Annotated in this window: 54 protein-coding genes and 6 tRNA genes (1 of these 60 running past the window's edge); 36 read left to right on the top strand and 24 right to left on the bottom strand. The window is 41.6% G+C overall.

Annotation, left to right across the window (positions count from 1 at the left end):
- Positions 1–321 carry the beginning of an adenosylhomocysteinase gene (ahcY, locus tag JEY82_RS15420; RefSeq protein WP_304087228.1) on the bottom strand. 1,098 nt of this gene lie to the left of the window's left edge, so only the first 321 of its 1,419 coding nucleotides appear in the window; it begins with the start codon at positions 319–321; its stop codon lies off the left edge, out of view.
- Between the two features lie 37 nt (positions 322–358).
- The gene (locus JEY82_RS15415; protein WP_304087226.1) at positions 359–1,270 is read right to left on the bottom strand and encodes a metalloregulator ArsR/SmtB family transcription factor; all 912 of its coding nucleotides are present in this window, start codon (positions 1,268–1,270) and stop codon (positions 359–361) included.
- 250 nt (positions 1,271–1,520) lie between these two features.
- Between JEY82_RS15415 and JEY82_RS15410 the strand changes: the two genes are divergently transcribed.
- The 7 genes from JEY82_RS15410 to JEY82_RS15380 all read left to right on the top strand — a co-directional run bounded on the left by JEY82_RS15410 (position 1,521) and on the right by JEY82_RS15380 (position 3,341).
- Positions 1,521–2,024 carry a DUF721 domain-containing protein gene (locus tag JEY82_RS15410; RefSeq protein WP_092161849.1) on the top strand — a complete coding sequence of 168 codons (504 nt, stop codon included), beginning with the start codon at positions 1,521–1,523 and terminating at the stop codon, positions 2,022–2,024.
- Between the two features lie 36 nt (positions 2,025–2,060).
- Positions 2,061–2,408, top strand: coding sequence for a hypothetical protein (locus tag JEY82_RS15405; RefSeq protein WP_304087223.1), 348 nt, complete (start codon positions 2,061–2,063; stop codon positions 2,406–2,408).
- Positions 2,409–2,480: 72 nt separating this feature from the next.
- Positions 2,481–2,555 (top strand) — tRNA-Gln (locus JEY82_RS15400).
- Positions 2,556–2,576: 21 nt separating this feature from the next.
- Positions 2,577–2,654 (top strand) — tRNA-Glu (locus JEY82_RS15395).
- A gap of 108 nt (positions 2,655–2,762) precedes the next feature.
- Positions 2,763–2,840, top strand: a tRNA-Glu gene (locus JEY82_RS15390).
- Between the two features lie 327 nt (positions 2,841–3,167).
- A tRNA-Gln gene (locus tag JEY82_RS15385) sits at positions 3,168–3,242 on the top strand.
- Between the two features lie 21 nt (positions 3,243–3,263).
- A tRNA-Glu gene (locus JEY82_RS15380) sits at positions 3,264–3,341 on the top strand.
- 89 nt (positions 3,342–3,430) lie between these two features.
- On the opposite strand, the gene JEY82_RS15375 is transcribed toward JEY82_RS15380, so the two are convergent.
- Entirely contained in the window at positions 3,431–3,850 is a 420-nt protein-coding gene (locus tag JEY82_RS15375; RefSeq protein ID WP_304087221.1) for a hypothetical protein, read from the bottom strand.
- A 99-nt stretch (positions 3,851–3,949) separates the two neighbouring features.
- Here JEY82_RS15375 and JEY82_RS15370 point away from each other — a divergent pair, with 99 nt between their 5' ends.
- The 8 genes from JEY82_RS15370 to JEY82_RS15335 all read left to right on the top strand — a co-directional run bounded on the left by JEY82_RS15370 (position 3,950) and on the right by JEY82_RS15335 (position 12,234).
- Positions 3,950–4,831, top strand: coding sequence for a LysR family transcriptional regulator (locus JEY82_RS15370; protein WP_304087219.1), 882 nt, complete (start codon positions 3,950–3,952; stop codon positions 4,829–4,831).
- A gap of 143 nt (positions 4,832–4,974) precedes the next feature.
- Positions 4,975–5,511 carry a metal-dependent phosphohydrolase gene (locus tag JEY82_RS15365; RefSeq protein WP_304087218.1) on the top strand — a complete coding sequence of 179 codons (537 nt, stop codon included), beginning with the start codon at positions 4,975–4,977 and terminating at the stop codon, positions 5,509–5,511.
- A 218-nt stretch (positions 5,512–5,729) separates the two neighbouring features.
- Positions 5,730–6,260 carry a GAK system XXXCH domain-containing protein gene (locus tag JEY82_RS15360; protein WP_304087216.1) on the top strand — a complete coding sequence of 177 codons (531 nt, stop codon included), beginning with the start codon at positions 5,730–5,732 and terminating at the stop codon, positions 6,258–6,260.
- 10 nt (positions 6,261–6,270) lie between these two features.
- On the top strand, positions 6,271–7,413 hold the full coding sequence (locus JEY82_RS15355) for a hypothetical protein (RefSeq protein ID WP_304087214.1): 1,143 nt from the start codon (positions 6,271–6,273) through the stop codon (positions 7,411–7,413).
- A 97-nt stretch (positions 7,414–7,510) separates the two neighbouring features.
- Positions 7,511–9,163 carry a PhoU domain-containing protein gene (locus tag JEY82_RS15350; RefSeq protein WP_304087212.1) on the top strand — a complete coding sequence of 551 codons (1,653 nt, stop codon included), beginning with the start codon at positions 7,511–7,513 and terminating at the stop codon, positions 9,161–9,163.
- Positions 9,164–9,187: 24 nt separating this feature from the next.
- Positions 9,188–10,060, top strand: a complete 873-nt coding sequence (locus JEY82_RS15345; protein WP_304087209.1) for a GAK system ATP-grasp enzyme — start codon at positions 9,188–9,190, stop codon at positions 10,058–10,060.
- Positions 10,060–11,148, top strand: coding sequence for an HprK-related kinase B (locus JEY82_RS15340; protein ID WP_304087207.1), 1,089 nt, complete (start codon positions 10,060–10,062; stop codon positions 11,146–11,148). Before JEY82_RS15345 ends, JEY82_RS15340 begins: the two co-directional genes overlap by 1 nt.
- A 219-nt stretch (positions 11,149–11,367) precedes the next feature.
- Entirely contained in the window at positions 11,368–12,234 is an 867-nt protein-coding gene (locus tag JEY82_RS15335; RefSeq protein ID WP_304087206.1) for a nitroreductase family protein, read from the top strand.
- A gap of 40 nt (positions 12,235–12,274) precedes the next feature.
- Here JEY82_RS15335 and JEY82_RS15330 read toward each other — a convergent pair whose 3' ends face one another.
- Together JEY82_RS15330 and JEY82_RS15325 are read right to left on the bottom strand one after the other, a co-directional pair.
- Positions 12,275–12,772 carry a hypothetical protein gene (locus JEY82_RS15330; RefSeq protein WP_304087204.1) on the bottom strand — a complete coding sequence of 166 codons (498 nt, stop codon included), beginning with the start codon at positions 12,770–12,772 and terminating at the stop codon, positions 12,275–12,277.
- A 168-nt stretch (positions 12,773–12,940) separates the two neighbouring features.
- A complete protein-coding gene (locus JEY82_RS15325; RefSeq protein ID WP_304087202.1) occupies positions 12,941–15,985 on the bottom strand; it encodes a response regulator in 3,045 nt (1,014 codons plus the stop codon).
- Between the two features lie 355 nt (positions 15,986–16,340).
- Between JEY82_RS15325 and JEY82_RS15320 the strand changes: the two genes are divergently transcribed.
- A complete protein-coding gene (locus JEY82_RS15320; RefSeq protein WP_092161814.1) occupies positions 16,341–16,616 on the top strand; it encodes a DUF2325 domain-containing protein in 276 nt (91 codons plus the stop codon).
- Between the two features lie 9 nt (positions 16,617–16,625).
- Here JEY82_RS15320 and JEY82_RS15315 read toward each other — a convergent pair whose 3' ends face one another.
- Positions 16,626–17,480 carry a deoxyribonuclease IV gene (locus tag JEY82_RS15315; RefSeq protein ID WP_304087199.1) on the bottom strand — a complete coding sequence of 285 codons (855 nt, stop codon included), beginning with the start codon at positions 17,478–17,480 and terminating at the stop codon, positions 16,626–16,628.
- Between the two features lie 18 nt (positions 17,481–17,498).
- Positions 17,499–18,638 carry a GAK system CofD-like protein gene (locus tag JEY82_RS15310; RefSeq protein WP_304087197.1) on the bottom strand — a complete coding sequence of 380 codons (1,140 nt, stop codon included), beginning with the start codon at positions 18,636–18,638 and terminating at the stop codon, positions 17,499–17,501.
- A 200-nt stretch (positions 18,639–18,838) separates the two neighbouring features.
- Between JEY82_RS15310 and JEY82_RS15305 the strand changes: the two genes are divergently transcribed.
- On the top strand, positions 18,839–19,438 hold the full coding sequence (locus JEY82_RS15305; RefSeq protein ID WP_304087195.1) for a YqiA/YcfP family alpha/beta fold hydrolase: 600 nt from the start codon (positions 18,839–18,841) through the stop codon (positions 19,436–19,438).
- Here JEY82_RS15305 and JEY82_RS15300 read toward each other — a convergent pair.
- Positions 19,435–20,604 carry a GNAT family N-acetyltransferase gene (locus tag JEY82_RS15300; protein WP_304087194.1) on the bottom strand — a complete coding sequence of 390 codons (1,170 nt, stop codon included), beginning with the start codon at positions 20,602–20,604 and terminating at the stop codon, positions 19,435–19,437. The genes JEY82_RS15305 and JEY82_RS15300 overlap by 4 nt on opposite strands.
- A gap of 36 nt (positions 20,605–20,640) precedes the next feature.
- Entirely contained in the window at positions 20,641–21,552 is a 912-nt protein-coding gene (locus JEY82_RS15295; protein WP_304087192.1) for a LysR substrate-binding domain-containing protein, read from the bottom strand.
- A 195-nt stretch (positions 21,553–21,747) separates the two neighbouring features.
- Between JEY82_RS15295 and JEY82_RS15290 the strand changes: the two genes are divergently transcribed.
- Positions 21,748–22,179: an iron-sulfur cluster assembly scaffold protein gene (locus JEY82_RS15290; RefSeq protein WP_304087190.1), complete on the top strand. Its 432-nt coding sequence runs from the start codon at positions 21,748–21,750 to the stop codon at positions 22,177–22,179.
- Positions 22,180–22,273: 94 nt separating this feature from the next.
- Here JEY82_RS15290 and JEY82_RS15285 read toward each other — a convergent pair whose 3' ends face one another.
- The 3 genes from JEY82_RS15285 to JEY82_RS15275 form a co-directional block, all read right to left on the bottom strand.
- Positions 22,274–25,312 (bottom strand): response regulator, encoded by a 3,039-nt coding sequence (locus tag JEY82_RS15285; RefSeq protein WP_304087189.1) that lies wholly within the window; start codon positions 25,310–25,312, stop codon positions 22,274–22,276.
- Between the two features lie 4 nt (positions 25,313–25,316).
- The gene (locus tag JEY82_RS15280) at positions 25,317–26,372 is read right to left on the bottom strand and encodes an ABC transporter substrate-binding protein (RefSeq protein WP_304087187.1); all 1,056 of its coding nucleotides are present in this window, start codon (positions 26,370–26,372) and stop codon (positions 25,317–25,319) included.
- A 143-nt stretch (positions 26,373–26,515) separates the two neighbouring features.
- Entirely contained in the window at positions 26,516–27,568 is a 1,053-nt protein-coding gene (locus JEY82_RS15275; protein ID WP_304087185.1) for an endonuclease/exonuclease/phosphatase family protein, read from the bottom strand.
- A gap of 44 nt (positions 27,569–27,612) precedes the next feature.
- On the opposite strand from JEY82_RS15275, the gene JEY82_RS15270 reads away from it, so the two are divergent.
- Positions 27,613–28,416 carry an ABC transporter substrate-binding protein gene (locus tag JEY82_RS15270; protein WP_304087183.1) on the top strand — a complete coding sequence of 268 codons (804 nt, stop codon included), beginning with the start codon at positions 27,613–27,615 and terminating at the stop codon, positions 28,414–28,416.
- A 9-nt stretch (positions 28,417–28,425) separates the two neighbouring features.
- On the opposite strand, the gene JEY82_RS15265 is transcribed toward JEY82_RS15270, so the two are convergent.
- Together JEY82_RS15265 and JEY82_RS15260 are read right to left on the bottom strand one after the other, a co-directional pair.
- Positions 28,426–28,599, bottom strand: a complete 174-nt coding sequence (locus JEY82_RS15265; RefSeq protein ID WP_170830372.1) for a hypothetical protein — start codon at positions 28,597–28,599, stop codon at positions 28,426–28,428.
- Positions 28,600–28,680: 81 nt separating this feature from the next.
- Complete coding sequence (locus tag JEY82_RS15260; protein WP_304087181.1) at positions 28,681–29,178, bottom strand: hypothetical protein; 498 nt, start codon at positions 29,176–29,178, stop codon at positions 28,681–28,683.
- 86 nt (positions 29,179–29,264) lie between these two features.
- On the opposite strand from JEY82_RS15260, the gene JEY82_RS15255 reads away from it, so the two are divergent.
- Both JEY82_RS15255 and JEY82_RS15250 read left to right on the top strand, forming a co-directional pair.
- Positions 29,265–29,828 (top strand): hypothetical protein, encoded by a 564-nt coding sequence (locus tag JEY82_RS15255; RefSeq protein WP_304087179.1) that lies wholly within the window; start codon positions 29,265–29,267, stop codon positions 29,826–29,828.
- A gap of 113 nt (positions 29,829–29,941) precedes the next feature.
- A complete protein-coding gene (locus tag JEY82_RS15250) occupies positions 29,942–30,280 on the top strand; it encodes a hypothetical protein (protein WP_304087177.1) in 339 nt (112 codons plus the stop codon).
- A gap of 23 nt (positions 30,281–30,303) precedes the next feature.
- Here the strand turns inward: JEY82_RS15250 and JEY82_RS15245 are convergent, their stop codons facing one another.
- The 3 genes from JEY82_RS15245 to JEY82_RS15235 all read right to left on the bottom strand — a co-directional run bounded on the left by JEY82_RS15245 (position 30,304) and on the right by JEY82_RS15235 (position 32,395).
- On the bottom strand, positions 30,304–31,038 hold the full coding sequence (locus JEY82_RS15245; RefSeq protein ID WP_304087175.1) for a UPF0489 family protein: 735 nt from the start codon (positions 31,036–31,038) through the stop codon (positions 30,304–30,306).
- Between the two features lie 302 nt (positions 31,039–31,340).
- On the bottom strand, positions 31,341–31,508 hold the full coding sequence (locus JEY82_RS15240) for a hypothetical protein (RefSeq protein WP_170830371.1): 168 nt from the start codon (positions 31,506–31,508) through the stop codon (positions 31,341–31,343).
- 230 nt (positions 31,509–31,738) lie between these two features.
- On the bottom strand, positions 31,739–32,395 hold the full coding sequence (locus JEY82_RS15235; RefSeq protein ID WP_092161781.1) for a helix-turn-helix transcriptional regulator: 657 nt from the start codon (positions 32,393–32,395) through the stop codon (positions 31,739–31,741).
- A gap of 162 nt (positions 32,396–32,557) precedes the next feature.
- Between JEY82_RS15235 and JEY82_RS15230 the strand changes: the two genes are divergently transcribed.
- Positions 32,558–32,857 (top strand): hypothetical protein, encoded by a 300-nt coding sequence (locus tag JEY82_RS15230; protein ID WP_304087172.1) that lies wholly within the window; start codon positions 32,558–32,560, stop codon positions 32,855–32,857.
- Here JEY82_RS15230 and rnr read toward each other — a convergent pair.
- The 4 genes from rnr to JEY82_RS15210 form a co-directional block, all read right to left on the bottom strand.
- Positions 32,854–35,121, bottom strand: coding sequence for a ribonuclease R (rnr, locus tag JEY82_RS15225; protein ID WP_304087170.1), 2,268 nt, complete (start codon positions 35,119–35,121; stop codon positions 32,854–32,856). The genes JEY82_RS15230 and rnr overlap by 4 nt on opposite strands.
- A gap of 113 nt (positions 35,122–35,234) precedes the next feature.
- Positions 35,235–36,347, bottom strand: a complete 1,113-nt coding sequence (lpxK, locus tag JEY82_RS15220) for a tetraacyldisaccharide 4'-kinase (RefSeq protein ID WP_304087168.1) — start codon at positions 36,345–36,347, stop codon at positions 35,235–35,237.
- Positions 36,348–36,451: 104 nt separating this feature from the next.
- Positions 36,452–37,183 (bottom strand): Bax inhibitor-1/YccA family protein, encoded by a 732-nt coding sequence (locus JEY82_RS15215; protein WP_304087166.1) that lies wholly within the window; start codon positions 37,181–37,183, stop codon positions 36,452–36,454.
- A 186-nt stretch (positions 37,184–37,369) separates the two neighbouring features.
- Positions 37,370–38,818, bottom strand: a complete 1,449-nt coding sequence (locus JEY82_RS15210) for an oligopeptide:H+ symporter (protein ID WP_304087164.1) — start codon at positions 38,816–38,818, stop codon at positions 37,370–37,372.
- A 236-nt stretch (positions 38,819–39,054) separates the two neighbouring features.
- Here JEY82_RS15210 and JEY82_RS15205 point away from each other — a divergent pair, with 236 nt between their 5' ends.
- The gene (locus JEY82_RS15205) at positions 39,055–39,264 is read left to right on the top strand and encodes a molybdopterin-binding protein (protein ID WP_304087162.1); all 210 of its coding nucleotides are present in this window, start codon (positions 39,055–39,057) and stop codon (positions 39,262–39,264) included.
- 76 nt (positions 39,265–39,340) lie between these two features.
- On the opposite strand, the gene JEY82_RS15200 is transcribed toward JEY82_RS15205, so the two are convergent.
- Entirely contained in the window at positions 39,341–40,282 is a 942-nt protein-coding gene (locus tag JEY82_RS15200; RefSeq protein ID WP_304087159.1) for a calcium/sodium antiporter, read from the bottom strand.
- 41 nt (positions 40,283–40,323) lie between these two features.
- Positions 40,324–41,502, bottom strand: a complete 1,179-nt coding sequence (locus JEY82_RS15195) for a tRNA(5-methylaminomethyl-2-thiouridylate) methyltransferase (RefSeq protein ID WP_369681170.1) — start codon at positions 41,500–41,502, stop codon at positions 40,324–40,326.
- A gap of 229 nt (positions 41,503–41,731) precedes the next feature.
- Here JEY82_RS15195 and recA point away from each other — a divergent pair, with 229 nt between their 5' ends.
- From recA to JEY82_RS15150, 9 genes are all read left to right on the top strand, one after another.
- Complete coding sequence (gene recA, locus JEY82_RS15190; RefSeq protein ID WP_304087156.1) at positions 41,732–42,787, top strand: recombinase RecA; 1,056 nt, start codon at positions 41,732–41,734, stop codon at positions 42,785–42,787.
- Positions 42,788–42,886: 99 nt separating this feature from the next.
- A complete protein-coding gene (alaS, locus tag JEY82_RS15185; protein WP_304087153.1) occupies positions 42,887–45,529 on the top strand; it encodes an alanine--tRNA ligase in 2,643 nt (880 codons plus the stop codon).
- A 93-nt stretch (positions 45,530–45,622) separates the two neighbouring features.
- Positions 45,623–46,051, top strand: a complete 429-nt coding sequence (gene rplM, locus JEY82_RS15180) for a 50S ribosomal protein L13 (protein WP_092161764.1) — start codon at positions 45,623–45,625, stop codon at positions 46,049–46,051.
- Between the two features lie 18 nt (positions 46,052–46,069).
- A complete protein-coding gene (rpsI, locus tag JEY82_RS15175) occupies positions 46,070–46,462 on the top strand; it encodes a 30S ribosomal protein S9 (RefSeq protein WP_092161763.1) in 393 nt (130 codons plus the stop codon).
- Positions 46,463–46,685: 223 nt separating this feature from the next.
- Positions 46,686–47,939 (top strand): EAL and HDOD domain-containing protein, encoded by a 1,254-nt coding sequence (locus tag JEY82_RS15170; protein WP_304087148.1) that lies wholly within the window; start codon positions 46,686–46,688, stop codon positions 47,937–47,939.
- A 15-nt stretch (positions 47,940–47,954) separates the two neighbouring features.
- Positions 47,955–49,382: a hybrid sensor histidine kinase/response regulator gene (locus JEY82_RS15165; protein WP_304087146.1), complete on the top strand. Its 1,428-nt coding sequence runs from the start codon at positions 47,955–47,957 to the stop codon at positions 49,380–49,382.
- Positions 49,383–49,386: 4 nt separating this feature from the next.
- Positions 49,387–50,652: a radical SAM protein gene (locus tag JEY82_RS15160; protein ID WP_304087143.1), complete on the top strand. Its 1,266-nt coding sequence runs from the start codon at positions 49,387–49,389 to the stop codon at positions 50,650–50,652.
- Between the two features lie 92 nt (positions 50,653–50,744).
- Positions 50,745–52,949 (top strand): hypothetical protein, encoded by a 2,205-nt coding sequence (locus JEY82_RS15155; RefSeq protein ID WP_304087141.1) that lies wholly within the window; start codon positions 50,745–50,747, stop codon positions 52,947–52,949.
- Positions 52,950–52,970: 21 nt separating this feature from the next.
- The gene (locus tag JEY82_RS15150) at positions 52,971–53,570 is read left to right on the top strand and encodes a DUF1318 domain-containing protein (protein ID WP_304087138.1); all 600 of its coding nucleotides are present in this window, start codon (positions 52,971–52,973) and stop codon (positions 53,568–53,570) included.
- Between the two features lie 80 nt (positions 53,571–53,650).
- Here JEY82_RS15150 and purM read toward each other — a convergent pair whose 3' ends face one another.
- The gene (gene purM / locus JEY82_RS15145) at positions 53,651–54,697 is read right to left on the bottom strand and encodes a phosphoribosylformylglycinamidine cyclo-ligase (protein WP_092161752.1); all 1,047 of its coding nucleotides are present in this window, start codon (positions 54,695–54,697) and stop codon (positions 53,651–53,653) included.
- Positions 54,698–54,995: 298 nt separating this feature from the next.
- Between purM and JEY82_RS15140 the strand changes: the two genes are divergently transcribed.
- The 4 genes from JEY82_RS15140 (at position 54,996) to JEY82_RS15125 (ending at position 57,487) form a co-directional block, all read left to right on the top strand.
- The gene (locus JEY82_RS15140; RefSeq protein ID WP_304087137.1) at positions 54,996–55,259 is read left to right on the top strand and encodes a hypothetical protein; all 264 of its coding nucleotides are present in this window, start codon (positions 54,996–54,998) and stop codon (positions 55,257–55,259) included.
- 12 nt (positions 55,260–55,271) lie between these two features.
- On the top strand, positions 55,272–56,300 hold the full coding sequence (gene amrS / locus JEY82_RS15135) for an AmmeMemoRadiSam system radical SAM enzyme (RefSeq protein ID WP_304087134.1): 1,029 nt from the start codon (positions 55,272–55,274) through the stop codon (positions 56,298–56,300).
- Positions 56,301–56,460: 160 nt separating this feature from the next.
- A tRNA-Pro gene (locus JEY82_RS15130) sits at positions 56,461–56,537 on the top strand.
- A gap of 332 nt (positions 56,538–56,869) precedes the next feature.
- Positions 56,870–57,487, top strand: a complete 618-nt coding sequence (locus JEY82_RS15125) for an outer membrane protein (RefSeq protein WP_304087132.1) — start codon at positions 56,870–56,872, stop codon at positions 57,485–57,487.
- The last annotated feature ends 184 nt before the right edge of the window (positions 57,488–57,671 follow it).

Raw genomic sequence — 57,671 nt, 5'->3', positions numbered from 1 at the left:
CTTCCAGGCAAAAACTTTAGAAGTTCCGTTTGCTGCAATGGCAGCTGCTGCGTGGTCCTGAGTAGAAAAAATATTACAAGAAGCCCAACGAAGATCAGCGCCGAGTTCAGCAAGAGTCTCGATGAGCATTGCTGTCTGGATAGTCATGTGCAGGCTGCCCATGATCTTAAGACCTTTAAGAGGTTTTTCCGTACCGAACTTTTCACGCAGAGCCATAAGACCCGGCACTTCACGTTCGGAAAGCTGCATTTCTTTGTTGCCCCATTCAGCAAGAGACATGTCAGCGACTTTGTTATCCATTTTAGGATCTAGTTTAAGCATTGTATCCTCCAAGTTTTTTTTACGGGCTACACGCCCACTATTGTTTTTCTGCGACGTAAACCAAGACAGTAAGTCCTTCCTTCACAGGAAAGAGATGAGTTGTAATCGTGCCGAGTCCGGCCTCATCCATCCACCCTCGAAGTTCCTCTTCTGAAAAACCAAGTCTGCGGTCACCATATTCGGTGCGCATCTTTTCATTAGAGTGTATGACAAAATCTGCAACAACCAACCTGCCACCGCTAGTCAGAACCCTTGCAGCCTCCGAAACAGCCCTGTCAGGATTGGGCAAATGATGCAGAACCATTGAAATAACAGCGAAATCAGCTTCCAAGTCCCGAAGCGGCAAATGAGTAAGCTCACCTATACGAAGACTGACATCAGGCATCTCACCAATACGATTGGAAGCGAGCTCCAGCATTTTGCGGGAACTGTCGACACCAATAACAGATTTACACTTTACCAGCATATCGCCAAGAAAAGCTCCGTTACCGCATCCGAGATCAACCCCGACCGAACAGTCTTTCATAAAACCGAGCAATTCGGAATTAAGATTGAAATCACCAAAAACATTACGTTGAAGATGTTCCCAGTCCTCAGCAATTTCATCAAAAAACTTGCGTGTTTCCATGTTGCGTTCAGCCAGAACTTCAATAACACGGCGCTTATCAGCTAAAACTTCAGTCTCATTTTCAATCAGCCAGCTGATAGAATCAGAAAAACGCTGACCTGCACCGGACTGAGCAAGACGATAAAAATTCCACAAACCTTCTCTTCTGGATTCCAGCAAACCGCTCTCATGAAGAATCTTAAGATGGCGCGAAACCCGTGGCTGAGACATCCCGAGAACCTGGACGACCTCACCAACGTTTAGCTCGTTATCACGAAGCATAGCCAGCAATCTGACTCTGATTTCATCGGACAACGCTTTGCTGAATTTTAATATTTCCATCCTCAACCTCACCATGCAACGACATAAAAAGTAACAATATAACAACATCTTTATATAGCAATATTTGTAAGCAATACCCATCCCCCAAAGAACCGTCAAGCAGAAATAAATAAAATATACATCGCTGTAACATTTCCCATCATATATGATGCTTATTTTGATAAGCAAAACAGCATGGAATACATTGCAATCAGCGCATTTAATGTATAGACAATCTTTATTGAATTAACATTTTTTTAACGACTAGACTATGGTTAGAAAAGCAAAATACACCGGCCCAAGAAAAAGGCACTTCCATCCACGCCAACGTGCGCTACGCACTATGGGCGAGGCCATGAGCGACTTTGTTTCCGTCCTTGACGGCAACCACAAGCTCATGATTCCAAAGCTGTGGAAAGCTTGGCCGGAACTGATGGGAGAACTTGCGGAATTTGCGAAACCACTTGGTCACCGCAAGACTACCCTGATCCTTGCAGCAGAAGATTCAGTCGCGGCGCAAGAGCTTTCTTACTTCGCCCCGGAGATTCTATTAAGAATTAATTCATTTTTTGGTGAAGAAGTCTTTGACAAAGTACTATTCGAGCTGTTAAACGGCAGGGTTCCATTGGACGGGTACAAATTAAAGCGAACCCCTATCCAAAGACCCAAGATCAAGAAGCCCGAAAATATTGGCGGGATGAAAGACAAATTTGATCCAGAATCGGCGGTCGGCAGATGTTATCTGAAGTACGTCCGTCTGTTTGAAAATTCATAAGATTTCATAGCCGGAGACGGCACTAAGGAGAATATCATGAGCGAAGAAAAAGTAACACTCGAAAGTCTTGCACTTAAGAAACCCCTTGACAAATTGACCACCAAAGAACTCCGCGAACTCTGCATCAACAAGATGCCTTTGATTGCCGGCGTTTCTGGAATGGACAAAGATACCATCATCACCAACGTTAAAGAATTTCTTGAAATCGTTGAAGAAGAAGGCGCAGTCTCCCCTTATAAAGATCAGATCCTTACCATCAAAGGTCAGATCAAAACCATGCGTGAAGACAAAGTCAAAGTTGAATCACGCAAGGATCGCACTCTTTTACGTCGCAAAATCAACAAGCTTAAAAAACGCACTCGCGCTATGGCAAGAGCAGTTTAAGCTTATTTTTAAAATATTTGAAGATTGTTATTGACAGCGAGAGCTAATCCAAATAAACACTCTTCTCGTTGCAGGGACATCGTTCAATTGGCAGGACAGCGGATTCTGATTCCGTCAATCAAGGTTCGAGTCCTTGTGTCCCTACCAGCAACATGTTTTTGATAATGCGTCCCCATCGTCTAGCCTGGCCTAGGACACCGGCCTTTCACGCCGGCGACAGGGGTTCAAATCCCCTTGGGGACGCCAATCAAAAACATGAAGACTCGCTAAGCCAATAGAGTCGTGCTGACAGCAACACAACCCGCTTCAACAATGTGATCAGGCTCACAGAAGCAGGTACGATATTTAAGATGCGTCCCCATCGTCTAGCCTGGCCCAGGACACCGGCCTTTCACGCCGGCGACAGGGGTTCAAATCCCCTTGGGGACGCCACGAATTTGAAAAAGGACTGAATCGCAAGATTCAGTCCTTTCTTCGTTTTGCAGCCGGAAAGCTTTCAAGGCTTACAACGTAAAAGCAACCAACCTATCCACGACGCCACTCCCTGCTCACAGGCTCAAAACCCCCTACCCTCTTCTGGAATATACACAGAATGAGCCATAACCCCATATCACAACTAAAACTGCTTAGAATCGATTTTTAACATTACAGACAACCCGCTAATATTATTTAGATTAACTAACTTTCACATTTCTTCAAAATTAATAATATAAGTTGTTGACAGAAGGACACAATCCACATAGAAAAACTTCTCGTTGCAGGGACATCGTTCAATTGGCAGGACAGCGGATTCTGATTCCGTCAATCAAGGTTCGAGTCCTTGTGTCCCTACCAGCAACATGTTTTTGATAATGCGTCCCCATCGTCTAGCCTGGCCTAGGACACCGGCCTTTCACGCCGGCGACAGGGGTTCAAATCCCCTTGGGGACGCCACTAAAAAAGAAAGCTCCTTACGTTTTAAACGTAAGGAGCTTTCTTTTTTGCCCATTCATATATAAAAGATAGAATCTTAAAAGATTCAATTACTGGGCCGTAAAACTCTCTCCTGCATCAGTAACAAACTTCACAACTCCATCCCGGTCCACCCATATAGCACGCACCGCTTCATCCATTTTTTTTACCATTTGAACTTTACCTTGCGGATCTATCCTGAAAAGCCTTTTTTTCGACTGCGAAAGTACATATAGAGATTCATTCGGAGAAACAGCCAGCCCGGTAATTACCCCGAAACCCTCTGCCAGAAGAATTCTCTCGCCATCCGCATACACAATATAAACTTTACCCTCGACCTGCTCCGCGATGTAGTTACATTTTTTACCATTAGCTACGAGCATCCCCGTAATATTATTTTCTTCTCCTGCAAAAGCTGAACATACCATAACAATGACAATCATGCAGGAGATTAGGCACTTAACAATAATTCTCAAACTTCTTGAACTCATTAGACTCCTCCTTGCTGTTTGATATGTTGTATGGCACGCTATAATACAAATCCAATACCATTTAACGATTTATTAATACCTAAAAGGTATCATATGAGAATGCGCCAACTACGTTACTTTGAAGCGGTCGCGGAAGAACTTCACTTCGGGAAAGCTGCCGAACGTCTACATATACAGCAACCACCGCTAAGCAGACAGATTCAAAGCCTTGAAGAAGAGCTTGGAACACAGTTATTCAACCGCACAAATAGAAAGGTTGAGCTGACCGAAGCTGGAAAATATTTTCTGGATGAAGCTAAGGAGATGCTGAAAAAAGACTCACGGGCACGGGCTACTCTTCAAGCTATGGGAGACGGGACAGCCGGAAAACTTCATGTCGGATTTGTATACCTTGTGCTCTCGTCGGCCTTTCCTGACATTGTAGGACGCTTTATACGGAAGTATACTGCCATTGATGTCGAACTACATGACGAAACCAGCTATGAGCAAATTGAAGCGGTCCGCGACGGATCACGCCACGTAGGATTTGTCACACTCAATCTGATGGATCTTCAAGATCTCTCCCACGTTGTGGTGCAGTGCACCAATCCCCGCGCAGCTATCCCGACCAACCATCCGCTGGCACAGAAAGAAATCCTGACCTTAGAAGATCTGGCTGATTTTCCTTACATATGCAGTCGGGAATCTTATTGTAAAATGAGAGTGAAAGAGATGGAAAAACTCTTTTTGAAGGCGGGACTGGAATTAAAACTAGGCATGAAATATCGGCGAAAACACACTGGCACAGTCTTTGTTGCCGCGGGCTTAGGCTGGACAATCATTAATGACGGTTCCGAACGCACAATGCCACAAGGAGTTGCCCTAAGACCGATCGAGGCAGATCTCCCTCCGTTTGAAGTCGGGATGATATGGAACCCCAATAGGGTAACACCGCTGATTGATAACTTTCTATCTTTTTATAAAGAACAATCCAGAGAATAAGTATAACATTATATATCCATTAAACCTTAATTAAATCAGAGAACTAAAAAGATTTTTCAATTGTCGCCACACCTCTTATTTTGCTTGATACCAGCCCTTTTTTTTGAGAGTCTTCGCGCACTAAATTGAACTAAGGGTGGAACATGAAAAAAAATATTCCAAGTGAAGAAGAATGCGAAAGGTTGCTAACTGAGGTTTTCAAACTTCCTGAAGATCAGCTTGCAAGTGCCAGACTTGTTAAAACAGTTGCTTTACGGATAGGGCGTGATCTTAAATGGCTGCGTGACAGTGGACCGAACATATCTTTGATCAAAGCTGGTGCTCTGCTGTGCCACGTTGCAGGACATGGCCCGAACCATGACAAACTTGCGGGAATAAAACTCAGAAAGCTCGGATATCCAGAAGTGGCTGATATAGCTGACACACACTGGGAACTTGATTTTTCAGAAGAGTTACCTGTTTCAGAAAAGGAAATCGTTTTCATCGCCACTAAATTGGTAGAAAAAGATCAAATCATCAGTGTTGCTTATAAGTATGATTTTAAAATAGAAGCCGCAAAAAACAACCCGCAGGAAGTTGCTGATCTTAAACGCAAAAAAGAAATTGCCATGAAGATCAAAACAACAATCGAGCACGAAACTGAAAAGAATCTGGAAGAACTGGCCATCGCAGAGAACTAAACCGATATTCGTAATTACAAGAAGATGAATTTATCAGTTCAAAATAAACCTTTCACGGCCCGGATCTTTCAAATGAGATTCCGGGCTTTTTTTTATATATTTCCACGCATCTATTCAACCTGCCGCCTACAATATTAGGGATAGCAATTCTCATCTGTTTCAGTGTAATATTATCATCACGGCTTATTTTGAGATTTTTTTTAAGAGGTGAATTACATATGGGTAAAGAAAACAAGATTGAAAAATTCATAAAGCCGGATGAGCTTCCTGACTTCCTTCGTAAAATGGCTGAGGCTATCGAAACCGGAAAATCAGAGGACATGCCCGGCTTCACTTTCATGGCTGGCTTTAAAAAACTTAAAATCAATATCAGTCACAATTTAGAACAAACAACTATCAAAATTAAAGCCAAACCTGCTTACGAATCGGAAGAACAGAAAACGGATGACGGTATTTCCGGCAGACTCAAATACAGCAGTCTTAAAAAGCGAATGGGAGATTCTTTTAAAATAATATTTAAAACCATTCACGCAGGTTCATTTCCTCCCGGAGAGACTGTCAGCCAGTTCATAGAAGACTCTAAACTGATGGTTACCTACGAAGGTTACGGTGATGAATATTATGAAGAATACATCACCGCCTGTGACACTTTTAAAAATGCTGTCGAGAACAATAATATTGAAGAAGCTCACAAAGCATGTGACAGTTTAAACAACATTAAAGCCCACTGCCATTCTCAACATAAATAAGAAGATTAAAATGAATACAAAACAAGTGTGCGTTGAAGAGATTGAGATTTCCCCGGAAATAACAGATGAAGATCATGAAATTTTCTCTGCGGTTATTTCCGTTGATTTAGCCGAATGGCAGATTAAACAAATCGTAACTCCTTCTCAAATCCACCACAGACAGGAAAAGGTTCTCGCCGTGCACTGGCACCCTGAATTTGTTCCCATGAACCTCATCTCGCAGCGAATAGAAGCTATGTTCCCTAATAGAACGGATGATCTGTTAATCCCCACGCAGCATAATGAACTCATGAGCTACGGTCCTTATACAGGTGTTGAGGTTGACTGTTATGCCAGCGGGTTCAATCAGAAAGTTCAATTACTGCTTCACTTTGAAAATGAGAAAGTTGAAAACGCTCACGTTTTAAAATCCATGCTGGCGCACACGTTCAAGTACCGCACATCGCAATTATTCGAATTTATGGATTCTATCACTCAACCCAATGAAAAAAGAGTGCATGAAGCCGCACGCGAAACCGGAGCAGACGATGCGCTGGTTGAAATGGTTAGAATTTATGTAACCAAAATTCAAACCATGCTTGACGAAAACTGGTCGGATGTTCCAAAAGCTTCAATCAAAAATAAGCTCATTAAAAACTATTTTGATGCACTGCGCCCGAAATTCGGCAACACCGTCATCAATAGAATTCAGGCCTACTTAAAAGCAGTTAAAATACTTGTGAAAAATGACTTTTCCTTAAAATTTTTCTACAGAGCAACCGAAGTAATTGAAGAAGCCCGTTCACTCGGAGGTTGTGTTGTAATTCCCCATCCCGAAGAATTCTGGCCCATACTGCTTGCCAAGTATGACGTTGATGGAATTGAAGCCTGGAATCCTCAGTCCCAGCGTTATACAGATTTCCTGATCTCAGTTGTAAACGAGCAAAACATTAACCGCCGGACCGGAAGCAAAGAAATATTAATTTTCATGGGCGACGATTGCCACATGAGTGAAAAAACCAAACCGATAGACACGCAGGACACGGCAAAAGCAGCCCGCGAAATAGGTTTGCAACCGGCATGGAACGACCTGAATATCAGAAAAAGACTGATCATAGCCGGAATAGACAGACAAACTGTGATAGATGAATACAGAGCAAGGCTGGCTGGATAAATTATTCCCGATTGTGGAACGCATGGAGACCTCAAATGACCGTTGAAAAAAAGTCTGACGATGTCACAACGAAAACCTTAAACATTAGGCCCAGATTATGATGACATTTGAAGGTTTAGATGAAAATTTTAAATTTCTTGTCCTTGAAGTAAAAACCCAGATCGGCGCGACTAGAAAATTTGTGAACTCCCCCTCTCGCGCACTTTTTCGTAAAATTACCTCGCGAGATGACCATATTGATAACCTTAAAACCATCATCGAAAACAAAAGTTATTCACGCATAAACAAAGATACTGAACTGGACGACAAATCTCTGAATAAAATCAGAGCAATACAACTCGCATCAGTCAACCTTGAGCGAATCGGTGACTACTGCGTCAACATAGTCAACCAGATGGCTTATCTTGAAGACAAAAATTTTGTAAACCGATTCGAAAACCCGGAAGCATTCGATATAATCGAAGAAACCACCGCTCTAATTGAAAAAGGTTTCAACGAAGATAATATGCCTTTAGCTCTTGAAATTTGTAAATCAGAGTACAGCCTCGACTCTCTGTATAAAGACAATTTCAATCGCATCATGGCGGAGATGGGAAGCGGAAAAAATATCCCGGACTTAGTTACAGTCCTTTTCATATTCCGATACCTTGAAAGAATCGGCGACTCTCTCCTTAACATCGGGGAAGCAATTATCTTCTCTATTTTAGGAGAACGCATCAAGATTGAACAATTTGAATCGCTACAGCATACCTTGACGGTTTCAGGCTTTGACGGCTCGTTTTCAGACATTGATTTTCAAGGAATATGGGGCTCCCGCTCCGGATGCCGTATCGGACATGTACAGGCAAAAGATAAAGAAAACGGTCCTCCGGTTGCGCAGGGAAGTATTTATAAAGAAGGAAATCTGGCAAAAATCAAACAGGAACGCGACAACCTCAAACTCTGGAATAATAATTTCCCGGGCATGGTTCCTGACATTTTCGGCTATCACGAATCTCCTGATGAAAATAAAGGCTCGATGTTAGTGGAATTTTTGCCGGGTTGCACATTAGACACAATGATCCTCACATCTGACGATGCCGATCTTGAAAACGGACTGTTCACTCTGGAACAGACCCTGCGCCATATCTGGAAAAAAACCATTAAGACAGGTCCGTTTCCAACCACCTATATGGAACAGCTCAAATCCCGCCAGCCCGGCGTTTTGCAAGTTCATCCCGAATTCAACACCCTTGCCGGATCACAGGGGGCTGTAGACATAACTTCCGCAACAGATCTCATTAATAAAGCAATGTCTGTTGAGAAGAATCTTCCCGCTCCGTTCACCGTTTTTATCCACGGAGATTTCAACTGCAACAACGTTGTTTACAGCAATGCAGATGAACGAATCAGATTCATTGATCTCCATAGATCAAGAGACTTTGACTATATTCAGGATATTTCTGTATTTCTTGTATCAAGCTTCCGCATGCCCATATTCGACAGGCCCATAAGAAATAAAATCAATGCTGTAATATCGAGATTTTACAGTTTTACAGAAGAATTTGCATTGGAAAATGAAGATGCTACATGGAAAGCAAGACTAACTCTCGCATTAGCACGCTCCTTCTATACGTCGACACGCTTCGAATTCAATTACGGATTTGCAAAAGAAATGTTTAATCGCTCCATATTCCTTCTTGAAAAAATAAACCGCTATAACGGTAACTGGAACGACTTTGTACTGCCTGAAGATATTCTTCATTACTAACCCAAGCAACGTAACGGATATATTATGAAAATTGGAGTAATCGGAATAAAAGGGGCATGGTCATCCGAACAACTGGCCGAAGTTGTCGCCAGCAAAACCGGTCAAGATAAAATGCTCTTCGAGATGGAAGACGTGCGCCTCGATCTTCCTTCCGGCAAAGCTGTTGTTGACGGAGTGAATCTTTCTGAACTTGACGGAATTATCATAAAAAAAATAGGCAAGCAGTATTCGCCGGTGCTGCTTGACCGCCTCGAAATGCTTCGTTTGCTCGAAGGACGGGGAGTTAAAATATTTTCATCCCCGTACAGTATATTAAGAGTGCTGGACAGGCTGACCTGTACGATATCGTTGCAGTTGGGTAATATTCCAATGCCCCCGACAACTATCACCGAAGATATTGACCATGCACTTGCGGCAGTTGAGGAATACGGCGAAGCAGTTTTCAAACCTCTATACAGCACCAAGGCCCGCGGCATGTTTCTGCTTAAGCCTAACCCGCAAGCCCGCGAAACTATCGAAAAGTACAGCAAAAAATACAAAACCATGTACATTCAAAAGACTATCGATCTCAAAAACAGAGATCTTGGGATAGTCTTTTTAGACGGAAAATATGTAACAACATATGCCCGCTGTAAAACAAATGACGCATGGAATACCACTACGTTAAGCGGCGGAAAATACGCTCCAGTTGATCCTCCAGCAGAAATAATCGAACTTGCCCGCAAAGCACAATCTCTGTTTAACCTCGACTTCACCTGCGTGGATGTTGCACTCACTGATGAAGGACCTTTCATTTTTGAAGTATCAGCCTTCGGAGGATTCAGGGGACTGCTTGATGCGCGGGGAATAGACGCAGCGTCCATGTATGCTGATTATGTAATTGAGAAATTAAAATAATGAATGGAAATACAATCACAATAGCTGAAATAGTAAAAAAATATCGCAAAGAATTTCCGGCAACAGAATCTCTTTTCATCGATTTCGACGGCTGTGTAATTGAAACTAGAGTAAACAGCACTGCACTGCTTGCATACCTCAAAAATTATTTTAAAGAATTCCTGATTGAGGATGCAGAAGCAGAAATTCTTATCACTGCTCATGAGTGCCTGCCCATTGATCTTGGAATTAAATATGTTGTTAAACAACCCGATGCTGGAAAAACAAAAATTAAAAATGAACATGCAGACCTTGCTGACGGAAGAGTTGTTTACAAAAGTCTAACCGGAATGATCTTCGCCTTCGGACACGGGGAAAACATTGCTATCGGTCCCTGCATTGAAAATTCCAATCAGGTCATAAACTTCATCAATAATCGCTTTATAGAATACAAACTCAATCAGGGCTGCCTGCTGGGGCACGCTGCGGGAGTTCTTAAAAACGGACGCGGCATCGGCATTGCCGGTTTTTCAGGAATGGGAAAGTCTACTCTGGCTCTGCACTTAATGAGTAAAGGTACAACTTTTATCAGCAATGACAGAGTCATGATTGAAGATAACGACTCTGAAATAACTGTCTACGGTGTTGCTAAACAGCCCAGAATAAATCCCGGAACAGCCTTGAACAACCCCGATTTAATCCACGTTGTTGCTGAAAATGACAAAAAAAAATTCATGGCTCTTCCAAAAGCGGAGCTATGGAATCTCGAACATAAATATGATGCTTTGATTGATGAATGTTACGGCAAAAACAAATTTATTCTTCGCGCTCCAATGTGCGGATTAGTTATTTTGAATTGGCAGAGAAATGAAAACGAAACGGTCATTAAAATCGTTGATCCAATGAAACGCAAAGATCTGCTCCCTGCTTTCATGAAAGAATCAGGATTATTCTACCTTCCTGATTCACCTGACAAAATAAAAGATCCTGATATAAACACATACGCAACGATACTTTCTAAAACAACACTCATAGAAATCAGCGGCGGTGTGGATTTTGATAGAGTAGCCGACGCCTGCCTTAAATTTATGAAGCTTGGAACGCTTTAGCTCTCTGCCTGCCACATCATCTTTTGTGGTCGACACCCCTAAAAAAAACTCATCAAGTCAGCCACTTGATCGATTAGACTTTTAAATTATCTACAAAATACACTTAACAAAAGAACTTAAGTAATTATAATCTTCATATAACGCTCAAATTAACTTACAATTTGTCCAACTGGATCGAGACAGCTCCGAGCGTTTAACCCTATATACAGGAATTTTAAAATGATGCCGGTAACTATCAATATTGATCTTTGTAAATCTGATGAACTCTGCGTAAGAGACTGCCCGCTGGGAATTCTTAAAATAGTCGAAAAAGGGCAAGCTCCGATCGTCAATCCTAAAAAAGCGGGCTTCTGCATCAACTGCGGACATTGCGTTGCAATATGTCCGACAAATGCCATTACTTTGAACGCATTTGCGGATCAAAACGCCACTCCATATCCATCAGAAAAAATTGCCGACCCTGAATCAATTGAAATATTTTTTAAAAGCAGACGCTCTGTTCGCAAGTTCAAAAAGACCCCTCTTTCTGTTGATGAAATAGCTGAACTAATCCATCTGTCCGCTTATGCCCCTTCCGGACACAACACTCAGCCGGTTTCGTGGACTGTTCTGGACCAACCTGAAAAAGTTCAGGAACTCGCAGCCCTTGTTGCGGACTTTATGAATGAACTCGCAGCCAAAAAACATCCGATAGCGAAAAAATTGTTCCTTTCAGGAATAGCCAGAGCATTTACTCACGGACAGGACATGATTTGCCGCGATGCTCCGGCACTGGCTGTAAGCTGGGCTCCTAACGAAGGGATTACCCCGGATACTGATTCAATAATTTCTACCGCCCATCTTGAGCTTGCGGCACACTCCAAAGGTTTTGGAGCCTGCTGGGCCGGATATGTGGTAATGGCAGCCAAATTCAGTGAACCGGTCAGAACGTTCCTCAATGTACCGGAACATCACACTCTTCACGGAGCCTTGCTTCTTGGACACCCTTCGATAAAATATAAAAACATCCCGCCTCGCCACAAAGCTGCCGGTGAAAAATCAAGCGCAGGGTTTATTTTCCCTGCCCGTAAAAACGAGCATAATTAAAAATAAAAGCCTCCAGTTTGATTAAACTGGAGGCTTTCTGTTATTCACCTTTGAGATTTTTACCCGGACGAAAAGCTGTTTTCAAGAATGAAGGAGTAAAAACCCGAAATGGGTTTTTAACCAGCACATCGGGCATCAAATGATACCAGCGATACCCTAGGCTGTGATAAACTTTTTTAGCCATACAACCATATCCAGTCTGTTTCGCGGCCCAGATTGCAGCATCTCTCTGACAACGGGAAGCCGCAACTGCTTTAAATATTTTTTCGCTATATCCTTTATCCGCAAGCATCTTTCTTATTCGTAAATATTCTCTATGCCTACTGATAATATCCGCCACTGAAAAAAATGCTCCGGTTGTCCAACTGAGAGCAATCGCTACCGATGTTGCAAACCCCAGACTATGCCCGTCCCTGTAAAATTCAGCGGCAAGCCAGCCAAGAGTTACAATCATACCGATGCACAGCCCGAGAACAAAATGCGGCAAAGGAGCTACTCGCAAATAATTATTATGCCTTAAGGCAAAGTCCTTTATCATCAAATTTTTCCCATAGCCAATTACGCTTATTAATTTCATCCGCTAAGAATAGGAAATTAGCATTGGAATCAATTGTCTTCAAGCTGTTCTTTAAAGAGATTTATTAGGGATATAAGAATATGAAATAACGGGATATATTTTAAAAATAATCAACTGACTTAACCATAATCAGGACACTTTTTTAAGTTCAGCTAATAAATCTTCAATATTGAACGGCTTGGTGATGCGGGTATCCATGCCGCAATCCTTACAACGTCGCCAGTACTCTGAATCACTGTTTGCTGTAAGAGCTACAATTCTTACAGGGGAATGAAGTTTGCGTATAGCACGAGTAGCTTCAAATCCATCCATAACCGGCATCTGGATATCCATGAATATTATATCAAAATCGTCTGACGCAATAAACGCATCAACGGCTTCTTTACCATTTTCAACAATTACAAAATTATCCAAACCATTTTTTTCGAAAATTTTACGCAAAAGAATCTGATTCATTTTACTGTCTTCTGCTACCAGCACTTTAACTTTAGAAAAATTATTCTTTACATCTTTATCATTTGCGGATGTTTCTTCAATTCCGACATCATCAAGAGGGCATTCCATAAGTGGTAAAACAAACGAAAAGACAGCTCCTCCCTCTGAATTATTACCCCCTTTGAGTTCACCGCCCATGAGCTTTACCAGCCTGTGACAAATAGCAAGCCCCAGCCCTGTTCCGCCGTACTTACGGGTAATCGAAAGATCAGCCTGCACAAATGATTTAAAAAGGTTCTCTGCTCCATTATCCGGCAACCCAATACCGGTATCAGAAACCTCAAAATAAACATTCCTTTTTCTCCCGGATTCAACGTCCGGTACTAATTTAGCTGTAAGAGTAACAGCACCAGAACTTGTAAATTTAACAGCATTTCCTAGCAGATTAACCAGAATTTGACGAAGTCTCATGCTGTCAATTTCAACACAGGTTGGAATATTCTCAGTTTTAAGGATGACCTTCAAATCCTTGTTCATTGCTCCGATATCCATAACATCGCGCATCTCTTTCAAGAACATAGGAAGATCCAAAGATTCAGTCTGCAATTCCATATGTCCGGAATCTATTTTTGAAAAATCCAGAATATCGTTTGCAATGACAAGCAGGCTATCCACGGAAGACTTTATAAGCCTTAAATTTTCATTTTGTTCAGTAGTCAATTCAGTAGCCTGAATAAGCTGAACCATGCCCTTAATAGCGTTCATGGGAGTTCTGAATTCATGAGTCATATTTGCAAGAAACTGCCCCTTTGCCTCATTAGCTTTTTGCGCTTCTTCCTTACTTATACGCAATTCTTTTTCAATTCGCTTAAGCTCTGAAATATCTTCTACAGTCGCCAGAACTCTCTCCCACGAATCTTCATATTCAGGAGCAATTGTGCAATTCACGATAAAATATTGTTCTTTTCCATCACTGCGAACGAAATAAAATTCACTCCTATGCCGCATTGCACCTGAAACTAAATCCAAAAGAATAGATCTGAAATATTTCCAAGAGTTCTTTACAACATATGACGAGAACCCCGACGCCAAAAGCTCTTCGCGTGATTTAGCCCCAATAAAATCCACGGCAATATTATTTGCGGCAAGCACCTTAATAAGCTCGACACATTGAAAAACATTGTTCTGATCTTTTAAAACCTTATCCCGGATATTCTGAACAGTTGTTTCACCGCATGAATCAATTTTTTTCTTCAGCGCTGAAAAATCCAGTTCCCACAATGCAACAGGTGAATTTTCAAAAAGGGAACGAAGCCGCTTTTGATTATTAAGCAATTTTTCTTCAACTTTTTTACGAGCGGTGATATCAATAACAAAACCCTCAATATAACGGGGCAAATCAGCCCCCGAATCAACAAGTCTAAAATCACGACGTGTCCACACTGTAGAGCCGTCTTTTCGTACACACTGTACTTCGTATCCTGACACCCGGCCGAAAAGATGAAGCTGACTGATAATATCATCGAAATCCTCAGCCTTGAGATAAATTTGATTTCGAGCATTCGAAACAGACACAATAAAATCTTCTGCGTCCGCATATCCTAAAATAGATACGTATGCCGAGTTAACGGTTAAATAATGACCATCCAAACTTACCTGAAAAATCCCCATAGGTGCATTGTCAAAAATATCTCTATACCGACTCTCCGCCTTAATCCTCAAGCTGTCAGCAAGCTCTCTTCTCTCCATTTCATGTTTCAGTTCAAGACGTTGCAGATTAATTGCCTCTTCACGTCTTCTAGCCTCAGAAATGCGGGCCTCATAGACTTGGCGCATAATTGTGGCTCTAACTAAATAATAACAGCCGGCAGCGATGGCTAAAAATAGTACAATTGAAAACAAAAGTAGCTTTTGCGGTCCTAACAAACCAAAAAGTTTTTGTTCCTCAACCAAACTGACTATATGCAGCGATGTCCTTTGCACAGGAGAAGAGATGGCAAGATAATCAACCTCTCTTCCTGATTTTCCAGCTTTAAGAAGAGTTAATCCTCTCCAATCTCCCCCCAGAACATCCATCAACAATAATTGTCCGCTTTCTCGCGCTGAATTATCAGAGATAGCAAACACGGTGCGTCCAATGAGAAGAAAATCGCTACCGACAGAAGGAGAAGCCGTCATATCTCCAAGGCTTTCGAACAAACTTTCAACCCGTACCCATCCAAGGATTGTTCCGGACTCACCGCGATCCCCTTTTACAGGCACACCGACAACTATAGAAAAAACACCGCCGGACTCCCCGGTACTGAAAAGAGGATCTTTGGCTTTTACCGCATACCCTGCATACGAATCATTGCCTCTGATCAATACACATTCACTGTCAGTATCAACAAGCAGCTCACCCTTACTGTCCAAAACAACAATTTTTGAAAAGACCTGCTCTTGCCCGCAATATTTATTAGAGACTGTGTCTGATATATTTTTGCAGATATTATGAAATGTTGCCGAGCAACCCGGCTCATTAACGTTAAAATCAGGATCAGCCTGCATTGATATAAATGATTTAAGAGGCGCACTTGAAGCAAGACCATTAAGTTCATTAAGTCTGCCGGAAAAGAAAAAACTGACAGCCATAGCTCTTTTGGCGGATTCTCCGACAAAAAAAGATCTGGCAGTCTTTCTAACCTGTAACTGTGAGCAATAGCTGGTCCAGAGGACATATCCAATAAGTCCTGCAAACACGATGACCGCACTAATAAAAATCAGGCGAAAGCGAAAATAATTTGGAGAAGAATCCCCATATACTATATCTCGGTTCATAATCTATAATAAGCTAAATGCTCTGTTTTTAGTAAGACATACTTAAAATATATTTTTTTTAACAAACAAACCTCGTCACCTGTATTTCTGCATACTTCAAAAGCGTCAAAAAAAACATTAATATATTATCCTCATCCTGCATAATATAATAAAATCCAAGGCCTATGCGAAATTGAAACTATATATCTACCAGACTTATAAACCTCAAATAGTTATTGACAATGAAATTCATTTTCAATAAAAATATACGGAAGTAAACCAAAACAAGGGAGACATTATGTGCGCAGCTCTTATAGGCGGAATGGATCGGCTGAAACAAAATTATATAACATCTGCGAAACAAAAAGGATTCAAGTTAAAAGTCTTCACCGGTAAAGAAAACAAAGTATCTGCAATGCTCGGTAAAGCGGACCACGTAATCATTTTTACCAATCAAATATCACATGCAGCTAAAATTGATATCGTAAAATATACTAAAGCAAAAAACATTCCTCTGCACATGTATCACTCATGCGGAGTTTCAACTCTCAAAAATTGCCTTGAAAAATTATAAGACTTAATTTTATTCAACCTTAAGTGAACGAAGAAGGTCGATGTTCATTCTATCTGATTCAAAATTTATATCTTCGCCTTTCGGAGTTTCAATAACCTTGGGGATAGTTGAAAACCTGACATCATTAATCAGGCTTCTAAAACCTTCAATCCCAATTTTACCTTTACCGATATTCTCATGCCGGTCTTTGTGTGCACCTAAATCTTCTTTACAATCATTAAGATGGAAAAAACGGATAAAATCCAGTCCGATAAGTTGATTGAATCTATCGAAAACCTGATTATAAGTTTCAGGAGAACGCAAATCATATCCTGCGGAAAAAGCGTGACAGGTATCAAAGCAGACACCCATTCTGTCAGTGTAACCGGAATCTTCCAGAATAGTGGCAAGTTCTCCGAATCTACTGCCCAAATTTGTACCCTGTCCGGCTGTATTCTCTATAAGAACCATGACCTCTTCGGTTTCAGACATTGCTATAGCAAGATTAAGGTTTGCTACATAGCGCTCCAGAGCTTCAACTTTTCCGGAGCCCAAATGAGAACCGGGATGAGTCACGACATACTCGATACCCAGACGTTCTGTTCGTGCCAATTCCTGAGCAAAAGCTTTGACAGATTTTAAAGCGTTTTCCGGCTTCGGAGACGCTAAATTTACCAAATATGAATCATGCACAGAGACAGGATAATTGCCCCACTCCTGCCGACGCTTTTTAAAAGCCTCCACAGTCTCGTTTTCAAGAGGATGAACCTTCCACTGCCGCTGATTATGAGTAAAAATCTGTAAGGCAGTCCCGTTTATAGACATTATTCTGTCCACTGCTTTATCAATGCCCCCGGTAATGGGCATGTGCGCACCTATATACATAAAAATTGTGATCCTTCTTTAAATTTTTTCCTGCCGGGCAAATTCCATAAGTATAGGTGCCAGCAAATCCGGATCAATAAGTCCATCGGATTTATCGGAAACAAGTTTCCGGTCGATTATCTTTACATCCACTTTTTTCAAGGCTTCGAGATTCAGTCCGTCTTGATAATATCCATTCACTGAATCAATTAAAACAGTGTTTAAAACAGACTCTTTTTTTATCTCTGCCGGATTATCCATGCGCAGTACTTCTAAAAGTTTTTCGATTTGCAAAGGAACATCATGCCCGAGAAGTTCCGGGTCATATCCCAGATTAGGAATAAAAATTTTCGGACAAGGATTTCGAGAAACAGCCTGTCCCATACCTTTCGGAGTCAGAGAAGCCAGGATACTGGAATAGAAGCTACCCATAGGATAAACAATCAAATCAGCTTCCTTAATAAGCATCATAGCAAGAGATGAAGCATGTATTGAATGCGGCCACGGGTCGTTTACGCCAGAACAGGCCCACATGCCGTCAATAGGAGAGGGAATCGGCGGAACTTCTTTACCTGTAAAAAGATGCTGCCCTGCTATAATTTCACCGTTCTGTAAACGGACTGCCAAATGACCGCTATCCAATGAAGCGGCACGAACAATCCCCCTTGCCCTGATAAGTCTTGAAAATTGAGCAATAGGAGGAGCCAGCACCCGCTTATGAACCATAAATCCTGCGGCAAGAATGATATTCCCGAGACAGGCATTCGCCGGATCAAATTCGTCACCAGCCAACTCAATAAAGAGAGCGAAAAGATCCGAAAGTATCTTACGCACAATGTCCGAAATATTTTCCATGAGTGGATGTGTACCGTTTGCGAGGTGTTGCAACTCCCCTGTCAACGCAGATTTGTCTCCGTATTTAGGAAAACGGGTAGCCAGCAGCCTTACAATCTCCGCTTTTTCCGGAGATCTAATATCGGCAAGAGATATTAATCTATTACGAATATCTCCGACAGCCGGCATATCAAAAACTTTTCTAAGTTGCGCGGAACTGCCTCCTGAATCGAAAGTAGTTATAATATATGAACATTCCGGATTGACTTCGGCGAGTCTTCCAGAAAGCCCGGCAAGAGCTGTTCCGCCGCTAAAAAAAACAATGCCAGGATGATCCTTCCCCACTCCGGTCTCCTTATAACAAAAATTTATCAAGCCATAATGGCTGTAATAACTATGCCTTCAAATCAGAATTTCGTCTACAGCCATAAAATAACTTCCGGCAATTACCCTTTGACTTTAAAAGTCGCATTGCCGTAATTACTTTTGTAACTTATAAAACATTTTTTCAATTTCCATTCACTTATAATATTAAAGATAATAGAATGAACAACATTTTTTTAAATATCCACGGATTCGGTTCATCAGGAAAAAACTCAAAAGCAGCGGCTCTTGCCTGTGCTTTTCCAACCCATGAACTTATCAGCCCGGATCTCCCGGCAGACCCGGAAGAATGCTTAACCATTCTTGAAAGCATAATTGCTGAAAACAGTAATCGTCCGCTGATCATGCAGGGATCATCTATGGGCGGACTCTACGCTCTGGTCATGCATATTCGTCACAAAATACCTGCACTCCTTATCAATCCGGCACTCACTCCGGCATCACTTGTGGAAAAACGCGTAGGCGAAACATACGATTTCAAAAATGGAAAACAGATTATTATCACATCTGAACATGTTGATAAATTTGCCAAAGTCGAAAGTGAAATTGAAAAAGCTATTTGCGAGGGTCTAGTTAAAAAAGATAAAGTCTTGGCTCTGCTAGGTGAACAGGACGAAGTATTAGATCAAAACGTAATGAAAGGATTACTAAAGAAGCTGGGAGTTGAAATCGTTTCATTTGAAACTGATCATCACTTTACAGGTTATGACAAAGTGACAGAAAACAACCGGAAAGTAAGAAATTTTCTATTAAAAAACTAACTTTTAACGATTGGCATCATGTCATTCATTTCGTTGATATAGCCGTTTTCAAGAGTATTAACTTCAAGAATATAAGTCTTGAAAGTAAGATCCATAGAGGAATCGCTGAATCTGTGCAGACTATAGCAGGGAGACGAAAAAAATCCACGTCTGGCCTTATGTTCACCACCCATACCCGGATCGTATAAACGAATATCGTTAGTGATAGCCCACTCTATCGGTGCGTAATAACAAAGTTCAAAATGTAAAAACCGCACTTCTTCAAAACAGCCCCAGTACCGTCCCCAAAGCCGGTCCCCTGAAAAAACGAACATAGCCATAGCTATCGGCTCTTTCTCACCTTCCCTGAATGCAACGGGAAAAAATATGTTTTTCCGCATATATTTGCTTAGTCCCTCAAAAAATTCTTCATTGAGGTACTTACAACTCCAAACGCCGAACTTGTCATTGGTGGATACATAACATTTGTACATCAACAAAAAATAATGATCAGGGATTTCGTCTCCCACCAAAATTTCAACTCGGATTTTTTCAGCTTTCAAAGATTTACGTTCACGGCGAACAGTTTTTCTCCGGTTACCGTTGAGCGATCCCATCCATTGCTCAAAATCCTTGTAATCGTGATTTTCCCAAACATATCCTTGATGCTGCCATGTCGCGTAACCATAGGCTTCCATTTCTTTGGTCCAATCCGGGTCCACAAAATTAAAGGCACTGCTTCCAAGGTTATTAGCCGTGCAAAATCTGTCCAGCGTCTGACAGACAAGCCTCACAATAACATCAGCATTAGCATCCGGAGCAATCAAAAAACGATAACCTGAAGCCGGAGTATAAGGACTCATTCCCACTACTTTAGGGTAATAAGTAATGCCTCCTTTCTGAGCAACCTCATACCAGACGCGATCGAAAATAAATTCTCCATCACTTTGATCACGAACATAAAGAGGCACAGCCGCAACCAACCGCCCTTCGTGGCGAACAAGCATGTGGGCACTGAGCCAACCAGTTTCGAGACGAACACATCCACTTTCTTCAAGCAGACGCAGCCAGTCCCACTCCAAAAATGGAAAATTTATAAGGGACGCAAGTTCATTCCACTCATCCCTGTCCACGTTGGAAACTGAATCGATCCACGATATTTCATAACCTTTTAGAATATCAGTCATTATTTGATGTTTTGAGTAGCACATAACCTTATTTTATTAGCTTGTTCCATTAAATATTATTTTAGAAACCGAAAAATAATCCGCAACTCTCTCCATAAAAACTTTTGCGGTATTAGAACAGGAATCCTTATTCCATACCATAAAAATATCCATTGATGGAAACTCTTCAATTACAGGAATCAACGTTATTCCAGTACGTGAAACATGGCTGTTATCAAGCAGAAAAGCTACTCCCATTCCAGAAGAAATCAAAGCTGCAGCTCCGGAAAGACCAGAAACTTCCTGACTGATTATCGGCACTAATCCTCTTTTGCTAAAGGCCTGCATTATAGAATCATGCAAATCTGGTTGCCCAGCCCGTGGGAACATAATCAACTTTTCCTTAGCAATCTCTTTAAGCGACAAACTCTTTTTACGCGTGAAAGCATGATCATCGGGAACAGCAAGCACATGCTTCTTGGAAAACAATCTAATTGACGCAAGACCCTCCATTCCATGCATAAATACAGTAGAAAATCCGACATCAAGCTCATCTGAACGAATACGCTCAAGTTGAGCCGAAGCTCCTAACTGGCTTATAAGAACAGAAACATCAGAATGTTTATGGCGAAAAGCTCTGATTGCTTCAGGTAAAAGACTGTCCATGGCAATCTCCATAAATCCGACCTTAACGCTTCCACTCTCACCTTTTGCCATTCTACTGACCGTTGAAACCGCAAGATCAGTCTGTTCTAAGATCGAAACAGCCTGTTCATAAAAATATCGTCCCTCTTCAGTGAGTCGCACTTTACGACTATTTCGCTCCAGAAGCTTTGCTCCAATTTCCTCTTCAAGAGATTTTATCTGTTGAGAAAAAGGAGGTTGAGCGATATGAACTCTTTGCGCGGCACGCCCGAAATGAAGTTCTTCAGCAACTGCTATAAAATATCTAAGCTGTCTTAATTCCATTTGTATACACACTCGATGAAAATCATACTTCTTTACCCCTGACTCATTAACGAGCCATTCTCATACTGCGAAACAATTTCTAGTTAATATTACCAAATAGAACTTATTCGCGAAAGCTATTAATTTTTATCCGAACCGCAATAATAGATGTAACTGATTTTTTTTGCTAACTAGTAATAAAACAAGGAGAACAAAGTGACTGATCCGTTTAATAACTTACTATCAACAATTCAGCAAAGCTGTGATGACGCGGCTGTAGATATGTTCGGAAAAGAAACAACCTCCAGATGGAAAAATCCTTCATTTGCCGCAATCATGGAAAACCCGGATTCAGTTGGAGATATGAAAGGAACTTGCGGGGACTGCATAAAAATATTTCTTAAATTTGATGACAATAAAATATGCAAAGCATCTTTTTATACAGATGGATGCGGTGCCAGCATCGTGAGTGCGGATGCAGCTTGCGAATTATCCTGTGGAAAAACAATTGATGAAGCGTCTGAAATTGACGGAGAAGATATTGTTCAACTTCTCGGCAAAATTCCCGAAGACAAAAAGCATTGTGCTCATCTGGCTTCATCCGCTCTGCAAGAAGCTCTTGGATCATGGCTTAAAAAAAAGGTGTAACGTTTAAACGCTTTAAAAGACTTAACTTAATTAGAGCTAAAACCCCGCTCTTTTGCAAAAAAGCGGGGTTTATTCGTATATCTTATAAAAATATTTAAGCAGTAAATTTTAAAATATTCTTAATTAAAGTAATCTTTTTAATCGGTTTTGTCAGATAACCGCTGCAACCGACATCAAGGCTGTGCTGCCGATCTTGATCATAAGCATTCGCAGTTAAAGCAACGATTGGAGTTTCAGGATAGCCATTCATTCTTTCATAAGCTCGAATTTCTTTAGTTGCCCCATATCCATCCAGATTAGGCATCTGAATATCCATCAAAACCAAATCGAAATTGCGCTTTTTATACATTGCAACAGCTTCGACACCATCCCTTACAAACGTAATTCTAAACGGTGTATCTTTAAGATAAAACTCAATCAACATGCGATTATTCTCTGAATCTTCAGCTAACAAAATTCGAGTTGGTAGAAGCCTTTTTTCCGGAGCTAAGTATCCCTCTTCCATATCTGTCTTCGCAAAAAGATTAAGTAGTGCCTTCTGTAAAGCTCCACGAGTAAGAGGCCACCGCGCACTTCCCATCACTCCGAAAAGCTTATTAATTTCAGGTCGATTACCACTGTCTCCGGGAGAAGAAGACAATAAGCAAACAGCAGGAGAAGACGATTTCAAATGTTCTTTAATTACTTCAACTTCGCTAAGCCCATCTTCTTCGCCGAGCTTTTCGGAAATAATTACAAGATCGATATTCTTTTCGCCAAACTCAAGCTGTTCTAAAGCGAGAGAACTGTTTTCTGCGTGAAAACAAACCCCTCCCCAATTAGATAGACATTCGCAAATATAACTGCGGACAATAAGATTTTTATCAACCACAAAAATATTCAAGCCCTGAATAATTCTTCTGACTCTACTGTCCAGCAGATCAACATTTTCAGATTTATCCAGAATAATTTCAGTCTTGAAAAGAGCCCCGCCATTTTTAATGTTACAAGCCTCAATATTACCATCCATGAGCTTTACAAGATTTCGAGTAATAGCCAATCCAAGCCCTGTTCCGCCGAATTTACGGGTTGTAGATGAGTCAGCCTGCGTAAAATTTTCAAAAATTAATTCAACTTTATCTTCTGAAATGCCAATACCGGAGTCAGTAACATTGATAAATAGAAAAACCTTGCCACCATCCATAACGCGGCTTGATATATCCAGACAAACTGTCCCTTCAGCGGTAAACTTGATCGCATTGCTCAAAAGATTAACTATAATTTGTTTGATTCTGGTAGGGTCGCCAACAAAAGTTGCAGGGGTTGCAGGGGCAACATGACAGGCAAAAATAAGTCCTTTTTTCCAAGCAGTTACAGACATTATCCCAGAGATTTCATCTATCAAATTATCTAAATTGAACTCGGTTTTTTCAAGAGACAATTTTCCAGATTCAATCTTGGACAAATCCAATATACCGTCAATCAGCTCCATAAGAGCTTTACCTGAATCACGAAAAATAGTGACATAGCTTTTTTGTTCTGCGGAAAGAGGCGTATCTCTAAGCATATCAGACATGCCTAGAATTGAGTTCATAGGTGTACGGATTTCATGACTCATCTGTGCAAGAAATTCACTTTTTGTCCGACTTGCAACCTCAGCACGCGCCATTGCATCTTCCAACTGCCTCAGCGTTTCAGACATATGCGCAGAATTCCGTTCCTCCACCTTTTTAGCTCTCAATAATTCGGAGGCATATCGCTGCAACTCCTCTTCGTCCCTCTTTCTATCAGTAACATCACGAACGACACTGAGAAGAACATCTGCTCCGTGATATACTATCTTTCGGGAACGAACCTCCGAGTGAACTGTCAGCCCGGATTTCGTAACCATAGGACACTCAAAACTATCCGTGGAGCTACCACTCAAAATATCATTCAAAACACTGCGCAAAGAGGCTCGTTCAGAGGTCGGAACCAGCTCAAAAAGAGTTTTTCCCAGCAGTTCTTCACGGGAATATCCTAACTGTGAGGAGATACGGCAGTTTGCTTCTAAAAAGAGACCATCTATATCAGTAATACAAACAAGGTCCCCCACGTTATCAAAAAAGAACTGATACTCTTCCAACCCTTTCGTTCTGCGTAAGCTACTGAGCATAGAAGACAAGGACTTCTCAAGAGTATTAATCTCATAAATATGACTGCCCTTCGTCTGTATATCGACATCCAATCCCTTTGAAATATCTTCAGCCGCATCACTGATAACACGAAGAGGTTTGCCAAGCTTATTACTCAGCAAAAGAGCAACGAAAAAACAAAGACAAGTTACTGCAACAAAAAAGGGCATGGAAAGTAAAAAAGTTTTCGTTATAGCCTTATTAAGTCGCACGTCAGAAATAAAATACGCAAGCCCCGGCACAAGAAAACTACGGAAAAGCACTCCATCAAGGTTTTCTCCAAGACGGGCATGCATGATTTTATCAGAAATAGCTTCGCCCATTACCAGCGGTAGAACTTCACCTGATATCAAATCAAATGCACCGCCCTGCGCAAACAAAATAAGTTTCCCGTTCGTAATACTTTCAAACAGAGGATCGAGACCAGACCAAGAAAGATCTACAAGACAGGCCGCACTACCGACAACTTGAGATCTACTTTGAATTGGAACGGAAAAAACAGTAACAAACTTACCGTCGGAAGATCGGCAAAAAGTACAACGAAACGGAGGATTAAGAAGAGCATCCCTAACAAGAGTTTCATCATATTTTTTTGAAGTAGACGAAAAAATCTTGTCATCACCTTCACGCAAAATAAAATAATCCACCCCGGATGGAGTCTGATCATACTCAGCCAGCTTTTCGGAAAGCGGATAATCAACTCCAAGCATCATTGTAACCCGAATCGAATTATCTCTGCTAAGCTCACCAAGACGGGACATTGCCCTATTTAAAAAACTATAGACCTCTAAACTATGTCCTTCTCCTTCTGCACGTACCCGATCATAAAATTCAGCTCGCAAGCTTGTGATATAACTATAAGAAAGAACGCCTCCAAACGCGAGGGCAGAAATAAGCGCAATGCCGCAAATCGATGCGGCCATAAGAGTAGACAATCTATAACAATTTCTACGTTTAATGTTGTTAACCCAATTAAACAATTAATTACCTGTAGATAGCATCGGAAGCCATTAAGACATCATTGGGAATAGTTATTCCCAGCTCTTCGGCTCTTTTAAGATTAAAAACAAGAGCATACCTCTTTGCGTCTTCGACAGGAAGCTCTCCGGCCCTCTTTCCACTTAAAATCATAACAACCATTCGTCCCGCTTGCCGTCCCATTGAGATAAAATCAACGCCAGCTCCGCCAAGCATACCGAGCTGTACAAAGGCATAGTTCACCGGAAGCGCCGGTTTTCGACAATTTTTAATAGTCCAGAGAATGATTTCTGAAGTGGAATGAGTAACACCGTTTTTATCTTTTAAAAGAGTTGCTGCCGGATATATGGTCCCTATGACTGGATCAGAACACCCTTTTAAAATAATATCTTTATAATTTTCCCACGACAAAGCTATCTCAATATCAAAAGCAACATCTATTGATTCTTCAGATAGCTCACGCTCAACCTGCTTTAACATAGCCGTCCCTGTGGGAGAATTGTCTGTAATAATTAGCGCTCGGCTTAAATCCGGTATAATTTTCTTCTGAACTTTAAATGCGTCAACAAAGTGAAGTTTTTCGTAAACGCCTGTTATGTTGTGTCCCGGTTTCTCTCGGGAATTCATCCATTTTGCTATACTATTATAATCTTCAGGCTGCCCATTGAGTCCTGAAAAAACAATTGATATATCGGAGTCCACAAGTTTAAGAGCAACGGCCCGGAAGGCATTATCATCCAAAACAACTAGAACATCGGGATGAATATCTTTAATTTTTGATAAAACTATTTCAGCCTGAGCCTCAATCAAATCAGGAGTATTATTAACTTTTTTGCTATCCATAGCATACGTATAGATTTTAATGTTCTTATCAGCTTTATACCCTGCCAAAGATAGAGCTTCAAGAACGCCCTGAGACTGAGGAAGTCCGCAAATATTATCTTGAGCATAGCTGCTAACGATAAATACTTTCTTGATTCCGATGTCCGCAGCCAAAGCACCGGAACACATACAAAGAAAACCGAGACACACCTTCAGACAGAAAAGGAACATTTTATCCATGTCGGCTCCACATTTCGAGATTGAGTGGGTCTCCCCCCTCTACAAACACAATAAAGTGGCTCAGTGTAGCATCTTTTACGTCATTCAAAAGTTAAACATACATCAAAATAAAATTATTAACGCAATAATAAGACTAAAAGTCTCTACTGTTGAAATATTTTAAAAACACCTACAAGTGGAAGATGATCCGAAGACTGCAAATCATGCACAATTTCGCATTCTACACTGTTAAAGTTCTTCGAATAAAACAAAAAATCATACCGATGTTTTCTTTCTGGAAATGTAAAATGTTTATGAATCATGTCTGTGTCTAAAGTACTGTCGATCAACAGTTCTCTAATTCCCGGCAATTCATTCCAGAGAACATTAAAAATCGGTGGTTGAGACATATCATCGACCGGTATGGGTGTTCCTCTTATATAAGCCTGAAAGTTAAAATCGCCTCCGACAATAAACCCGTCAGAATCCTGATCTTTATTTATCCATTCTGACAAGTATTTTATCTGCCCCATTCTGGCTTCTCTATTCCATACACAAAGATGTACATTATAAAGTGATATTGAGATCTCTCCAACCATAACTTTCACTTGCTGCATAGTAGACTTCCACAACAACGGATAATAAAAAATATTTATTAATTTGTTCTTAAAATTGGGTTTACCGGAAGTAAGAGTATACTCATTAGAAATTATAGGAAATTTAGAAATAACAACTGTTGCTTTAACAATTTTATGTTCCTTGCGAAGTGGAAAATAAAAATCCCAGTCCACAACAGGAGCAGCATAACTCCATCCCAGTCTGGTCATTATATAGTCCAACTGGTTAACATACCCTGAACGTTTTGAATTCAAGTCAACTTCTTGCAATAGAAGAATCTCTGCATCTTTTTCTTTGACCATACTGATAAAGTCATCAAGGTTTCGAGAATAAAAAGACTCGGGGTGATCATCGGCTAAAGTGTTCTGCATCGGTCCGGCAGCAAAACCCAAATTGTAGCTGATTACCGTTAATGAATTATTTTTCAAATTCATTTTTTCAGCTCTATCATTTAAATTCAGAACAAAACCTTCCTGAATCTGTTCGATTTTATATTCAGGATCGTTAAACCACTTAAAAATAAACCAAAAAATGACCACGCACAGTAAAATTAATAAAATCAATGCCAAGGGTTTAAAAAAAGTATAGACTGAATTCATTCCAACCCCTAAATTTATTATTTAAAAAAAGCAGTTAAAATAATATGATATCCTTTCATCGAAGAAAAATATTAAGAGCAATATGTAAAATAATTTTTATAACTGTAATATTATCTATTTCTGCTACTGGCGGATCTTATGCCAAAGAGATTCAAAAAGAAAAAATCGTTATTTTGTTCGGTCATAGATTTCCGCCATTCTATTCAATCAACAAAAGCAACGAATCCAGCCAAAATCTTAAAGGGCTTTTCATAGACATATTAGAAAATTTTACAAAGAGCCATCCACAATACAAGCTTGAATACAAATGTTTACCCCGAGGACGAATTAATAAAGTTCTCGCAGCAGAAAATGCAGACGCTTTCGCATTGACGGACCCGATGTTTGTCTCGAAAGAAATTAACAGCAAATTTGCTCCTTCACTCCCTTTATGGAAGATCGGAGACCATTTGCTGGTAAGAAAAAATTCGGACATTATAGACAATAATATTGAGGATTTAAGAGGAAAACGAATAGCAGTACTGCACGGTAATGGCTACGGGCCATTGGATGAATATTTTGATAAAGACATAATACACAAGCACTCTGTCTATCGCACATCGCAAATACTTGAACTGGTCACAAAGCGGAGAGTTGAAGGCGCCATTTGCAATGAAATGACCTTACCGAAACTTATGAGCCGGTCCAGCCATTCCATTAATTCATTTCGTATTATAGAAAAACCACTTTACGAATATAATTTGCACCTACTCATAAAAAGAAGCAAAACTGACTTTCTAGAAGATTTTAATATATTCATTACAAAGAATAAAATTCCTACCATTAAACACACTGTTCAACACAAATAAAAAATTTAACTATTGCTCCTTTGGAAAAAAGAAAGGGCAATTTATGCCTTCTACCCTGTCAAGCTCAACAACCTGCGGTTTTTGAATCTTTTGCGAATTCAGAGAATAATAAACCGCGATTCCCGACTGAAACAACATAATACCGCTTACAACAACTAATCCCAAAGCCAAAATCTTCCGCATTAACAACCTCCGATGGGGATTATTTTTCTTATCCGCTTTTTGATGCAAAAAGCGAACCCATCAAGGTTATAAAGATAATATCTACGGGCACTTCAAAAGCATAATTTCAGTCTGAGTATTTTTAGCTCTTTTAAGCTTTTCACCGCATGAGTACTCAACATACAAGTACTTACCTTTCCCAGGATATGGATCACCACAGATCTGGCTTCCGACAATAATTTTACAACGATCCTTACCATCACACTTTTCGATCAATGCATCTTTAGCATCACAAAAATATTGCTTATATCCCAACTCGTTTCCTAATTCAAAACTGACATTTCCATATTTAGCACTTTCGATTCGAATAGTATTCTTGCCATAAACTATCTGAGTCTCTTTATCGCCAGACTCCCCGGCCGCACTGGAGACTACAGAATCACCATATTCGATAGATTTAACATTTTCACGCGAAACAGGAACTTCGATGACCTTTCCGTCTTTCAAAGTAATTTTCATTTCCGCGCTGAGAGTGGGCACATAAATCACAGCCGACAAAATAAACACTAAAAGAAATATTTTCCTGACAAGACGAATCATGTTAATCTCCTTTTGAAATCATTTTTTAACTTCATATATTAATTCAACAATACGTACCAGCAAAACGAATAGGTGGCTAAAATATCATGAAAAAAACATTACTCCTGATCGTGGCGATACTAGCTCTCACCGTCTCGACAGCTTCAGGAAAAGAATCTTCCTCTCTAAATGACCTTAAAAGACCTGAATTCAATTTACGACTACCCGAAACAACACAAAAAACTACTCCCGGTAAAAAAGTAATAGCTTTGAATAATTCTCGTTTTTGTGGTGTGTTTGCAGGAGAAGTAACCGTTCATTACACGAATAAAATGGTAACAACGACAGCCAGTCTAACCATAAATTCTGACATGCAAAATATAAATAAAAGTCATTATGACTATTACGTAATCCCTAGCGATGAAACATTTATGGAATACGAATGGAATTTAGATAAGATGAAAGTACGAAGGTCAGTAACCGTTTCCGGAAACACTTTTTATATAACAGACATTATAGATTATGAAAAATCCGGCGGGAACTCTCAAATCAGGACATTAGTTTTCAGTCCTGATTTATCAGCCCTCACATTTCTAAAAACCGAATTTGATGACTCGAAATCTATGTCTGCTACGGGACAGATAATTGGTAGATTTAATCGAACTAAGTAATATCTACATCTAATTGCAAACCACAGCACCCCACCTAAATTCTTGTAAATTTAACTTTTTTGGATCATACTAAAATCTGTATCAATCACTATTTCAAAATCGGAGTTATCGGGATGTATATATTAAAAAAAGGACAGGAAAATAAATTTCAGGACCTTATTCCCTTAGGAGAAACAGATTGGCCTGAAAATGTAAAAAAAGAAATATGTGCTTTTTTCAAAGATGCCGGTGTCGATGATCCCTTGAAGCAAAAATTAGTGGAACCGGGCTTACAGGGATTCAGACACAAAGCAGATAATGACGAAATCGACTGGGATGATGTTGTGGCTTATTTTAAATATGAAGCATTAAGCGTGCTGATTATGCACGATAAAAACTTCAAGAAAAAAGCGGAAAAACTGTATAACGAATTCTTTTCAACTCATAAGTTTAAAGTATGGAATAAAGACTAAATTTTTAGTTTTTTTACCTTTATTCATATTGAATGTTCGAGATCAGGAGATGCAGGCAGGCTGAAATCTATTTCAAGTCCTTCGGTGATCAGCTTAAGGACTTCTTCTGTTCCTTCCCATCCTCCAGCGCATTCAGGGCTTAAACTCACCGTCAAGGCCACAATTACACCAGAATCAAGACCGGCACGTAAGGCTTTGGAAAAATCCCGAACATACACATCAGTAAACAACCTTTCCATCTTACCGCTGCTCATTCTTCCAAAAAAATAATCAAGATCAAGATTGAAAATCCATTTTCCCTTCAGTTCATAAAGCCCCGCAGGAAACTCCCAAGGTTCGTATGCTGCGAAAGGAATATCTTTTGGAGCGGCACCTTTTCCATGCGTGGCGAAAGCCCACTCCCTAACTTGATTACGATATTTTTCAATAAATAAACCCAGATAGTTATCCCACCTGAAAAGCGGTGTTACCGCAAAAAAATCATTATCATAACCACAGGAAAGATATTCATCAATGCTAAGCGAATTAAAATCTTCGTGAGGAAAATGAACATAATCTTTCACAGAAAATAAAGCGTCATAATGTCTATCAACATGAAACAAGCCAACATCTGGATGATCTTTTATACTGGAAAGCCAGCACCAAAGCGCAGCCCGGTGATTATCCATTATAAAGATATTATGATCTTTCCACAAAAAATTAAGCTTTATTGCGGTTGAATGATTACGCCCCTGAAAATATACTATCCACTCGCCCATATATTCCTCCAAAATCATATCTACTTTTTTAATTCATACATTTGGGAGATTGAAAAGGAAAGGGTTAGATTATTCAAATAGATAAACACAATCTCTTGAAAGCAGACTGTACGATATAAACTTCTTAAAATACCGGCTCAATTAGTATGCCGCCAGAACGACGGCATACTAATCAGAAAGAAAATAGAACCGGAGTGTAAGGAATATAAGTGGCAGTCACTTTCCCGGTAAACAACAGGGGGGAAGTTTACCGAAAATTTATAAATTTTTATTTTCTTTTAAAATTCAATTTAAAAAAGTTCTTACTTTAGGCTGTCAATATTAAGCGGGTTTCCACAATGCGGACAAACTCTTACAGTTTTGCCGAAAGTGGACCCCATTATCCAGAAACGTGTAAACCAATCTTCAGATCTTTTATTCTGATACTGAACAATGACCTGATTTCCGCACTTGCAATATCTTTCCTGCATAACAACTCTCCTGACCGTGATTTTTTTTACATGGAAGGAATCACCCTCCCTCCGAAACTCTTGACATGTGACGACTCAAATCAACCATAACACAACACAGGTGTCAACTAAAAATAAACACAACAATTAAAATATTTAACTACTCTAAAAAAATATCCATAAAAAAAGCGAGATTGCAGCTCAACAGCTTAACAATCCCGCTTAAACAAAATTAAAAAAAAACGATTATTTTACTGATATTCGCGTGACGCCCAGACAACCTGACCGAGAACTCTTACATTTTCAAGCTCATCTCCGCCAAGAAAAATAGGCGAATAGTCGGTGTTATCACTATGAAGAACAACCTGTCCCGGGCGCTTTTCAACCCGCTTAACCATTACAGTATCTTCAACGCCGATGGCATAAATACCACCCGCAAGAATGCTCTGCTTGGATTGATCAAGCAGCACGATATCTCCCGCTTTAAGTTCGGGCTCCATGCTGTTTCCGTACACTTCCATCAAAACCATATTAGCGGGGTTACCCTTAGAACTTATCCAGTTTTTATGAAATGCGTAATAACCTTCAATTTCCCCACCTGTCTCAAAAGATCCGCCGCCGGCTGACAGTCGGGCCGCAACTTTCGGAACTCTCGTAAAGTCTTCCGCAAACGCTTCTGCGCTTTCTTCGGAATGAGGCAAGCCAAGCCCCGATTCAAGCCATGTTGAATCTATATTATAGCGCACCGACAAATCCAATATCCAACGAGGAGGAACGGCCCCTTTTTTTTTAACCAAGGACACCGCAGCTCGCCCGACTCCGAGTTCGCGAGCCAACTGAGCCTGAGTTGAAATATCTGTCTGCTCCCGCAGCCTCTCAAAAAATGAATCAAAATCTTTGGTTTGCATTACGCCCTCAAATCAATCAAAGTTTAACATACAAGTTCACTTATAGTTAACTTAGACAAAACAATATCGCAACCATTTTATAACGATAGAGCACTTTTCAAACATCTAGGGTTGTAGTAATGTCTTTTTATATCAAAAGAAAAATTACTTGGAGTTTATTTCATGACCAAGGATAGAGACATGCAAGATATTGCAGCCGAATACGCAGGATACTTCGACTTTGACTTCGGAGATTCCGGGGTAATCCTGAATCTAACCCCAGAAGCTCCACCGGAGCTCCTGCGCATGATTAAAGACCTATTCGGTAATGATACGCAGGAATCTCTCGTTAAAGTGTATGAAGCTCTTAACACCGTGGCCGAAGCTGACGACGTATTCAACTGTGAAGTAGACGAAAAGATATGCACTTTAACAATTTTTTGCAAAATAGTCAGATACTTAGAAAAAAATGCCAAAAACTAGACAAACTTTTTAAAATTTTCTCCGCCTTCCACTATCGACAAGTTGGCTTCAAGTAACTCAAGACTCACAGAGTCAAGCTTTACAATAACTTTCTGTCCCAATCTGAAAGCCTTACCCGAACGTTCACCCACAATCATCTGACGGTCAGCCCAGAAAGTATAATAGTCATCACTTAGACTAGCCAGTCTGATCATACCTTCTGCCATAACTTCTTGGAATTCTACCCAGAATCCGAACTCTGCCATAGATGAAATAATGCCGGTAAATTGTTCTCCGACTTTATCTTTAAGAAAAATAATGGTCAGACGCTTAAGGATTTCACGCTCAGCTTCCATTGCAACACGCTCACGTGCGCTCAGATGTGACCCAAGGCCTGTCAATTGCTTTTGAGCATGCATCGGTTGATGCTGATCACCGAGAGCAACCTTCAACGATCTGTGCACGGCAAGGTCGGCATAACGTCTGATCGGCGAAGTGAAATGACAGTAACAATCTGAAGCCAGCCCGAAATGACCTTCATTTCCAGGTTCGTACTTAGCCTGCTTCATGGATCTTATCAGCATTCTGCTCACCAGAAATTCCTGATCCGCCCCGTCTGCGCTCTGAAGAACCTTCTGCAAAGATTGTGGAGTTATGGGGTCAGGGATATCGTTGGCGACACCCATTTTCTTCAATACCTTAAAGAAATTGGTCAACTTCTGAGGATCAGGACCGGGATGCACGCGATATAGGCAAGGCATTTCACGCGCAGTCAAAAATTCAGCCACAGCTTCGTTAGCTGCGATCATAAACTCTTCAATTATCTGATGTGCAAAGTTGCGGACTCTCGGGCAGATATCCACTGTTTCACCCTGCAAATTAAAAAGAATTTCCGGCTCTGGCAGATCAAAATCAAGACTGCCCCGTTCCTTCCTTCTTGCATTGATTTGAAGGGCCAGTTTTTCCGCAACTTCCAGCATAGGAACAACATCAGAAATCTTAGCGCGTTCCTCTTCATCTCCCTGAATAATTGCTTTGTAGACCTGATTGTAGGTCAATCGTGCATGACTGCGGATTACCACCGAAGCAAATTTCGAAGATAGCGGAACACCGTTTTTGTCGAACTCAATTGTTGCATTCATCGCAAGCCGTTCAACATTCGGATTAAGACTGCAAAGCCCGTTACTGAGTGCTTCAGGGAACATAGGTTCAACAGATTTAGGGAAATAATAGGAATTAGCGCGTTTACCTGCTTCTCGATCCATCGGAGAATTCATTGCAACGTAATGGCTTACGTCCGCAATTGCGACTCTGAGTCTGTAACCCTTCGCTGTTGTTTCAACATGAATAGCATCGTCAAAATCTTTTGCGGTCGCGCCGTCAATAGTGACAAACTGAATCTCGCGCATATCTTCGCGGGATTTAAAATCTTCCTCACTCGGACGATCCGGTAGAGAACCAGCCTGTTCCAACGCTTTTTCAGGAAATTCGGTCGGAACTCCATTATTAGCCTTAACTATCGCTTCCTGCACAAGAACATCATCTTCACGTCCAAGATACTTAAGAATTTTACCTTTCCACAAATTTGCATGAATCCGTTCACCGGGAGCAACGAGTAAAATATCTCCGCGGGAAACCTTTGAATAGTCAAAAGACTGTTCCTTTGATGAAGCTACAGTTGAGTCAACACCTGCTTTATTAAGGACGGATTTTTCTAACTTTGCGCTCGCCAATGATGGACTTTTTACAGCTTCGCTCGGTTCAACCACTATCCCGAAATTGAGCTTCGGATCTGTGGGATTACAAAGCAACGCAGTTGCTCCGGTCGCACGGACAACTCTTACAGGGAAAACCTGTTTCCCTCTTTCAAGCACACTGAGAACACGCCCTTCGGGATTTTTACCACCACTATTGGCGCTTAAAATTGCAACCGAAACTCTATCTCCGTGCCATGCTTCATTCATTGATTTAGGACGAATGAAAATATCCTTGCGCCCTTTTTCATCCGGCAGAACAAAAGCCGCACCGGACCTCTGAACCTGAAGCTTTCCGGTAATCATATTCATCTTTTCAAGGAGGCCGTAAGCACTTCCAGCCTTGACTATTTTTCCTTCATCAACCAGTGCAACAAGCAACTCTTTCACAAACTTACGATGACGTTTTGTCAATCCCAGCCTTTTCTGAATTTCACCACCTGAAAGAGGTTTCTCGCTTTTGCGTAAAATTTTCACTACTTCAAACGGCTTAATTACGCCGGGATTCTTGGAATGTTTCTTTTTACCCATGATATATATCCTGATTCTAAATTGTTTTGATTTTATTAAGCAGCTCTTTTGGCCGCATATTTTTGAATTTCTTTAAAAATTTCTTTAGTAATTTCTATTTTGATACGTTCTTATTATTGTCTGTTTCTACTTTTATACGCTTGTGCAAGCCGTTCTCTGTTCCACCAGCCGGCAAAGCTGACCGGCCCGATATTAGGGGCACAAGACTTGGTTCCGTCAAAGAAAATTGATTCTTCAAATTCTACATGCAGATTAATAGTATAAAATTCTTCGCAACCTAATTTACGAAGCTTAACTGCATCTTTCGGAGTGCATATTATTTTTGCAGCGCCGACTTGCACGGCTTTCTGCCTGATCATCTTAACATCCTGCGCATTATACGGATGATGATCCTTAAATATCATATGTTCTGAAGCGATTTGACCCATAAATTCACTGCTGTCTCTACTGAACTGTTCAGGTTTGCCGATACCTGAAACCAGCAAATACTTATCACTACCAAACGGAAGTGAATCTTCACCATTCAAAAGTCTAAGTCCCTCGGCTTGCAAATTAAATTGGAAAACAGGTTTTTTATATTTACCGAGTTTCTCTTTTATAAGATCTTTCATGGAATTGAAATCGCCAGCCGGACTCTTAACAAAAAAGACATCTGCCCGCCCAAGTGCCTTTTGACCTTCGCGCCATGTTCCGCGCGGAATAACCTTATTCCATCCATCGCTAAAATCATCCGGTGTCATTAAAACAAAATCCAAATCACGCCGGACAGCCATATGCTGAAATCCGTCATCAAGCACCATTAAATCCGGCTTAAATTGATCAGTCGCCCATTTACCTGAACGAATACGGATAGGATCAACAACAACCCGCGCATAAGGATTTTCAGAAGCAAGCATCAAAGGCTCGTCCCCGGATTCTTCAACAGAACTTTCAGCTGTGACCAGATAAGGAAGCTTTGAAGGAGATGCTCCATAACCGCGACTAAGAAGCACAGACTGCATTCCCAGACTATTCGCCCAAGCTAAAAGCCAACCTGCCAAGGGAGTTTTGCCGCTTCCGCCGGAACCGATATTTCCTACAGAGATACACGGACATGCAGGATTAAAACGGGTGAAAGAATCTCTCTTGTAGAGCTTTGCACGGCAAGCCATCACAGAGCCGTAGGCATACCCGGCAGGGGCAAGAACAGGACTTAAAATATTTTGCGCGATACGTAAAAAAGACATTATTTCATCACCTGAAAAATCAAAGGGAACCTGACGGTTCCCTTTGATAATATTATTATTGACCTGAATCGGCTGTAAACAGCACCGTTAATACAGATTCAAGACTAATCGCGAGCAGTCCCCATGAATCTTAAGAGGAAGAGGAACAAGTTGATAAAATCAAGATAGAGCGTCAAAGCGCCCATGATTGTTCCGCGTCTAAGGGCTGTTTCGTCACCAGAAGGAACCGATTCACCCATAACTTTAAGTTTCTGAGAATCGTAAGCAGTAAGTCCTGCGAACACGATTACTCCGATAACAGAAATTACAAAATCCATAGCAGAACTCTGCATAAACATGTTCACGACAGAAGCGATAATGATCCCGAAAAGCCCCATAAACATAAAGGAACCCATTCCGGTAAGATCTTTTTTGGTGGTCAAACCATAAAGACTCAAAGCCGCAAACATTCCGGCGGTAACCAGAAATGTCTGGAAAATAGAAGAAGCTGTGTAAGCGAGCAAAAGCACAGACAAAGTCAAACCGTTAAGTCCGCTGTAGGCCATAAAAAGACCCGTTGCCGCGCTGGCAGAAAGACTGCTAATGCGGGCGCTCAGATAAAAAACAAGCCCGATTTCGCCAACAAGAGCAACCCAGAACAACATAGTCGGCCCATATACTCCGGCAGCATTCTGAGCAAAAACCAGATTAAGAACAGCTGGAGTTGACGCGGTAAACCATGCAACAGCGGCTGTCATCAAAAGGCCCAGACTCATCCAGTTATAAACCCCACGCATAAAAGCATTAAGGATTTCCGGTTTAGATCTCACTGCACCGGCAGAACCAAATCTACTCATAATTTTCTCCTCACAATTAATTTTATCTAAGTAAGTTCAAGCAGAGCCCTTATTTTCACCCGCGTTCGGATTCTTTGGGGAATCTCCGCTAATATTCAACAAGTTTCTAAGTACTAAAGATAGTCACCTTCTACGAAACAGGCAAGACATTTAGAATAGTACTAAATTATCATATATAAATAGGAATCACTCCCGAATATATTTTTTCAACACCGGAACAAAAAGCGTCATAACAAGAGCGATAGCGCCGGTAACAAGTCCGATACGCATAAATAAATCGCCATAAATAACAAGAGATTTGGTAGCATGAATACCGCCATTAGGAACACTTGCCAGCGTTGCGATGTACCCTCCGAGGACCATCGCGACTGATTGGAACATGAACCACGCTCCCATCATAAACCCCATTGAGCGTTCAGGAGTAAGGCGTGAAACCATAGCCAACCCGAGCCCGCTGACCAAAAGTTCCCCTATGCTCTGAAAGCAATAACTTAAAACCAGCCAGTTCCCGGACACATATCCGGCGGCATCCGCCCTGTAGCGCGCAACCAGCGCCAAGGTCAGAAAAGACGCACAACACATAATCATTCCGAGCGCGAACTTACCGGGCAGAGAAAGATCCTTCCCTGACTTATCAAGTTTTGTATAAAGCATTGCAAGAAAAGGACTTATAACCATTATCCAGAATGGATTTAAAGCCTGAAAAGAAGCCGCCTGTACCGGAATTCCGAAAATTGAAAGATGAACATTTCTTGCGGCAAAAAGATTAAGAGAAGTAGGCATCTGTTGATACAAAGCGAAAAAAACGACAGCCTCAACCATCAGGATCAGGCAAATAATTAAATTAGAACGCTCATGCGGCTCCGCTCTGTAAATTTCGCGCATAAAAAGTCCGGCAACGACTAATACCGCCACATAAAGCAATTCATGAGCTACAACTAAATGTTTCAACAGCAGAGCGGAAATAGAAGCAACAAAAATAGTGCCCAGCAATGTCAGACCTAAATTCCGCACACTAAGAGGTTTAAAATCTGCTTCCGATCCGATGGGATCAAGTATGCTTCTAAATATTATATAGTTACCTATCGCTATCCCCATGCCGATGAAGCAAACAAGAAATCCGGCATTCCAACCATACATTTTCTGTATAACCGGACAAAGAGACATCGCCGCAAATGAGCCGATATTTATCGCCATGTAATAAAGAGTAAACGCACCGTCCACACGGGAGTCACCTTTCTCATAAAGCTTGGAAACCAGAGCGGAAGGATTCGCCTTAAAAAGGCCGTTCCCGGCAATAATTATACCGAGGGCTGGATATAAAAATTTATCGCAATCAATTCCGAGAAGTCCGTAACCAACCGTCAGAACAACAGCACCGAAAAACATGGTCCGCCTGTTCCCCAGAATTTTATCACCGACATATCCGCCGAGACAAATAAAGGCATAAACAAGCGCCGCAAAAGCACTGAAAGTAGTGTCAGCCAGATCATCGCTGAACCCCAGTTTATTGACCATAAACAGGACCAGAAGAGCCTGCATTCCATAGTAACCGAACCTTTCCCACATCTCGATTGAGAACAGTAAATAAAAAGGCTTAGGGTGCTTAAACGGGCTCACAGAACTTTCAGACATAATCTCTCCTCGGAGGTCTTTATATGAATATATGCAAGCTTATACGACAGATAAGTCTAAAATGCGAGTGTCGGATCAGATCAACTTAAGAATGAAAAGACGAACAGAAGATAATATCCGCTTAATATTAATACATTGACTTTAAAAATAATATCAACATAACAACAAACATAGATAGACATGTAGCATTGTTATTCAATAATATTATTAACCTATAACTGATAAAAGGAAAAAACATGCAAATTAGCGCACGCAATCTTATCCCCGGCACAGTCAAAGAAATTACCATCGGCATGGTCAGCGCTGAGGTAATCATCACAATTGCACCCGGAGTTGAAGTGGCCTCTGTCATCACCAAAAGCTCTGTCGAAAGAATGGGCCTTAAAAAAGGCGACACAATCAATGCCATGATCAAGGCATCCAGCGTCATGGTAGCTAAAGACTAGCACCATACAACAAATCCTCCGCCCGGTATTCGGACGGAGGATTTTATTTGTTCAATCTAAATTTAAAAAGTCAGGACTAAGTCATAAAATCCTGAACCCAGCGAAGCATACTTAGCGTAATAAGAATCGCCCCTTCCGTACGGGAAACTTTCCACCCTGTACGAATAAACAGAAGTACCAAAGCGACCATGGCAACAAGTATGGTTAGACCCGGCATAGCTTCAGGAGAAACCTCAAGTGGCCGCAATATACAGGTAAGCCCCAGCACTCCGGCAAAGTTAAAGAAGTCACTGCCGATAAGATTACCAAGCAACATTTCGTTACGACCTTTTAAGGATGCGGCAAGACAGGTTACCAGTTCCGGCAAAGATGTTCCGGCTGCAACAATAGTCATACCTATAACCCAGTTGGAAACACCGAAATGAGTTGCAATGACAGAAGCGGATTCAACCATAAAGTCACCGCCGAGCGCAATTCCTACAAATCCGGCAGCTAATTTCACCCAGTCAATTACACGGATTTCGCACACTTCTTCCTCTATCTGCGGAATGCCGGACATAGCTTTGGCCGCCCGTTTACTATGCACAATCAGATAGACAATATATCCGAGCAGAATAGAGATCAGCAACACTCCTGCTCCGCGTCCGAGATTACCGAAATAGGCAAGCCCCAGAATCAAAGCAGTTGTCGCAAGCAGCAACGGAGTATCACGCAAAGCCAGCGCGCGAGTTGTGGGAAGCGGCTTAATTAAAGCCATCAACCCTAAAATAAAACCTAGATTAAAAATATTCGAACCGACTACATTGGATAAGGATAAATCCGAAAGTCCCTTAAACGCTGCGGTGGCTGTAACCAAAAATTCAGGAGCAGATGTTCCGAAAGCAACAATGGTCAAGCCTACAACAAGGTCGGAAACTTTATATTTTTTAGCGATCTTAGACGCAGACTCAACAATCCAGTCAGCTCCGAACCAAAGTAGAAAAATACTAAGAAGAAAATATATTGCGTTAGAAACCATTAAATCCTCCGGCATTGGGATAAGCTATTATGTTACCAAAATTAGTCATTTTTTCCCAGCGCCAAATTATCACCTTCATTTTTTTTAAGCTCAATATTTTTAAGTCTAAAATTTTCGCGTTCGATCTTCCATTCTTTAAGTCCCTCAAGATTAGGTCCCGCAAAAACGGTCTCAGTCTCTCTGGAGGGTAAAACCGAAACATCTTTATTTCCATTCGGACCGATGACATTCACAACCACTTCACCGCCGGAATTACGAGCCTTCGGTGAAAAAGAAGCCGTCATAGCTGCTGCATCGAGAATCTCACGCTCGGTCCATCCTTCAGAATTGAGAGCGCGTCCAAGGCTTAAAGGACCAGGGAAATCCTTTACTTCAAAAACATAATCCCCATCATTGAATAATTTTTCAATATTCTCATTGTCGTCTTGATTCCTGCCGATTGCGAGCAATTTATTACCGGCCCAATACTGCCGACCGACTGTCGTCAGCTTGAAAAAATTAACATCAGGTTCTTTAAGATTCCGCAGAAGCGGCAGAAAGCGAGCTGCATTTTCATATTCAGTAAGCTTACAGCCTCCCGCAGGTGTAGGAATAACCTTAAATCCATATGCTTTGGCCATTGCAAGCTGCTCTTTACGTCCGCGGCCGCTGATATGCGGAAGCTTCTCCCTGTCTACAAGGCCGGATTCTTCACAAGGAGTGATTAACTGACTTTTCGCACATAAAGGGCGCAGCAATACGTCTTTAACTGCCGCATCATTTCTGATTGAATTTAGCGCTTCCTGCCGTTGCGACATAGGCCTCTGCCCTACAACTTCACCGGAAATAATAAATTTTGCTCCGAATTCATCCATCAGAGAATGGGCATGACGAAGCATCATAATCTTGCAATCCACACAGGGATTAACAAGTTTACCCATGCCGTGAGCGGGAACATCAAGCATCATTTTTATATATTTAGAGCTTATATCAACAGGAAGTATATCAACACCATAAATTTCCTGCCAATCTTCAATCTTCTCAGGATTGCCGAAAAAAGGAGTGATGAAATGAATACCTAGAACCTTAAGTCCCTGATCCTGAATAACCTTGCATGCCAGTATACTATCGAGGCCCCCTGAAAAGAGAGCTAAAGCGTCATATCGAGTGTTCATGGGGCGGCTTGTAACCTCATTCGAAGTAAACTGCAACTGATCATCAAGCTCGAAAAGTGCTGACACCCCCCCGTAAAAGGCTGATTCTGCGTTTTTCTATAACCAAATTAAATAATCGCATAATAATTAATATGAACGTTTGAGATTGCCTTATTACGAGCTATTTGGTATCGGAAGCAGTTGCTTGATTCGTCTGGACGGAGACCACCGCATCTCGCCGTAAAGGCTTCTTGTGCATGTGACAATCACTGGAAAAAAAATGCGTTGAAACGTCCAACCCCAAACTGGAGAATACATGAGCAGAAAAGCCGCAAACCCCGAAGAGCTCCGTAAAGAAGCACTGAACACAGCACTTACAACTATTGAACGCAAGTTCGGTAAAGGCTCAATCATGCGCCTTGATTCAGGTGCTATACAAGCTATCCCGGTCATCCCGACAGGTTCTATAAGCCTTGATCTGGCTTTGGGTATCGGCGGGATTCCTAAAGGTAGAGTCACCGAAGTTTACGGACCGGAATCATCAGGTAAGACAACACTGGCCCTGCATGTAATTGCAGAATGTCAGAAAAACGGTGGAACCGCTGCCTTTGTTGATGCAGAACACGCTCTTGATGTTAAATATGCTCAAAGACTCGGTGTAAACACCGACGAACTACTTATTTCTCAGCCGGACTACGGCGAACAGGCTTTGGAAATCACTGACCTGCTGGTTCGTTCCGGCGCAGTTGATATCGTCGTAATCGACTCCGTTGCGGCTCTTATTCCGCAGGCTGAACTTGAAGGCAACATGGGTGAAACTCAGGTCGGCGGACAGGCAAGACTTATGTCTCATGCCCTTAGAAAGCTGACCGGTACTATCCATAAATCTAATTCTGTTGTATTGTTTATCAACCAGATCCGTATGAAAATCGGTATGGCCGGATACGGAAACCCCGAAACAACATCCGGTGGTAACGCCCTTAAATTCTACGCATCGGTACGTTTTGATATCCGCAGAATCCAGACCCTCAAAGATAAAGAGGAAGTTTTCGGTTCACGCACCCGTATCAAAATTGTTAAAAATAAAGTTGCACCGCCTTTCAGAGAAGCTCTTGTAGACATACTTTATGGAACAGGAATGTCCCGCGAAGGCGAAATTCTTGATCTCGGCGTGGATTACGGAATTATTGACAAAAGTGGAGCATGGTATGCTTACGGCTCAGAGAGACTTGGACAGGGCAAGGAAAATGTCCGCCAATTCTTGATAGACACTCCTGAATTACGACAGGAGATAGAAGACAAAATCCTCGTTCATCTCGGCATGAAAGAAGCCCCTGAGGTGAAGGTTGACGCAACTACTTCTGACGAGTAAAGCCTGTTGGCCCGATGATAAATAACCTCGGCCTCCCGGGGTTTTAAATATGCTCACTTAGAATATTCACGATATTAGAGTTTTTTACGGAGACAGCCCATGAAGGCCAGTGAAATCAGAGAAAGATTCCTTACTTTTTTCAAAAATAACGGACATGAAATTGTTTCAAGTTCATCCCTAGTCCCAAAAGACGATCCGTCCCTGCTGTTCACCAACGCAGGAATGGTCCAGTTTAAAAAGACTTTTCTTGGACAGGAACAAAGAGACTATGTCCGCGCAACAACTTCACAGAAATGTTTGCGCGTCGGCGGAAAGCACAACGACCTCGAAAATGTAGGCCGTACTGCCCGTCACCACACTTTTTTTGAAATGCTCGGCAATTTTTCTTTTGGCGACTACTTTAAAGAAGACGCTATCAAATTTTGCTGGAAATTCCTCACTGAAGAATTGAAACTGCCCAAAGACAAACTTTATATAACCATTTATAAAGATGACGATGAAGCCGGAGAACTCTGGCAGAAAGTTGTTAATGTCCCGGCTGACCGAATCTTCAAACTGGGCGAAAAAGAAAACTTCTGGTCCATGGGTGACACTGGTCCTTGTGGTCCTTGCTCCGAAGTACATATTGATCAGGGCGAGAACATGACTTGCGGCCCCAATTGCGGGATCGGAAAATGTGATTGTGACCGCTTCCTTGAAATATGGAACCTCGTTTTCATGCAGTACGACCAGGATGGAGAAGGTAATCGAGTTCCGCTTCCACGCCCTTCCATTGATACAGGCATGGGACTGGAAAGAATTACCGCTGTATGTCAGGGCGTACAATCAAATTATGAAACAGACCTGTTTCAGCCGATGATTCAGGCTATCGCCAAAAAAGCCGGTGTAAAATATAAAGAAGACGGCGAAATAGACACCGCGCTACAGGTCATTGCCGACCACTCGCGCTCTATTGCGTTTCTGATCACAGACCAGATCCTTCCTTCAAACGAAGGGCGTGGTTATGTGCTCCGTCGCTTGATCAGAAGAGCTTTCCGTTTCGGACGCCTTATTGGACTTACCGATCCTTTCCTTCATGAAACAGTCAGAATGGTTGTTTCTGAAATGAGCGGACAGTTCCCGGAACTCGAAGATAATAAAGAATTCATGGCCCGCATGGTTCGTGAAGAAGAAGAAAGATTCAGCCAGACTTTAGATAAGGGTCTTATAATTCTCGAAGACGAGATGGAAGAACTTAAAAAAGAAGGCAAAAATACTATTTCCGGCGAACTGGCTTTTAAACTTTATGACACTTTCGGATTCCCGCTCGATATCGTCAATGACGTTACTGAGAAACACGGGTTCACTGTAGATGAAGTCGGCTTCAAAGCAGCTATGAAAGAACAGAAGACAAGAGCCAAAAAAGCATGGAAAGGGTCCGGAGAAAAAGATACTGCGGCAATATTCCGCACAGTTCTTGAAGCTGGACTTAAAAACCGTTTCACCGGATATGGTGAATTGGTGACTGACTCCCGAATCATAAATCTTCTTTCCGAAAGCGGAGATCATCTAGACCGCATTTCTCAGGGGTCAGGAGGATGGCTTATCACTGCCGCTACTCCTTTCTACGGAGAATCCGGTGGACAGATGGGGGATTCTGGCACAGTCGGCACTTTGACAGGAAACGCGGACATACTGGAATCAGTTAAAGCTTCCCCTGAACTCACAGCTTGTAAAATTTTTGTAAACGAAGGCGAACTTCTCCTAGAACAAGAAGCCAAGCTGGAAGTAGATGACGAAATCAGGTTAGCAACAGAGCGCAATCACACAGTGACTCACCTGCTGCATGCCGCTCTGAGAAAAACTCTCGGAGACCATGTAAAGCAGTCTGGATCACTAGTCGGCCCGAATAGACTCAGGTTCGATTTCACTCACATTGCAGCCATGACTCCCGCAGAAGTCCGGCAGGTTGAAAATGAAGTTAACCGCGCCATTCTGACAGCTACGAAAGTTGACGTCCAAGAGCTCAGCAACAAAGAAGCTGCTGAAAAAGGTGCTACTGCACTGTTCGGAGAAAAATACGGAGATGTCGTAAGAGTCGTCGATATCACCGGAGAAAGCATGGAGCTATGCGGAGGTACTCACCTGAAATCAACAGGCGAGGCCGGAACCTTTGTAATATTGTCCGAATCCGGAGTTGCCGCAGGCATACGCCGGATTGAAGCGGCAACGGGATGGAACGCCCTCACATTCCTGCAAGGACAACGTGACGAGATAAGCAAGTCTCAGGACTTACTTAGAGCCGCCCCAGGTCAGGTTTCTGACAAAATCGCGGCGCTCATAGCTCAGAATAAAGAATTGACTCGCCAAAATGAACAACTTCAAGCCAAGCTTGCTTCCGGCGCAGGAGCGGACCTGATGAGCTCTATAGAAGAGATCGCAGGGATCAAAGTTCTTGCTGCCAAGCTTGAATTGACGAATGTTAAGGCCTTACGCGACCAGACAGACGCACTGAAATCCAAACTGGATTCCGGTATCATCTGCCTGATAGCCGAGGTCGAAGATAATAAAGTTTCCTTAATTATCGCAGTGACTAAAGACCTGACAAACAGGTTCAAAGCCGGTGCGCTGATTAAACCCGTTGCAGCTGAGGTAGGTGGAGGTGGCGGCGGCAGGCCTGATATGGCTCAAGCCGGCGGTACCGACCCCAAAGGAATTGACAAGGCTTTGGCAACCCTGAAAAAGGTTATTGCTGAGTCGTAATTAAAACTAGGAAGGGAAGATTTGCCCTTGACAGCAAGTCGTCATTATATGTATAAGTCCCATTCCCAGATTCTACGTAAGGAGCATTTCAAAATGAAAACATATATTCCAAAAAGTGAGGACATCAGCCGCGAATGGTACGTAGTTGATGCAACCGACATGGTACTTGGACGCCTGGCAACCAGAATCGCCACAAAGCTCAGAGGCAAGGACAAAGCTATGTTCACACCTCACGCTGACACCGGCGATTTCGTCATCGTTCTGAACGCTGACAAAATCAGAGTTACCGGCAACAAGCTAGATCAGAAGACTTACTACAAGCACACCAACCACCCTGGCGGCATCAAATCCAGGACTTTGAAAGTAATGCTTGAGAAGAAACCTGAAGTTGTTATCGAAACAGCTGTACGCGGCATGCTTCCTAAGAGTAGCCTCGGCAGACAGATGATCAAAAAACTTAAAGTTTACACTGGTACAGATCATCCACACGAAGCACAGCTGCCTAAGCCTTTCGAATTTTAATTACAGGGTGGAAATAAAATGAGCCAAGATTTCATTTACGGTACTGGCAAAAGAAAGAATGCTGTAGCACGCACACGTATGTACCCAGGTACAGGCGTAATCACAGTCAACGGAAAAGCTTACGAAGATTACTTTCCTCGTAAAACTCTCCAGATGATTGTTCAGCAGCCTCTTAAACTTACTAAAAACGTTGGTAAGTTTGATATTAAAGTAAACGCAGACGGTGGCGGAGTAGCTGGTCAGGCACAGGCTGTCAGACACGGTATTTCTCGCGCACTTCTCGCTATGGACCCAGAGCTTCGTACTCTTCTTAAACGCGCAGGTCTTCTGACTCGTGACGCACGTAAGAAAGAACGTAAAAAACCTGGTCAGCCAGGCGCTCGCGCAAAGTTCCAGTACTCAAAGCGTTAAGTCGAATTACGACTTACATTTGGATTTATTCAGGCGGAATCGTTTTACGATTCCGCCTTTTCCTGCTTATAGCATCACATTGATTAACAAATCAACTTTTATCCTGAAAATGTGTTTTTGACTTACAAATAACAAGGATAGATCATTAAGCACTGGTCAATGCGAAAGAAAAAATATATTTACTTATGACCTCGTTAAAATCTGTAACAAACAACAGTAAATAATGGCTATAACAAACACCCCGCTCTACGATCAAATATTTTTCGCCCGGCAGCCGATTCTTCAGCCGGACCAATCACTATGGGGATATGAGCTGTTTTTTCGTAACAGCAGTTCAGCGACAACCGCCATTATATCTGATGATTATAAAGCAACCTTAAACGTTGCCGCAGATTCATGCTCTATTCCGGGAGAAGAACTCCCCGGTGATGTTAAGCTTGTTATCAATTTTTCTCATAAATCTATTATAGAAAAAATTCCATATTCATTACCGGCAAAGAACACAGTTGTTCAAATACCGGAAATGACTCCTCCGACTCCAAATCTCATAAGAGCACTTCAAGATCTTTCAAAAGATGGATATACAGTTGCCATCGACGATTTTGAAGGACGCCCACAAGGTGATATTTTAATAAAATATGCAGATGTCGTGATAGTAGACATCAAATCCGCTAACGAGGACCAACTTCACCGGATACATTGTATCGCCCAAAAAGAGGGTGTGAAGTTAATAGCGAAAAGAGTTGAAGACATGAGCCATTACCAATTGGCTCAAAAATTCGGCTTTGCTTTTTTTCAAGGATTTTATTTTAAACGTCCTGAGAATATTGCAGGCAGAAAACTACGCCCCAGTGAAGTTGTAAAACTCAAACTTTTCAAACTGATTGAAGATCCCTCGCAGGATTTTGAAGCTCTGGCTGAAGCTCTGCAAAACGATGTATCTATCTGCTACAGACTGCTTACACTACTCAACTCTCCGACATTCGGATTCTCGCAAAAAATAACTTCAATAAAGCAGGCAATAGTTCTTGCTGGCTGGAAACTTATAAAAAACTGGCTGAGAGTTATACTTTTGACGGATCTTATTTCCAACAAGAAAAGTACCGAGCTTCCGCAACTGGCAACTCAGCGCGCAAAATTTCTTGAGATGGTAACGTTAGACTCAAACCATAATATTCCTGCTGAATCCATGTTTTTACTTGGTCTATTCTCCCTGTTGGGGGCAATGTTCGATATGCCTATGAATGTCGTAACCAAGTATTTACCCCTTGATGAAGATCTCAGAGCTGCATTATGCGGTGAAGAAAATATTTATCGCAAACACCTTGAATTGATAGACTATTTCGAAGCAGCACAATGGGACAAACTCGAAGAAACGATTCTTGAACTCGGGCTGAACCCGGTCTCAGTTTCACGTAACTATTATGACTCAATGCGCTGGGCGAACAGTTTTTTCCAGACACCCGGTTCAGTATAAGAAGTTGGAGGCAATATGAAAGACTGTTGTTTTGACGATTCCCGAAAAAGACTGAACATCCTTATAACCGGGAAAAGCACATTACTGCATTCTTTAATGCTTGAGCTTCACAACCTCGGCCATTCTATTTCTATTGCAAAAAATCCCAGAGAAACTCTTTTTATCTATGCCAGTCAGCAACCGGACCTAATAATTTTTGCGGATTTTGACCGTCCTTACGAAACGTTCTCATCTATCCGGGAAATAAATCAGGACGCGGAAGCTATATTCATTATAGACGTAAATAATCCTAACTCGTTTGAATCTCTTTTTGATTTTCATAATGTCTCGTTCATACCATCCACGGCATCAGCGACAAGCATCATTTCAAATATTTCCGAATATCACAAAAAGATTATTCGCAATAGAGAGACAGATGAAAACTCAAAACTCTACGATTTAATTCTTCAAGGACTTCCTTTTCCTGCTCTTTTAGTTGGCTCTTGTACCGGAAAAACCATTATGGCAAATAAATCTGCCTTAGAGACGTTACCGATTAAAAGCTCCAAATCCAGCATACCTTTTATATCTTTTCTTGCTGAGGATGTTCGCAATAACCTCTTCACTGATCAGGAAGCATACCGCATTCATTCACTAAAATCTGTTTGCGCATATGAAAGATTCTGGGATCTCACCATTGAACAAGTCGCTCCTTCTGTTTTTTTACTTCTGGCACTTGATGTTACCGAGCAACGCAAGCAGCTCCAGCTCAGAGAAGAAATGGAACGCATCGCCAGACACGACTTGAGGTCTCCTACAGCTACAATTGTAGGCATGTCCCGCATACTTGAAACAGAAGCTGATCTTAGTGATGACTACCAGCGACTCGCGGAAATAGTGCGCAAAACAAGTGAAAGGATGATTCGTCAAATTGACACATCTTTAACACTAATAAGACTCGAAACAGGTTCTCTTGTTGCGGACTCACATCCGTTCAACCTTTTTAGAGCAATCACAGCCGCAATCGGTGATATAAGTCAGTTAGTTGATGATAAGAAGCTTGAAATTCTCTGCTTTTTAGAGGATGAACCTCTTCAGGATGAATGTCCGCTTGTTTGTTACGGCGAAGCGTCCCTCATCATCACCATGTTCTCGAACCTGATTAAAAACTCCGCAGAGGCAGCTCCTGAGAATTCGACTATAACGGTTCGCCTCCATGACACGGAACAATCGATAATCACTGAAATTCATAATCTCGGTGAAGTTCCGAGTTCTATTAAAAACAGCTTTTTCGATCGTTATGCAACCCACGGCAAACGGAACGGGACAGGACTGGGAACATACAGCTCGAAACTGATCGCTAAAGTTTCAGGCGGAGATATTTCTTTTACAAGCTCATGGAATCAGGGAACGACCCTGATCACCACCCTCCCAAAACCTCCAGAAAATTTGAACAGGAATTAATTTAATGTCTTCAAAAAAGAAACCGCGTCCTCTCCTCGTTTACGCGGATAAAGACGGTCAAATATTCGATCACCCTGAATTTGAAATGATTTGCCGCAGAGGGGATGAGCTGGCTCAACCCAAACCCGAAGAATATATCCCGCTGCCTCCTGACAGTGAATTTTTCTTACTGCCTGGAAGAATCCCGCTTGGGCTAAACTCCGAAACCGGTGAAGTTGAAGAAGTTGAAGGGTTAGCCGTAGCCGCATTTGCCTGTCCCGGCCACACACTGACCGGACTAGCTGCCTATGCAAATACCGAAGACGCACCTATCTTACCGATGTTCGCCTATGGCGCAGTCGGTTATGCCAACGGCAGATTCTGGATTACAGCCAAGGTTGTAGATGAAGATAAACGCCAGATTTTTACTAAAATACCACAGCAGAAAGTTGAGTCCGGCGCAAAAAGGCTGATGAAAGACATGCCTGAAAACCGCTTGGTGAAACACCTTGCAAACTGCGCTCTGACTTACGGCTGCCCCGCAGCAAAGAATCTTGCTCTCGGCAGGTTTGAAGCACCGCTTCCAACTGCCCGGACCTGCAATGCCCGCTGCATCGGCTGCATATCTGAACAACCCGAAGATTCCGGATTTCCTTCCACACAGGAACGCATCAAATTTACGCCGACTGCTGATGAAATCACGGAAATAATGCACTATCACGCCAAACGCGAATCAAAGCCGATTTTTTCATTCGGTCAAGGTTGCGAAGGCGAACCATTGACTGAGGCTAAGCTACTTTGCGAAGCCGTACAGAGATATCGCGACGAAGGCGGCAAGGGAACTGTTAACATAAATACCAATGGTTCTTTGACCGCGACAATGAAGCCTCTCTCAGAAGCAGGGCTTACCTCTATCAGAGTAAGTTTGAACAGCTTTCTGGAACCAGTATACAATGCTTATTACCGTCCCAAAGGGTATAAGTTTGAAGACGTACTTGCGACCATCCACACTGCCAAAGAACTTGGACTGCATGTATCTCTCAACTACCTCTATTTCCCAGGAGTAAGCGATACAGAAAATGAAGTGAATGCACTTATTAAAGCCGCAACAGAATCAAAGTTCGACTTCATTCAGCTTCGCAATCTCAACATAGACCCTGACCTTTATATGGAACTGGTCGAAGATAATGATCTCGGCCCCGGAATGGGATTCGTTAATTTCCGCAAAAGAATTAAATCGGAATGCCCTTGGATCGGTTTCGGATATTTTAACCCTTATCTGGGCGACTGATAAATTATTCCTTATCTCCAGCTATTACTTAGCCGTCAGAAAACAAATCGTTTTTTGACGGCTTTTTAATATCTGAATAACCGCGAACTTTATTGTTAGACATTCTAAATAATAAAAAAATAATCTCAGGATATGTTGAAGCTTCACTTTTCACCATTCAACCTGAAGTGTATAAGAAAGAAATGAATCGCCGCCCACTATCAATGCTGATCAGCTTTTTTTTACTGCTGATGCTCATATCGCCTCACTCTGCTTACGCCGAAAAAGTAAACTCTTTCGGTGTGAACTGGCAGTTTGCGGTAAATATCCCTCAAGCGGGTCTATCCGGCGTTCTCAAAGGATCTCTTAAACATATCAAAACGACAAACTTCCATTTCATCGGAGAATTTATACCGCAAAAAAGCCCACTGAAAACCGCTAAAATCAGAATAAATACTGAGGTTCGCTTAGAAGAAGGAAGTGTTGCTTTTCGGAACTTATCCATCCAAATCAAAAAACTCGGAATAAGTCTCCCCGAACTTGAATTACAAAACCCCGACATTTCAATTAAAGGAAACGGTAGATTCTTTACAGAAAAAGGATCTGCCCAGTTTAAAAATATTTCTATAGCAGTCGGCAACCTTCCTCTGATAAAAACGAATTTAAATTATTCACCGGCTTTTGATGGAACCCTGTCATTAAATATTATTGATCCCCTCCCACTGCTGGAAAAAATAGCAAACAAACTGCTAAGCGAAGTAAAGTCTGACTGGGAAAAACAAGGTAAACTTGCTCTGTCACTCACACTCCGCAAAATCAAAACTAAACCGGAATCAAGTTTTTTACTTAAATTCAGCGAACTTTCGATAGCTTCACCAGATGGTCTTTACTTAATTGATAACTTTTCAGGTACGCTAAAGTCTACTATTCCCGTCAACAAACCGCAGATTAAAACGACTTTAGAAATTAATTCAGGTGAAGCTCTTTTTGACACTTTATATTTAAATCTTAACAAGCATCCACTGAAAACAACCCTGATTTCAACCCTGCCGGATAAACAAGGAAACATTTCTTCCCGAATAAATACGCAATGGGAAAAAATGGGAAATATTACTGCAAAGACGCTGATCAAAAAGACTAAAAACGGACTTAATTATTCAGGGGAAGTCCTCTTGCAAATCCCGGCTTTAGCGGCACCGTTTAAAACTCTTGCGGTTGAACCTTTTTCACTTGAACAACTTTCCGCTAACGGAACTCTTGCCCTTTTATGCAACTTCAAAGGAAGTCCTGAAAAAACAATTCTGTCTGGAAACATAAACCTGACAAAGGGAGATTTTAATTCTTCAATTATTACCTCAAAATCAATAACAGCAAATATTCCGTTTTCCGCTTCACTCGACACAAATTTATATCCGCAACCAGACAAAGATTTAACCGCACCTAAGCAAGGTTTTATAAAAATTGGCAAACTCGAGGCGGGACAGCTTCAGTTGTCAGATTTCAATATTCCGATAACCCTTTCTTCAAACAAAGCTGTGTTCGGAAACCTAGATGAAATTCCTCTTGGCGGCGGGAAAATTAAACTTTCAAAACTTACTGTAGATAATCCTTTTTCCAGCGGCTTTGCTCTGCATGGCAAACTAAACGCAAAGGATGTCAATCTATTGCCCCTTTCGCCCGCGTCTCTGCCTGTTGACGGTCAAATAGACGGTAATATCGAATTCTGGCTACTTGAAAAGCGGTTATCAACACTTGGAAGTTTTTCGGGAGAAGTATACGGCGGCAAAATAAAAATATCAGAGATATTTGCTGATAATCCTTTTTCAAAATCCCGACAGTACGGGGCAGATTTCAATATTGGAACACTGAAACTCAAGCCACTCAGTGAAGCTCTTGATATCGGGCGCATCACAGGTAGAATGAACCTTGATCTGACAGACTTAGTCATAGCGTACGACCAACCTGCTAAATTTAAGCTTTACGCTGTTACAGTCCCTGATTCGGACACTGATCAGGCAATCAGTCTCAAAGCCGTTAACACCTTATCTGTGATTGGAACAGGTTCAGGCCTTACAGGTGTCGGAGTTGGTATGTTTTCACAATTTTTCCAGGAATTCAGTTATGCAGGACTGGGTCTTGAGTGTACTTTAGACCACGACTTGTTTAAAATACGAGGCTTGATCAGAGAGGACGGAATCGAGTATATAATTAAGAGGCCGCCATTATTCGGTATAAATGTTATTAACAGCAACCCTGAAAACCTCATCAGCTTTTCCGACATGCTGAAAAGATTGAAAAGAATATCAGGGTCGCGCTAAATTCCTTAACAGGAGATAATTATGATCAAAAAAACCGCTCAGGTTTTAACGTTGATGACTCTTTTTGCCTTTGCAGCCTGCGTCACTGTAAACATATATTTTCCGGCAGCGCAGGTCGAAAAAGCGGCTGAAGATATCGTCGATGACATTTACGGTTCCGATTCTCAACAACCCGTAAATAACAAAGACAGCTCGTCTCTACGGTCTTTTCTTGCATTCATAACGCCATCTGCCGCATATGCACAGGACGTTACCGAATCCGACATTGAAGGACTTAAACAGTCCAACTCTGCGATCAGAGGCTTGAAACAAAATATCGCGGCAAACCACCAGCAACTTATCCCCTATTACAATGCCGGGAATATAGGCATCAACAACAGTGGATATCTGGAACTGATAAATAAGAGTGGTTTAAGTCTTCCTGACACCGCAGCAGTCCGCAGATTAATTTCACAGGATAACAGTACGAGAAAAAAACTATACGCAGAAGTTGCAGCATCAATGAACATTCCCGGAAGTGAAATTGTGAAAGTCACAAACATCTTCACCGAGGTATGGCAGAAAAAAGCACCCGCAGGATGGTGGATTCAAGATGCGTCAGGCAACTGGAAAAAGAAATAATTCAGCTTGATAATTTAATTACAAAAAAAACCCCTGAAACTTTAGTTTCAGGGGTTTTTAATTTTAATCTTGATCAGGATTTAGAAATTAACGTTTACCTGTTCGGAATCACCATCTCTGGCAGTTATTTCTCCGATTTTCCAAGATTTAATGTCCATGCCATTAAGTCTATTGATAACGTCTTCTTCTCTGTCACCTTTAACAACCATGATGTAACCGATACCACAGTTGAAAATCTGTAACATTTCAGGCCAACTGAGATTACCCTGTTCTTTCATCCAGTTAAACACAGGAAGAACTTCCCATGTTCCGAAATTAATTTCTGCTGTAACCTGCTGAGGCAGAATTCTAGGCAGATTGTCATAGAAACCGCCGCCGGTAACATGAACCATTCCCTTAACTTCGATTTCGCGGATAATATTGCGTACAGCGTCTGCATAAATTTTAGTCGGAGTAATAAGAGCTTCTCCGATTTTTTGATCCGTACCGGGCAGAAGGTCATCTGCTGCAAGACCGGATTCATCATACAGTTTACGAACCAGAGAATATCCGTTTGAATGGACACCTGAGGAAGCAAGGCCGATGATTGAATCACCGATTGTAATGGAAGAACCATCAACAATATTTGCGTTATCAACCATACCGACGCAGAAGCCGGACAGGTCATATTCGCCATCGGCATAAAATCCGGGCATTTCTGCGGTTTCTCCGCCAAGCAGAGCGCAGGATGACATTTTACACCCTTCAACTATTCCGGAAAGGACTGTTTCAGCTACGCCTACTTCCAGCTTTCCTGTTGCAAAATAATCAAGGAAAAACAAAGGCTTTGCGCCCTGTACCAAGATGTCATTCACGCTCATAGCGACAAGATCAATACCGATGGTATCGTGTTTGTCTAACGCGAAAGCCAGTTTTAATTTAGTACCCACGCCATCGGTTCCTGCTACAAGAACAGGCTCTTCCATTTGGGTCAGGTCAAGCTTGAAAAGCCCGCCGAAACCACCGATATCCGTGACTACACCTTTGGTAAAGGTGGAACCCACCATACCTTTAATGCGACCTATAAAATCATTTGCCGCGTCGATATTAACACCGGCGGCCTTGTAAGCATCAGAACGACTTGCCATATATTTATCTCCTAACAATCTCTAAGAATGGATTGTATATGCTGAAATCGATAAGAGTTCAAGGCGCATCATTGCACCTTTTATCGATGATAAAACAACTAAGGTCCGCAGCTTGCATTGATTTACACGACCTGACGAAGAAGCAGAATCATTCACTATAGTTAAAATATAGATGATGATCAGCTATAAAACTCAAAAGATACGAATGGTTAACATGTTCTACTCTTTTAGTTTTCGGAGTAACTAAGAAGGTGCCAAATTCTGAACAGTCTGGTACAGTATGACACGGAGAAATATCATGTACAAGAAAACTTTAATATTCGGATTTATTATTTTTGGACTTATTTTCTCAGGGGCTGCTTTGGCTGGAACTAAATTTATTAATAAGGACACTGCCAAAGACCGGGAAAATATTCGCATGGGAACAAGACAAGACAACAATGAAATCTCAATTGAGTCCGGAAACAAGTCTAATATAATGAGCACCAGACCAAAAGAAAAGGATGAAAAGGACACGCCGAACATCGGCCCTATTCTTATTGTCCCTGAAATTAAAAGATAAGGACTTCCAAAAATGCTACACCCTGCACGACTATGGAAAGAATTGAAAAACGGAAAAGTCCAATGCCGTCTCTGTAATCATTTTTGTATTATAGAGCCTGACAATCATGGAATATGCGGAGTCCGGCAGAACATTGACGGTTCGCTGATGACAAAAACATACGACTTGGTCGCAGCGATCAACATTGACCCCGTTGAAAAAAAACCGCTCTATCACTTTCTGCCCGGCACCAGTACTTTTTCACTAGGCACGCAAGGTTGTAATTTCGGCTGTGAATTCTGCCAAAATGCCTCGTTATCACAACACCCAAAATCGGGCCGCGAGGTAACAGGACAGAAAGTAACGCCCGAAACACTGGTCGAGCTTGCTATATCCCACAAATGTAAGTCCATATCCTACACCTATTCAGAACCGACTATATTTTTTGAGCTTATGCAGGACACTGCAAAACTTGCTCACGATCACGGTTTAAAAAACATCATAGTTTCAAACGGATTTCAAAGTCCTGAATGTCTCGAAGAACTTGCCCCCTTAATTGATGCTGCCAACATTGATCTAAAAAGTTTCAACAACACGTTTTATAAGGAAATCTGCAAAGGCAAACTGAACCCTGTACTCGAAACGCTCAAGCACATTAAAAAACTGGGCTGGTGGCTGGAAGTAACAACCCTGCTCATTCCCGGCAAAAATGATGAGATATCTGAACTGAAACAACTGGCAAACTTCATAGCTACAGAACTTGGCGAAGAAGTCCCGTGGCATATCTCCCGCTTTCATCCCGACTATATGATGCAGGATTGTCCGGTAACCCCTATGACATCTCTGACCCTTGCCCGACAAGCAGGGAACGACGCGGGACTCAAGTACATATATATAGGTAATGTTCCTGGAAATGAATTTTCCTCAACGTTCTGCCCTTCCTGCAACAAAGAAATTATCCGCAGATTAGGCTTTTCAATGGAAAATATGGGAGTTGATCATGGCATGTGTAAATACTGCGGATGCCACGCAAATGGGGTTTTTGAGAACAAGTCCAATTAATTGAAAAATAAATTAAAAACAATAAACACCTGAAAATAAACAATAAAACCTAAAAGACTTAAATTTATTTTCATTTTTATGAAATTAACACTTGCCAAGCACATACGTTTCAACTATCCCCTTTTTTGTGCACAGCGCTAGTGCAGCAAATTATATCAGTCGGGGCGTGGCGCAGTTTGGTAGCGCGCCTGCTTTGGGAGCAGGATGCCGGGAGTTCGAATCTCTTCGCCCCGACCATAGAAATCAAGGGTTTAGCTAACACAATTAGCTAAACCCTTTTCTTTTGGTATACACTCTGGTCTACACTTCCTTTTTTTGCACATAAGCAAAGCCCCCGAATCTCACAATGAGAAACGAGGGCTTTACTGTTGGGTAGCGGAATTATTTCCTTCCTCATTCATTATATTTATCTCACCTGCAAATCAATTACATTTCACATGCTATCACGCGATACTTTGATCACAAATTTATCCTAGCCAGTATAGACAAAACACCTTTATTGTGATTTTAAGTATAAAACTTATGCAATAATTATACTTCTTAATGAGATCTTAACTTTAGGGGAAATTGTGAAAAAACTACTTTTGGCATTTGCGGCTATTCTGCTTTTCTCTGTTCCAGCTCAAGCTTTCGATAATTACTTTAAGGCTGGACCATATGTTTCTGCCGGAGTTGGTGGTCAGTATATAGCAGAAACTGATATCAGTAAAACTCCCTATAGCTTGACCTTCGACGTAGGGTATGGTGGGACTGTTGCCGCTGGTTATAAATGGAAGCAGGGTTGGCGAGTAGAATTAGAAGGCAGTTACTTCACTTCAGATTTAGGGCGCGGGAAAGAGGACGACAAGTCAATAGACGTTGATGGATCTCTCGATATGAAGTCAATTATGGGAAACGTGCTGTATGAATTTTCAGGAACAGAAACAAGATTGTTTTCATACCTCGGGGCTGGCGTAGGATATGGGTGGTCAGACTCAGAGATTAAATATTGGAGCCTAAGCGCAGACGGATCAACAAGCATCCCTCTTGTTCAACCAATTGTCGGCATAGGGTACAGACTTACTGAGAACATATCTTTGGACCTCGATTATAAGTTGAAAGTAGGACTCAAGGAATTGGACTATGACGGAGTTAAGGGGGACTATCTATCCAACAGAGTTACTGGCGGGATTAGGTTCACTTTTTAGGAGTTATCAATTCACAATCAAGAAAACTATTTATTTAAATTAAGCATGTTATGACAACTATTCTTTAATATGGAAGTTTACGATCAAGAAAGCCCTCGGCGTTATGTCGAGGGCTTTTCTTTTAATAAGCTTCTTCCTGCGCCCTTATCCTTGAGAACTCTCTTGCGCCAACTTTTCTATTGCT

It is taken from the genome of Maridesulfovibrio ferrireducens (assembly GCF_016342405.1).
Lineage (GTDB): Bacteria > Desulfobacterota > Desulfovibrionia > Desulfovibrionales > Desulfovibrionaceae > Maridesulfovibrio > Maridesulfovibrio ferrireducens_A.
The sequence above is the reverse complement of the archived record's forward strand: the minus strand, read 5'-3'. Positions and strand labels throughout refer to the sequence as shown.

Coding starts and splice junctions, on each gene's coding strand:
- JEY82_RS15275 (WP_304087185.1), bottom strand. CDS start 27,568: ATGAATTCAGTCTATACTTTTTTTAAACCCTTGGCATTGATTTTATTA.
- JEY82_RS15205 (WP_304087162.1), top strand. CDS start 39,055: ATGCAAATTAGCGCACGCAATCTTATCCCCGGCACAGTCAAAGAAATT.
- JEY82_RS15360 (WP_304087216.1), top strand. CDS start 5,730: ATGGGTAAAGAAAACAAGATTGAAAAATTCATAAAGCCGGATGAGCTT.
- rnr (WP_304087170.1), bottom strand. CDS start 35,121: ATGGGTAAAAAGAAACATTCCAAGAATCCCGGCGTAATTAAGCCGTTT.
- JEY82_RS15365 (WP_304087218.1), top strand. CDS start 4,975: ATGAAAAAAAATATTCCAAGTGAAGAAGAATGCGAAAGGTTGCTAACT.
- JEY82_RS15370 (WP_304087219.1), top strand. CDS start 3,950: ATGCGCCAACTACGTTACTTTGAAGCGGTCGCGGAAGAACTTCACTTC.
- JEY82_RS15405 (WP_304087223.1), top strand. CDS start 2,061: ATGAGCGAAGAAAAAGTAACACTCGAAAGTCTTGCACTTAAGAAACCC.
- JEY82_RS15240 (WP_170830371.1), bottom strand. CDS start 31,508: ATGCAGGAAAGATATTGCAAGTGCGGAAATCAGGTCATTGTTCAGTAT.
- JEY82_RS15330 (WP_304087204.1), bottom strand. CDS start 12,772: ATGATAAAGGACTTTGCCTTAAGGCATAATAATTATTTGCGAGTAGCT.
- JEY82_RS15160 (WP_304087143.1), top strand. CDS start 49,387: ATGTCTTCAAAAAAGAAACCGCGTCCTCTCCTCGTTTACGCGGATAAA.
- JEY82_RS15340 (WP_304087207.1), top strand. CDS start 10,060: ATGAATGGAAATACAATCACAATAGCTGAAATAGTAAAAAAATATCGC.
- JEY82_RS15305 (WP_304087195.1), top strand. CDS start 18,839: ATGAACAACATTTTTTTAAATATCCACGGATTCGGTTCATCAGGAAAA.
- JEY82_RS15265 (WP_170830372.1), bottom strand. CDS start 28,599: ATGCGGAAGATTTTGGCTTTGGGATTAGTTGTTGTAAGCGGTATTATG.
- JEY82_RS15250 (WP_304087177.1), top strand. CDS start 29,942: ATGTATATATTAAAAAAAGGACAGGAAAATAAATTTCAGGACCTTATT.
- JEY82_RS15165 (WP_304087146.1), top strand. CDS start 47,955: ATGAAAGACTGTTGTTTTGACGATTCCCGAAAAAGACTGAACATCCTT.
- JEY82_RS15235 (WP_092161781.1), bottom strand. CDS start 32,395: ATGCAAACCAAAGATTTTGATTCATTTTTTGAGAGGCTGCGGGAGCAG.
- JEY82_RS15215 (WP_304087166.1), bottom strand. CDS start 37,183: ATGAGTAGATTTGGTTCTGCCGGTGCAGTGAGATCTAAACCGGAAATC.
- JEY82_RS15295 (WP_304087192.1), bottom strand. CDS start 21,552: ATGGAATTAAGACAGCTTAGATATTTTATAGCAGTTGCTGAAGAACTT.
- JEY82_RS15335 (WP_304087206.1), top strand. CDS start 11,368: ATGATGCCGGTAACTATCAATATTGATCTTTGTAAATCTGATGAACTC.
- JEY82_RS15260 (WP_304087181.1), bottom strand. CDS start 29,178: ATGATTCGTCTTGTCAGGAAAATATTTCTTTTAGTGTTTATTTTGTCG.
- purM (WP_092161752.1), bottom strand. CDS start 54,697: ATGGCAAGTCGTTCTGATGCTTACAAGGCCGCCGGTGTTAATATCGAC.
- lpxK (WP_304087168.1), bottom strand. CDS start 36,347: ATGTCTTTTTTACGTATCGCGCAAAATATTTTAAGTCCTGTTCTTGCC.
- JEY82_RS15245 (WP_304087175.1), bottom strand. CDS start 31,038: ATGGGCGAGTGGATAGTATATTTTCAGGGGCGTAATCATTCAACCGCA.
- alaS (WP_304087153.1), top strand. CDS start 42,887: ATGAAGGCCAGTGAAATCAGAGAAAGATTCCTTACTTTTTTCAAAAAT.
- JEY82_RS15300 (WP_304087194.1), bottom strand. CDS start 20,604: ATGACTGATATTCTAAAAGGTTATGAAATATCGTGGATCGATTCAGTT.
- JEY82_RS15200 (WP_304087159.1), bottom strand. CDS start 40,282: ATGGTTTCTAACGCAATATATTTTCTTCTTAGTATTTTTCTACTTTGG.
- JEY82_RS15345 (WP_304087209.1), top strand. CDS start 9,188: ATGAAAATTGGAGTAATCGGAATAAAAGGGGCATGGTCATCCGAACAA.
- rpsI (WP_092161763.1), top strand. CDS start 46,070: ATGAGCCAAGATTTCATTTACGGTACTGGCAAAAGAAAGAATGCTGTA.
- JEY82_RS15410 (WP_092161849.1), top strand. CDS start 1,521: ATGGTTAGAAAAGCAAAATACACCGGCCCAAGAAAAAGGCACTTCCAT.
- JEY82_RS15230 (WP_304087172.1), top strand. CDS start 32,558: ATGACCAAGGATAGAGACATGCAAGATATTGCAGCCGAATACGCAGGA.
- JEY82_RS15375 (WP_304087221.1), bottom strand. CDS start 3,850: ATGAGTTCAAGAAGTTTGAGAATTATTGTTAAGTGCCTAATCTCCTGC.
- JEY82_RS15280 (WP_304087187.1), bottom strand. CDS start 26,372: ATGGATAAAATGTTCCTTTTCTGTCTGAAGGTGTGTCTCGGTTTTCTT.
- amrS (WP_304087134.1), top strand. CDS start 55,272: ATGCTACACCCTGCACGACTATGGAAAGAATTGAAAAACGGAAAAGTC.
- JEY82_RS15320 (WP_092161814.1), top strand. CDS start 16,341: ATGTGCGCAGCTCTTATAGGCGGAATGGATCGGCTGAAACAAAATTAT.
- JEY82_RS15350 (WP_304087212.1), top strand. CDS start 7,511: ATGATGACATTTGAAGGTTTAGATGAAAATTTTAAATTTCTTGTCCTT.
- JEY82_RS15210 (WP_304087164.1), bottom strand. CDS start 38,818: ATGTCTGAAAGTTCTGTGAGCCCGTTTAAGCACCCTAAGCCTTTTTAT.
- JEY82_RS15255 (WP_304087179.1), top strand. CDS start 29,265: ATGAAAAAAACATTACTCCTGATCGTGGCGATACTAGCTCTCACCGTC.
- JEY82_RS15150 (WP_304087138.1), top strand. CDS start 52,971: ATGATCAAAAAAACCGCTCAGGTTTTAACGTTGATGACTCTTTTTGCC.
- JEY82_RS15170 (WP_304087148.1), top strand. CDS start 46,686: ATGGCTATAACAAACACCCCGCTCTACGATCAAATATTTTTCGCCCGG.
- JEY82_RS15270 (WP_304087183.1), top strand. CDS start 27,613: ATGATATCCTTTCATCGAAGAAAAATATTAAGAGCAATATGTAAAATA.
- JEY82_RS15315 (WP_304087199.1), bottom strand. CDS start 17,480: ATGTATATAGGTGCGCACATGCCCATTACCGGGGGCATTGATAAAGCA.
- recA (WP_304087156.1), top strand. CDS start 41,732: ATGAGCAGAAAAGCCGCAAACCCCGAAGAGCTCCGTAAAGAAGCACTG.
- JEY82_RS15355 (WP_304087214.1), top strand. CDS start 6,271: ATGAATACAAAACAAGTGTGCGTTGAAGAGATTGAGATTTCCCCGGAA.
- JEY82_RS15415 (WP_304087226.1), bottom strand. CDS start 1,270: ATGGAAATATTAAAATTCAGCAAAGCGTTGTCCGATGAAATCAGAGTC.
- JEY82_RS15140 (WP_304087137.1), top strand. CDS start 54,996: ATGTACAAGAAAACTTTAATATTCGGATTTATTATTTTTGGACTTATT.
- rplM (WP_092161764.1), top strand. CDS start 45,623: ATGAAAACATATATTCCAAAAAGTGAGGACATCAGCCGCGAATGGTAC.